General features: G+C 67.6%; 59 protein-coding genes and 2 tRNA genes (1 of these 61 running past the window's edge). 12 read left to right on the top strand and 49 right to left on the bottom strand.

Translation table 11 applies throughout. The features are described 5' to 3' along the window. From rpsE to AC1RSK_RS22265, 27 genes are all read right to left on the bottom strand, one after another. Positions 1-432, bottom strand: the 5' portion of a protein-coding gene (rpsE, locus tag AC1RSK_RS22395) for a 30S ribosomal protein S5 (RefSeq protein ID WP_271068549.1). Its footprint begins 162 nt before the window's first position; 432 of the gene's 594 nt are visible here — the first part of the coding sequence; the start codon lies at positions 430-432; the stop codon falls past the left edge of the window. A 9-nt stretch (positions 433-441) separates the two neighbouring features. Continuing rightward, a complete protein-coding gene (gene rplR, locus AC1RSK_RS22390; protein ID WP_492909903.1) occupies positions 442-798 on the bottom strand; it encodes a 50S ribosomal protein L18 in 357 nt (118 codons plus the stop codon). A 3-nt stretch (positions 799-801) separates the two neighbouring features. Beyond that, complete coding sequence (rplF, locus tag AC1RSK_RS22385; protein WP_492909902.1) at positions 802-1,335, bottom strand: 50S ribosomal protein L6; 534 nt, start codon at positions 1,333-1,335, stop codon at positions 802-804. 1 nt (position 1,336) lies between these two features. After that, positions 1,337-1,735 (bottom strand): 30S ribosomal protein S8, encoded by a 399-nt coding sequence (gene rpsH, locus AC1RSK_RS22380; protein ID WP_492909901.1) that lies wholly within the window; start codon positions 1,733-1,735, stop codon positions 1,337-1,339. A gap of 10 nt (positions 1,736-1,745) precedes the next feature. Further along, the gene (gene rpsN / locus AC1RSK_RS22375; protein ID WP_492909900.1) at positions 1,746-2,051 is read right to left on the bottom strand and encodes a 30S ribosomal protein S14; all 306 of its coding nucleotides are present in this window, start codon (positions 2,049-2,051) and stop codon (positions 1,746-1,748) included. 18 nt (positions 2,052-2,069) lie between these two features. Next, the gene (rplE, locus tag AC1RSK_RS22370; protein ID WP_492909899.1) at positions 2,070-2,627 is read right to left on the bottom strand and encodes a 50S ribosomal protein L5; all 558 of its coding nucleotides are present in this window, start codon (positions 2,625-2,627) and stop codon (positions 2,070-2,072) included. Continuing rightward, positions 2,620-2,934: a 50S ribosomal protein L24 gene (gene rplX, locus AC1RSK_RS22365; RefSeq protein ID WP_492909898.1), complete on the bottom strand. Its 315-nt coding sequence runs from the start codon at positions 2,932-2,934 to the stop codon at positions 2,620-2,622. The genes rplE and rplX overlap by 8 nt, the downstream gene beginning before the upstream one ends. After that, on the bottom strand, positions 2,934-3,302 hold the full coding sequence (gene rplN, locus AC1RSK_RS22360; RefSeq protein WP_166575799.1) for a 50S ribosomal protein L14: 369 nt from the start codon (positions 3,300-3,302) through the stop codon (positions 2,934-2,936). The genes rplX and rplN overlap by 1 nt, the downstream gene beginning before the upstream one ends. Positions 3,303-3,319: 17 nt before the next feature. Then, the gene (gene rpsQ / locus AC1RSK_RS22355) at positions 3,320-3,559 is read right to left on the bottom strand and encodes a 30S ribosomal protein S17 (RefSeq protein ID WP_492909897.1); all 240 of its coding nucleotides are present in this window, start codon (positions 3,557-3,559) and stop codon (positions 3,320-3,322) included. An 11-nt stretch (positions 3,560-3,570) separates the two neighbouring features. Beyond that, positions 3,571-3,762, bottom strand: coding sequence for a 50S ribosomal protein L29 (gene rpmC, locus AC1RSK_RS22350; protein WP_492909896.1), 192 nt, complete (start codon positions 3,760-3,762; stop codon positions 3,571-3,573). A 2-nt stretch (positions 3,763-3,764) separates the two neighbouring features. Then, entirely contained in the window at positions 3,765-4,196 is a 432-nt protein-coding gene (gene rplP / locus AC1RSK_RS22345) for a 50S ribosomal protein L16 (RefSeq protein WP_492909895.1), read from the bottom strand. Positions 4,197-4,201: 5 nt separating this feature from the next. Next, positions 4,202-4,960, bottom strand: coding sequence for a 30S ribosomal protein S3 (rpsC, locus tag AC1RSK_RS22340; RefSeq protein ID WP_492909894.1), 759 nt, complete (start codon positions 4,958-4,960; stop codon positions 4,202-4,204). Next, positions 4,960-5,340, bottom strand: coding sequence for a 50S ribosomal protein L22 (gene rplV, locus AC1RSK_RS22335; RefSeq protein WP_487298386.1), 381 nt, complete (start codon positions 5,338-5,340; stop codon positions 4,960-4,962). The genes rpsC and rplV overlap by 1 nt, the downstream gene beginning before the upstream one ends. A 2-nt stretch (positions 5,341-5,342) precedes the next feature. Continuing rightward, entirely contained in the window at positions 5,343-5,621 is a 279-nt protein-coding gene (rpsS, locus tag AC1RSK_RS22330; protein ID WP_271068537.1) for a 30S ribosomal protein S19, read from the bottom strand. A 2-nt stretch (positions 5,622-5,623) separates the two neighbouring features. Next, on the bottom strand, positions 5,624-6,463 hold the full coding sequence (gene rplB, locus AC1RSK_RS22325; RefSeq protein WP_492909893.1) for a 50S ribosomal protein L2: 840 nt from the start codon (positions 6,461-6,463) through the stop codon (positions 5,624-5,626). Positions 6,464-6,467: 4 nt separating this feature from the next. Next, positions 6,468-6,764, bottom strand: coding sequence for a 50S ribosomal protein L23 (locus AC1RSK_RS22320; RefSeq protein ID WP_271068535.1), 297 nt, complete (start codon positions 6,762-6,764; stop codon positions 6,468-6,470). Continuing rightward, positions 6,764-7,405: a 50S ribosomal protein L4 gene (rplD, locus tag AC1RSK_RS22315; protein WP_492909892.1), complete on the bottom strand. Its 642-nt coding sequence runs from the start codon at positions 7,403-7,405 to the stop codon at positions 6,764-6,766. Before rplD ends, AC1RSK_RS22320 begins: the two co-directional genes overlap by 1 nt. Next, on the bottom strand, positions 7,405-8,178 hold the full coding sequence (rplC, locus tag AC1RSK_RS22310; protein ID WP_492909891.1) for a 50S ribosomal protein L3: 774 nt from the start codon (positions 8,176-8,178) through the stop codon (positions 7,405-7,407). The genes rplD and rplC overlap by 1 nt, the downstream gene beginning before the upstream one ends. Positions 8,179-8,191: 13 nt before the next feature. After that, a complete protein-coding gene (gene rpsJ, locus AC1RSK_RS22305) occupies positions 8,192-8,500 on the bottom strand; it encodes a 30S ribosomal protein S10 (RefSeq protein WP_004616952.1) in 309 nt (102 codons plus the stop codon). 837 nt (positions 8,501-9,337) lie between these two features. After that, the gene (locus AC1RSK_RS22300) at positions 9,338-10,204 is read right to left on the bottom strand and encodes a GIN domain-containing protein (protein WP_492909890.1); all 867 of its coding nucleotides are present in this window, start codon (positions 10,202-10,204) and stop codon (positions 9,338-9,340) included. A 104-nt stretch (positions 10,205-10,308) separates the two neighbouring features. Beyond that, a complete protein-coding gene (locus AC1RSK_RS22295; protein ID WP_492909889.1) occupies positions 10,309-11,175 on the bottom strand; it encodes a cupin-like domain-containing protein in 867 nt (288 codons plus the stop codon). A 12-nt stretch (positions 11,176-11,187) separates the two neighbouring features. Beyond that, the gene (locus AC1RSK_RS22290) at positions 11,188-12,333 is read right to left on the bottom strand and encodes a GNAT family N-acetyltransferase (protein ID WP_492909888.1); all 1,146 of its coding nucleotides are present in this window, start codon (positions 12,331-12,333) and stop codon (positions 11,188-11,190) included. Between the two features lie 84 nt (positions 12,334-12,417). Then, positions 12,418-13,008 carry an inner membrane-spanning protein YciB gene (locus AC1RSK_RS22285; RefSeq protein WP_492909887.1) on the bottom strand — a complete coding sequence of 197 codons (591 nt, stop codon included), beginning with the start codon at positions 13,006-13,008 and terminating at the stop codon, positions 12,418-12,420. A gap of 173 nt (positions 13,009-13,181) precedes the next feature. Further along, positions 13,182-13,868: a right-handed parallel beta-helix repeat-containing protein gene (locus AC1RSK_RS22280; RefSeq protein WP_492909886.1), complete on the bottom strand. Its 687-nt coding sequence runs from the start codon at positions 13,866-13,868 to the stop codon at positions 13,182-13,184. Between the two features lie 168 nt (positions 13,869-14,036). Beyond that, positions 14,037-15,227, bottom strand: coding sequence for an elongation factor Tu (gene tuf, locus AC1RSK_RS22275; protein ID WP_492907231.1), 1,191 nt, complete (start codon positions 15,225-15,227; stop codon positions 14,037-14,039). Between the two features lie 47 nt (positions 15,228-15,274). Beyond that, positions 15,275-15,348, bottom strand: a tRNA-Gly gene (locus tag AC1RSK_RS22270). Positions 15,349-15,426: 78 nt separating this feature from the next. Next, a tRNA-Tyr gene (locus tag AC1RSK_RS22265) sits at positions 15,427-15,510 on the bottom strand. 86 nt (positions 15,511-15,596) lie between these two features. Here AC1RSK_RS22265 and rlmB point away from each other — a divergent pair. The 3 genes from rlmB (at position 15,597) to AC1RSK_RS22250 (ending at position 19,252) form a co-directional block, all read left to right on the top strand. Continuing rightward, the gene (gene rlmB, locus AC1RSK_RS22260) at positions 15,597-16,439 is read left to right on the top strand and encodes a 23S rRNA (guanosine(2251)-2'-O)-methyltransferase RlmB (RefSeq protein ID WP_492909885.1); all 843 of its coding nucleotides are present in this window, start codon (positions 15,597-15,599) and stop codon (positions 16,437-16,439) included. Positions 16,440-16,593: 154 nt separating this feature from the next. Next, entirely contained in the window at positions 16,594-18,426 is a 1,833-nt protein-coding gene (locus AC1RSK_RS22255; protein WP_492909884.1) for a hypothetical protein, read from the top strand. A gap of 76 nt (positions 18,427-18,502) precedes the next feature. Then, on the top strand, positions 18,503-19,252 hold the full coding sequence (locus tag AC1RSK_RS22250) for a TerC family protein (protein ID WP_492909883.1): 750 nt from the start codon (positions 18,503-18,505) through the stop codon (positions 19,250-19,252). Between the two features lie 183 nt (positions 19,253-19,435). On the opposite strand, the gene AC1RSK_RS22245 is transcribed toward AC1RSK_RS22250, so the two are convergent. Next, positions 19,436-19,654 (bottom strand): hypothetical protein, encoded by a 219-nt coding sequence (locus AC1RSK_RS22245; protein ID WP_492909882.1) that lies wholly within the window; start codon positions 19,652-19,654, stop codon positions 19,436-19,438. 78 nt (positions 19,655-19,732) lie between these two features. On the opposite strand from AC1RSK_RS22245, the gene AC1RSK_RS22240 reads away from it, so the two are divergent. From AC1RSK_RS22240 to lexA, 4 genes are all read left to right on the top strand, one after another. After that, positions 19,733-20,323, top strand: a complete 591-nt coding sequence (locus AC1RSK_RS22240; protein ID WP_492909881.1) for an anthranilate synthase component II — start codon at positions 19,733-19,735, stop codon at positions 20,321-20,323. 208 nt (positions 20,324-20,531) lie between these two features. Further along, positions 20,532-21,545, top strand: coding sequence for an anthranilate phosphoribosyltransferase (trpD, locus tag AC1RSK_RS22235; protein WP_492909880.1), 1,014 nt, complete (start codon positions 20,532-20,534; stop codon positions 21,543-21,545). Then, positions 21,545-22,321 carry an indole-3-glycerol phosphate synthase TrpC gene (gene trpC, locus AC1RSK_RS22230; protein WP_492909879.1) on the top strand — a complete coding sequence of 259 codons (777 nt, stop codon included), beginning with the start codon at positions 21,545-21,547 and terminating at the stop codon, positions 22,319-22,321. The genes trpD and trpC overlap by 1 nt, the downstream gene beginning before the upstream one ends. A 398-nt stretch (positions 22,322-22,719) precedes the next feature. Beyond that, complete coding sequence (lexA, locus tag AC1RSK_RS22225; protein WP_492909878.1) at positions 22,720-23,418, top strand: transcriptional repressor LexA; 699 nt, start codon at positions 22,720-22,722, stop codon at positions 23,416-23,418. Here lexA and AC1RSK_RS22220 read toward each other — a convergent pair. Beyond that, a complete protein-coding gene (locus tag AC1RSK_RS22220; RefSeq protein WP_492909877.1) occupies positions 23,399-25,369 on the bottom strand; it encodes a ComEC/Rec2 family competence protein in 1,971 nt (656 codons plus the stop codon). The two genes, lexA and AC1RSK_RS22220, sit on opposite strands and share 20 nt — an antisense overlap. Positions 25,370-25,511: 142 nt before the next feature. Between AC1RSK_RS22220 and gltX the strand changes: the two genes are divergently transcribed. From gltX to AC1RSK_RS22205, 3 genes are read left to right on the top strand one after another with little or no spacing between them, the layout of a single operon-like run. Further along, a complete protein-coding gene (gene gltX / locus AC1RSK_RS22215; protein WP_492909876.1) occupies positions 25,512-26,924 on the top strand; it encodes a glutamate--tRNA ligase in 1,413 nt (470 codons plus the stop codon). A 58-nt stretch (positions 26,925-26,982) separates the two neighbouring features. Next, positions 26,983-28,260, top strand: a complete 1,278-nt coding sequence (gene gltA, locus AC1RSK_RS22210) for a citrate synthase (protein ID WP_492909875.1) — start codon at positions 26,983-26,985, stop codon at positions 28,258-28,260. Then, positions 28,260-28,802 carry a GNAT family N-acetyltransferase gene (locus AC1RSK_RS22205; RefSeq protein ID WP_492909874.1) on the top strand — a complete coding sequence of 181 codons (543 nt, stop codon included), beginning with the start codon at positions 28,260-28,262 and terminating at the stop codon, positions 28,800-28,802. The genes gltA and AC1RSK_RS22205 overlap by 1 nt, the downstream gene beginning before the upstream one ends. Here the strand turns inward: AC1RSK_RS22205 and lpxB are convergent. The 20 genes from lpxB to AC1RSK_RS22105 all read right to left on the bottom strand — a co-directional run bounded on the left by lpxB (position 28,774) and on the right by AC1RSK_RS22105 (position 53,073). Next, the gene (gene lpxB, locus AC1RSK_RS22200; protein WP_492909873.1) at positions 28,774-29,943 is read right to left on the bottom strand and encodes a lipid-A-disaccharide synthase; all 1,170 of its coding nucleotides are present in this window, start codon (positions 29,941-29,943) and stop codon (positions 28,774-28,776) included. The genes AC1RSK_RS22205 and lpxB overlap by 29 nt on opposite strands. After that, positions 29,940-30,779, bottom strand: a complete 840-nt coding sequence (gene lpxI, locus AC1RSK_RS22195) for a UDP-2,3-diacylglucosamine diphosphatase (protein ID WP_492909872.1) — start codon at positions 30,777-30,779, stop codon at positions 29,940-29,942. The genes lpxB and lpxI overlap by 4 nt, the downstream gene beginning before the upstream one ends. Positions 30,780-30,783: 4 nt before the next feature. Then, positions 30,784-31,578 (bottom strand): acyl-ACP--UDP-N-acetylglucosamine O-acyltransferase, encoded by a 795-nt coding sequence (gene lpxA, locus AC1RSK_RS22190; RefSeq protein ID WP_492909871.1) that lies wholly within the window; start codon positions 31,576-31,578, stop codon positions 30,784-30,786. Then, complete coding sequence (gene fabZ / locus AC1RSK_RS22185) at positions 31,578-32,048, bottom strand: 3-hydroxyacyl-ACP dehydratase FabZ (protein WP_492909870.1); 471 nt, start codon at positions 32,046-32,048, stop codon at positions 31,578-31,580. Before fabZ ends, lpxA begins: the two co-directional genes overlap by 1 nt. After that, a complete protein-coding gene (gene lpxD / locus AC1RSK_RS22180; protein WP_492909869.1) occupies positions 32,045-33,064 on the bottom strand; it encodes a UDP-3-O-(3-hydroxymyristoyl)glucosamine N-acyltransferase in 1,020 nt (339 codons plus the stop codon). Before lpxD ends, fabZ begins: the two co-directional genes overlap by 4 nt. A 41-nt stretch (positions 33,065-33,105) precedes the next feature. Then, positions 33,106-33,789, bottom strand: coding sequence for an OmpH family outer membrane protein (locus tag AC1RSK_RS22175; protein ID WP_492909868.1), 684 nt, complete (start codon positions 33,787-33,789; stop codon positions 33,106-33,108). Positions 33,790-33,795: 6 nt separating this feature from the next. After that, complete coding sequence (gene bamA, locus AC1RSK_RS22170) at positions 33,796-36,156, bottom strand: outer membrane protein assembly factor BamA (protein ID WP_492909867.1); 2,361 nt, start codon at positions 36,154-36,156, stop codon at positions 33,796-33,798. A gap of 17 nt (positions 36,157-36,173) precedes the next feature. Then, positions 36,174-37,388, bottom strand: coding sequence for an RIP metalloprotease RseP (gene rseP, locus AC1RSK_RS22165; RefSeq protein WP_492909866.1), 1,215 nt, complete (start codon positions 37,386-37,388; stop codon positions 36,174-36,176). 9 nt (positions 37,389-37,397) lie between these two features. Continuing rightward, positions 37,398-38,600 carry a 1-deoxy-D-xylulose-5-phosphate reductoisomerase gene (gene dxr / locus AC1RSK_RS22160; RefSeq protein ID WP_492909865.1) on the bottom strand — a complete coding sequence of 401 codons (1,203 nt, stop codon included), beginning with the start codon at positions 38,598-38,600 and terminating at the stop codon, positions 37,398-37,400. After that, entirely contained in the window at positions 38,588-39,466 is an 879-nt protein-coding gene (locus tag AC1RSK_RS22155; protein ID WP_492909864.1) for a phosphatidate cytidylyltransferase, read from the bottom strand. Before AC1RSK_RS22155 ends, dxr begins: the two co-directional genes overlap by 13 nt. Beyond that, the gene (gene uppS, locus AC1RSK_RS22150) at positions 39,444-40,220 is read right to left on the bottom strand and encodes a polyprenyl diphosphate synthase (RefSeq protein WP_492909863.1); all 777 of its coding nucleotides are present in this window, start codon (positions 40,218-40,220) and stop codon (positions 39,444-39,446) included. Before uppS ends, AC1RSK_RS22155 begins: the two co-directional genes overlap by 23 nt. 43 nt (positions 40,221-40,263) lie before the next feature. Beyond that, positions 40,264-40,830 carry a ribosome recycling factor gene (frr, locus tag AC1RSK_RS22145; RefSeq protein WP_492909862.1) on the bottom strand — a complete coding sequence of 189 codons (567 nt, stop codon included), beginning with the start codon at positions 40,828-40,830 and terminating at the stop codon, positions 40,264-40,266. A 97-nt stretch (positions 40,831-40,927) separates the two neighbouring features. Then, positions 40,928-41,650, bottom strand: coding sequence for a UMP kinase (gene pyrH, locus AC1RSK_RS22140; protein WP_492909861.1), 723 nt, complete (start codon positions 41,648-41,650; stop codon positions 40,928-40,930). Positions 41,651-41,823: 173 nt separating this feature from the next. Continuing rightward, the gene (gene tsf, locus AC1RSK_RS22135; protein WP_492909860.1) at positions 41,824-42,747 is read right to left on the bottom strand and encodes a translation elongation factor Ts; all 924 of its coding nucleotides are present in this window, start codon (positions 42,745-42,747) and stop codon (positions 41,824-41,826) included. Between the two features lie 111 nt (positions 42,748-42,858). After that, a complete protein-coding gene (gene rpsB / locus AC1RSK_RS22130; protein ID WP_492909859.1) occupies positions 42,859-43,791 on the bottom strand; it encodes a 30S ribosomal protein S2 in 933 nt (310 codons plus the stop codon). Between the two features lie 178 nt (positions 43,792-43,969). Continuing rightward, positions 43,970-44,365, bottom strand: a complete 396-nt coding sequence (locus tag AC1RSK_RS22125; protein WP_492909858.1) for a Rap1a family protein — start codon at positions 44,363-44,365, stop codon at positions 43,970-43,972. Continuing rightward, positions 44,365-47,796 carry a DNA polymerase III subunit alpha gene (gene dnaE / locus AC1RSK_RS22120; RefSeq protein WP_492909857.1) on the bottom strand — a complete coding sequence of 1,144 codons (3,432 nt, stop codon included), beginning with the start codon at positions 47,794-47,796 and terminating at the stop codon, positions 44,365-44,367. The genes AC1RSK_RS22125 and dnaE overlap by 1 nt, the downstream gene beginning before the upstream one ends. Positions 47,797-47,844: 48 nt before the next feature. Further along, positions 47,845-47,934: a cell division inhibitor SidA gene (sidA, locus tag AC1RSK_RS22115; RefSeq protein ID WP_271068493.1), complete on the bottom strand. Its 90-nt coding sequence runs from the start codon at positions 47,932-47,934 to the stop codon at positions 47,845-47,847. A gap of 132 nt (positions 47,935-48,066) precedes the next feature. After that, the gene (locus tag AC1RSK_RS22110; RefSeq protein ID WP_492909856.1) at positions 48,067-52,686 is read right to left on the bottom strand and encodes a M10 family metallopeptidase C-terminal domain-containing protein; all 4,620 of its coding nucleotides are present in this window, start codon (positions 52,684-52,686) and stop codon (positions 48,067-48,069) included. A gap of 69 nt (positions 52,687-52,755) precedes the next feature. Further along, on the bottom strand, positions 52,756-53,073 hold the full coding sequence (locus AC1RSK_RS22105) for a hypothetical protein (RefSeq protein ID WP_492909855.1): 318 nt from the start codon (positions 53,071-53,073) through the stop codon (positions 52,756-52,758). A 167-nt stretch (positions 53,074-53,240) separates the two neighbouring features. On the opposite strand from AC1RSK_RS22105, the gene AC1RSK_RS22100 reads away from it, so the two are divergent. Together AC1RSK_RS22100 and AC1RSK_RS22095 are read left to right on the top strand one after the other, a co-directional pair. Continuing rightward, the gene (locus tag AC1RSK_RS22100) at positions 53,241-53,633 is read left to right on the top strand and encodes a BlaI/MecI/CopY family transcriptional regulator (RefSeq protein WP_492909854.1); all 393 of its coding nucleotides are present in this window, start codon (positions 53,241-53,243) and stop codon (positions 53,631-53,633) included. Further along, on the top strand, positions 53,630-55,094 hold a 1,465-nt coding region (locus AC1RSK_RS22095; RefSeq protein WP_492909853.1), incomplete at its 3' end, for a M56 family metallopeptidase. The genes AC1RSK_RS22100 and AC1RSK_RS22095, both read left to right, overlap by 4 nt.

The raw sequence follows: 55,094 nt of genomic DNA, 5'->3' as shown, positions 1-55,094 counted from the left end.
GGTCGACTTGCCGACCACGTCCTGAACGCCCAGGGTTTCCAGAACCGCGCGCATCGGACCGCCGGCGATGATGCCGGTGCCGGGAGGCGCCGAGCGGACCATCACCTTGCCAGCGCCCCAACGGCCATTGCCGTCGTGGTGCAGGGTGCGGGATTCGCGCAGCGGCACGCGGATCATCGACTTCTTGGCTTCCTCGGTGGCCTTGCGGATGGCTTCCGGCACTTCACGCGCCTTGCCATGACCGAAGCCCACGCGGCCCTTCTGGTCACCGACGACCATCAGAGCGGCGAAGCTGAAGCGACGGCCGCCCTTCACGGTGGCGGCGACGCGGTTGATGTGGACCAGCTTCTCGACGATGTCGCTTTCGGGACCGTCTTCCTGGGGCCGGTCGCGGCGGTCGCGACGATCGCCGCGTTGTTGTTCACGAGCCATGATCGATCCTTAGAAGTTCAGGCCGGCTTCACGCGCGGCGTCAGCCAGCGCCTTGATCCGGCCGTGAAAGATGTGACCGCCGCGATCGAAGACGACGTCCTTGACGCCCTTTTCGATGGCGCGCTCGGCGACCAGCTTGCCCACCTTGGCGGCGGCGTCCTTGTCGCCGCCCTTGGCCTTGTCTTCACCCTCGAGGGTGGAGGCGGCGGCCAGGGTGACGCCACGGGCATCGTCGATGACCTGGGCGTAGATGTTCTTCGAGGAGCGGAACACCGTGAGGCGCGGACGACCGTTGCCGACCTTCTTGAGGCGGCTGCGGATGCGGGTCGCGCGGCGCTTGGTGATTTCAGAGGGAGAGAGCGGCATGGCTTACTTCTTCTTGCCTTCCTTGCGGCGGACCTTTTCGCCGGCATACCGCACGCCCTTGCCCTTGTAGGGCTCCGGCGGACGGAGGCGGCGGATCTTCGAGGCGATTTCTCCAACCGCCTGCTTGTCGATCCCGCTGATCGTGATTTCGGTCTGCTTCGGAACGACGAAGGTGACGCCCGCGGGGGGAGCCACTTCAACGTCGTGGCTGAAGCCGAGCTGCAGCGACAGCGCATCGCCCTTCAGGGCGGCGCGATAGCCGACGCCGACCAGTTCGAGCTTGCGCTCGAACCCTTCGGTGACGCCATGGACCATGTTGCCGACCAGGGTGCGCGACAGGCCCCACATCGACCGGGCGCGTTGACTGTCGTCACGCGGGGCCAGGGTGAGTTCGCCGTTTTCGTGGGTGATCACGACGTCGTCGATCACCGTCCAGGACAGCTGTCCCTTCGGGCCTTTGACCGACACCGTCTGACCGTCCAGCGTGAGGGTCACGCCGGCCGGGATCGCGATGGGCTTCTTACCAATCCGGGACATCTTAGTAGACCCTGCAGAGGACTTCGCCGCCAACGTTGGCGTCGCGCGCCGCGTTGTCGGACATGACGCCCTTGGGAGTGGACAGGATCGAGATACCGAGGCCGTTCTTGATCGGCTTCAGGTCCTTGATCGAGCTGTACACGCGGCGACCGGGCTTGGACACGCGGGAGATTTCCGCGATGACCGGCTGGCCGTCGAAGTACTTCAGCTCGATCTCGAACTCCGGGAAAGCACCGGGTTTCTCGACCAGCGAATAGCCGCGGATGTAGCCTTCATCGGCCAGGACATCCAGGACACGGGCGCGAAGCTTCGACGCGGGGGTCGACACCTTCGAGCGCTTGCGCATGGCGGCGTTCTTGATGCGGGCGATCAGATCGCTCAGGGGATCATTCATCGACATCTGATGGTCCTCACCAGCTCGACTTGACGAGGCCGGGGATCTGGCCAGCGGAGCCAAGCTCCCGCAGCGCGATCCGGCTCATCTTGAGCTTGCGATAGTAGGCGCGCGGGCGCCCGGTGACTTCGCAACGGTTACGAATGCGAGTCGCGGAAGAGCTGCGCGGCAGCTTGGCGAGCTTGAGGCGAGCCTCGAAGCGCTCCTCGAGCGGCAGGCTCTCGTCGTTGGCCTGCTTCTTCAGCTCGGCGCGCTTGGCGGCGAGCTGCTTCACGAGGGCCTTGACGTTCTCGTTGCGGTTTACGGCGCTTTTCTTAGCCATGGGTTCTTTCCTTCCCGCCTACGAGTTGAACGGGAATTTGAACTCTTTCAGGAGAGCCTTGGCTTCCTGATCGGTCCGGGCCGTGGTGCAGACGATGATGTCCATGCCCCACATCTGATCGATTTCGTCGTAGTTGATCTCCGGGAACACGATGTGCTCCTTCAGACCCATGGCGTAGTTGCCGCGACCATCGAAGCTCTTGCCGTTGAGGCCCCGGAAGTCCTTCACCCGCGGCAGAGCGATGGTGATCAGACGGTCGAGAAACTCATACATGCGGTCGGCGCGCAGGGTCACCTTGGCGCCGACGGTCATGCCTTCGCGCACCTTGAACTGGGCGACGGAGAGACGGGCCTTGGTCGGCAGCGGCTTCTGGCCGGCGATCGCCGCCAGGTCCTTCATTGCCGCGGTGGCCTTCTTGGAGTCCGCAACCGCTTCGCCGATCCCCATGTTGATAACGATCTTGTCGAGCTTGGGGATCTGCATTTCGTTGGTGTAGCCGAACTGCTCCTTCATCACGGCGCGGATGCGCTCGCGATATTCGGACTTCAGCCGGGGCATATAAGCTTGATCAGCCATTGATCACCTCACCGGTGCTCTTGGCGACGCGCACCTTCTTGTCGCCGTCGATGCGGAAACCGACGCGGGTCGGCTTGCCGTTGCTATCGACGATGGCGACATTGGAAACGTGCAGCGGCGCTTCCTTGTTCTTGATACCGCCCTGGGGGTCGCCCTGGGTCGGCTTGGTGTGGCGCTGGACCATGTTGATCCCGCCAACGACCAGGCGCTCTTCCTTGGGGAGGACGCGGGTGACGTTGCCCGTCTTGCCCTTGTCCTTGCCCGTCAGGACGATGACGCGGTCGCCCTTCTTGATCTTCGCGGCCATTACAGGACCTCCGGAGCCAGGCTGATGATCTTCATGTGGTTCTTGGCGCGGAGTTCGCGCGGAACCGGTCCGAAGATGCGGGTGCCGATCGGCTCCGCCTGCTTGTTGACGATGACGGCCGCGTTCTTGTCGAAGCGGATCACCGAGCCGTCCTTGCGCTTGATGGCCGAGGACGTGCGAACGACGATGGCTTGCAGCACATCACCCTTCTTCACGCGGCCGCGCGGAATGGCTTCCTTCACGGAGACAACGATCTTGTCACCGACGTGCGCGTAGCGGCGCTTGGCCCCGCCAAGCACCTTGATGCACATGACCCGGCGGGCGCCAGAATTGTCGGCGACGTCCAGGTTAGTTTGCATCTGGATCATGGTTCAAACCTTCCAGATTACGCCGAAGCCTTGGGAAGCACTTCCCAGGTCTTCAGCTTGGACTTCGGCGCGCACTCGACGATGCGGGCGACTTCACCAGCCTTGTAGGCATTGGCTTCGTCGTGCGCGTGGTAGCGCTTCGAGCGGCGGACGATCTTCTTCAGCAGCGGGTGCAGGATGGTCCGTTCGACCTTCACAACCACCGTCTTGTCGCCCTTGTCGGAGACGACGAGGCCTTCGAGAATACGTTTCGGCATCTTGTCTCTCCCTACGCCGCTTGCTTGGTGCGGAGCACGGTCTTGATGCGAGCGATGTCCTTGCGGATCTCGTTCACGCGATGGGTCTTCTCAACCTGGCCGGTCGCCGCCTGGAAGCGCAGGTTGAACTGCTCCTTCTTCAGGTTCAGCAGGCTTTCGGCCAGTTGATCGGGCGTCATGCCCCGGATTTGATCGATCTTCATCTCTAGTGCTCCGCGCCGACGCCAGCGTCGATGCGCGTGACGATGCGGGTCTTGATCGGCAGCTTGGCGGCGCCAAGCTTCAGGGCGTCACGGGCGATATCGTCGGCGACGCCGTCGATTTCGAACATGATCCGGCCGGGGTGAACGCGAGCGGCCCAGTAGTCCACGGCGCCCTTGCCCTTACCCATCCGGACTTCGGCCGGCTTGTCGGTGACCGGCAGGTCCGGGAAGATCCGGATCCAGACGCGGCCCTGGCGCTTCATGTGGCGGGTGATCGCGCGGCGGGCCGCTTCGATCTGACGGGCCGTGATGCGCTCCGGCTCAACGGCTTTCAGGCCGTAGGAGCCGAAGTTCAGCAGGGTGCCGCCCTTCGCCATACCGTGGATGCGGCCCTTGAAGGCCTTCCGGTACTTGGTTTTCTTCGGAGACAGCATGTTCGTTACGCCTCAGATCCACGGCCGCGGTCGCGACGCGGGCCACGGGGGCCACGGTCGTCACGGTCACGTCCGCCGCCTTCGCCGGCGGGGCCCGATTCCGAGGCCAGACGCTTGTCGAGGGCCATCGGGTCGTGATCCAGCACTTCGCCTTTGAAGATCCAGGTCTTCACGCCGATGATGCCGTAGGTGGTCTTGGCTTCAGCGAAGCCGTAGTCGATGTCCGCGCGCAGGGTGTGCAGCGGAACGCGACCTTCGCGGTACCATTCCATCCGGGCGATTTCAGCGCCACCGAGACGGCCGGCCACGTTGATCCGAACGCCCTTGGCGCCCAGACGCATGGTCGACTGCATGGTGCGCTTCATGGCGCGGCGGAAGGCGACCCGGCGCTCGAGCTGCTGGGCGATGTTCTCGGCCACCAGCTGGGCGTCGGTTTCCGGCTTGCGGATCTCGACGATGTTCAGGTGCACCTCGGCGGAGGTCAGGGCCGACAGGTCCTTGCGGAGCTTGTCGATGTCGGCGCCCTTCTTGCCGATGATGACGCCCGGGCGGGCGGCATAGATGGTGACCCGGCACTTCTTGTGCGGACGCTCGATGATGATGCGCGAGATACCGGCTTGGTACAGGCGCTTCTTCAGCTCACGACGGACCTTGATGTCTTCGTGCAGCAAACGGCCGTACTCGGGGCCGTCGGCGAACCAGCGGCTGTCCCAGGTGCGGTTGATGCCGAGGCGGAGCCCGACCGGATTGACTTTCTGACCCATCAGGCGGCCTCACCCAGCTCGCGGACCACGATGGTGATCTCGGAAAACGGTTTCTCGATCCGCGAAGCCCGGCCGCGAGCGCGCGGCGAGAAACGCTTCATGATCAGGTTCTTGCCAACAAACGCTTCGGCGACGACCAGGCTGTCGATGTCGAGGTTGTGGTTGTTCTCGGCGTTGGAGATGGCCGAGTACAGCGCCTTGCGGACGTCCTTGGCGATGCGCTTGTGGCTGAACTCGAGTTCGTTCAGCGCCCGCTGCACCCGGAGGCCGCGGATCGACTGGGCGACCAGGTTCAGCTTGCGGGCCGAGGTGCGCAGGGTGCGCAGCTTGACCATCGCTTCGGTGCCGGGAAGGCGGCGTTGAGTCTTGGGCTTGCTCATCGCTACTTCCTCTTGGCCTTCTTGTCGGCCGCGTGGCCCGGGAAGTTGCGCGTGGGCGCGAACTCGCCGAACTTCATGCCGACCATGTCTTCCGACACGATGACGGGCACATGCTTCTGGCCGTTGTGCACGCCGAACGTCAGACCGACGAACTGCGGCATGATGGTCGAGCGACGCGACCAGATCTTGATCACGTCCTTGCGGCCGCTGGCTTGGGCCGTATCGGCCTTTTTCAGCAGGTAGCCGTCGACGAACGGACCTTTCCAAACGGAACGGGTCATCTCTAGCGGGCCTTCTTGGCTTTGTGACGACTACGGATGATGAACTTGTCCGTGGTCTTGTTCACGCGGGTCTTGGCGCCCTTGGTCGGCTTACCAGCCGGGGTCACCGGGTGGCGACCGCCGCTGGTGCGGCCTTCGCCGCCGCCGTGGGGGTGGTCGACCGGGTTCATGGCGACGCCGCGAACGTGCGGGCGGAAGCCCATGTGACGAACGCGGCCAGCCTTGCCGAGGTTCTGGTTCATGTGGTCGGGGTTCGAAACCGCGCCCACCGTGGCCATGCAGCTGTCCTGGACCATGCGCAGCTCGCCCGAGTTCAGGCGGATCTGGGCATAGCCGGCGTCACGACCGACCAGCTGGGCGTAGGACCCGGCCGACCGAGCGATCTGACCGCCCTTTTCAGGCTTCAGCTCGACGTTGTGGATGATCGTGCCGATCGGCAGACCGCTCAGCGGAGCGGCGTTGCCAGGCTTCACGTCGACCTTGGCCGAGGCGATGATCTCGTCACCGACCTTGAGGCGCTGCGGAGCCAGGATGTAGCTCAGCTCGCCATCGGCGTACTTGATCAGGGCGATGAAGGCCGACCGGTTGGGGTCGTATTCCATGCGCTCGACGGTCGCGGCGATGTCCCACTTGCGGCGCTTGAAGTCCACGATGCGGTAGAGGCGCTTGGCGCCGCCGCCGCGGAAGCGGACGGCGATACGGCCACCGCCGCCACGACCGCCCTTTTTGGTCAGACCCTCGACGAGGCTCTTTTCCGGGCGACCCTTGTGGAGTTCCGAGCGGTCGACCAGCACCAGCTGGCGACGCGACGGGGAAGTCGGTTTGAAATGCTTCAGAGCCATTTCTCTAGAGCCCCGTGGTGATGTCGATCGACTGGCCTTCGGCCAGGGTCACGATGGCTTTTTTGACGTCGTTGCGACGGCCGATCCGACCACGGAAACGCTTGGTCTTGCCCTTGACGTTCAGGGTGTTGACCTTGGTGACCGTGACCTTGAACAGGGCCTCGACGGCGGCGGCGATTTCGTCCTTCGTCGCGGTGTCGGCGACGCGGAAGACCACCTTGTTCTGTTCCGACAGGATCGTGGCCTTCTCGGTGATCACCGGAGCCAGGATGGTGTCGTAGTGACGAGCGGTAGCGGCCATTACGCGGCTTCCTTCTGATCGGAGAAGCGAGCCGAGATCGCCTCGATCGCCGCCTTGGTCAGAACCAGCTTCTGGCGGCGCAGGACGTCATAGACGTTCAGGCCGGCGTTCGGCAGCACGTCGATGTTCGGAATGTTGCGGGCCGCCAGCTTGAAGTTGGCGTCCACTTCCGGACCGGCGATGACCAGCGCGTTGGTCAGACCCAGCGAACCCAGGCTGGTCCGCAGGGCGGCCGTCTTGGCTTCGGTCAGGGTGACGTTGTCGAGGATGACCAGCGACCCGTCTTTGGCTTTCGACGAAAGCGCGTGACGGAGAGCGAGGGCGCGGACCTTCTTGTTCATGTCGAACGCATGGCTGCGAACGACAGGACCGTGGGCCTTGGCGCCACCGACGAACTGAGCCGCACGGCGCGAACCGTGACGAGCGCCGCCGGTGCCCTTTTGCTTGTACATCTTCTTGGAGGTCCGGGAGACTTCGTTCCGGACCTGGATCTTGTGGGTCCCGGCGCGGCGCTTGGCCAGCTGCCAGGTCACGACGCGCTGCAGGAGGTCGCCGCGGATCTCGCCGATGCCGAAGATGGCGTCGTCGAGGTCAACAGTGCCGGCCTTGCCGCCGTCCAGTTTGATGACGTCGATTTTCATTATTCAGCACCCTCGGCCGACGCTTCGACGGCCACGGTCTCTTCGACCTGGGCCTCTTCAGCGGGGGTTTCAGCGGGAGCGGCGGCGGTTTCCTGACCGGCCTTGCGGAAGGCGCCGGGGACCGGGGCTTCTTCAGGGCGGGCGGACTTCACCGCGTCGCGGATTTTAACAAAGGAGCCTTCCGAACCGGGGACGGCGCCCTTCACCAGGATCAGGCCGCGCTCGGCGTCCACTTTCCAGACGGTGATGTTGAGGGTGGTGACGGTTTCCTGACCGAGGTGGCCAGCCATCTTCTTGCCCGCGAAGGTCTTGCCCGGGTCCTGCCGTTGACCGGTCGAACCGTGGGCCCGGTGCGAGACCGAGACACCGTGGGTGGCGCGCATGCCGCCGAAGTTCCAGCGCTTCATGGCGCCGGCGAAACCCTTACCGACGGTGATGCCCTGGATGTCGACCTTCTGGCCGGCGACGAAGTGGTCGGCGGTGAATTCCGCGCCCACATCGATCAGAGCGTCTTGGTCGACGCGGAATTCAGCGATCACCCGCTTGGGCTCAACCTGAGCCTTGGCGAAGTGGCCACGCATGGCGTTGGAGGTGTTCTTGGGCTTCTTCGCGCCAGCGCCGAGCTGGAGGGCGACGTAGCCGTCACGTTCCTGGGTCCGTTGGCCGGTGACCGTGCAGCCCTCGAGGGACAGGACGGTGACGGGGACATGCTGACCGGCTTCATCGAAGAAGCGGGTCATACCCATTTTTTTGGCGATCAATCCGGTACGCATCGGTTCGATCCCCTTACAGCTTGATCTCGACGTCCACGCCGGCGGACAGGTCGAGCTTCATGAGCGCGTCCACGGTCTGCGGGGTGGGGTCGACGATGTCGAGCACGCGCTTGTGCGTGCGGATTTCAAACTGCTCGCGCGACTTCTTGTCGACGTGGGGCGAGCGGTTGACGGTGAATTTTTCGATCAACGTCGGCAGGGGGATAGGCCCCCGGACGGTCGCGCCGGTCCTCTTGGCCGTGTTGACGATCTCGCGCGTTGAATGGTCCAACACGCGATGGTCAAAGGCCTTGAGCCGGATGCGGATGTTCTGACGATCCATATCGCTCTTCTATTCCCCAACAGACGGCGGCCCGTCCGCGTGATCTCGAACCATTTCAAAGACCAACCCCGAATGCCCTTACGAGCGCTCGGATACGCACAAGTCCGCAAAAAACGACAGGCTCACACAGGTCGCCCCGCGAGAGCCTTTCAAGCCAGAAACACCGAATGTGTCCCTGGTCGTTCCGCGCACCGCGTCTGCCCTAAGGCACAGCCGGTCCAACAGGAGGCGCGCTATTACCCCTCGATTCCGCTTACGTCAAGGCTTGTGGGCCTCTTCGTTGAACGGGATCGACGGGCGGAACGCGCCGGAGCGCGGTGTATAGAGAGATTCCACGGCGACGCCAGTCGAAACGGCCGAAACCTCGGGAAATGCCGGGCGCGCACGGGCCAGTCGCGCCGGAAGGCCAACCCGGCCACTCAATTTGGGTTGCAATATAGAATTGTTGTGGGAACCTCCTCTCGCACAACGGGAGGATCGTCATGTTGATGAAGAAGCTGGCCGTCGGGGCCATGGGGTTGAGTATGTTCCTGCTAGGGCCGGCCGCCGCCTTGGTCACGCCTGAGCCGGCGCGCGCGGATCCACCCAGCACCTGCGCTACCACATGCGTGAACCGCTGGGCAGGCGCTCAGGACCAGTGCCGCCGCGCCATGCCTAACCTGCCAACGAACGATCAGCTGATCGACTACGGCAACTGCATGTGGGAGGCCGATTATGTTTTGGGCTCCTGCTTGCTCAGCTGCCCCTAGGGGCAGGCCCAGCAGCGGCTCATAAGCAAAGAAGGGCGCTCCGACAACGGAGCGCCCTTCCTTTTATAGGCTCAGATTTGAAGGACGATCAGTCCCGCTTCATCTCGAAGGCGCCGACATGCACCGCGCCCGAGCCCATGACGGTCTTGTCGACCGACCCGGCCTTGGTCACCCACAGGTCGCCCGAGCCCATGAAGCTGGCGTCGACCTTGGTGGCCTCGCCGGCGAAGCGGATGTCGCCCGAACCGGCCACGGAGACGTCGACGCTGGAGGCGCGGCCGCCGAAGATGCGGATGTCGCCCGACCCGGCGATGGCAACGTCCAGGTCGCCATTCAGGTTGGCCATGATGACGTTGCCCGAGCCGGCGATGGAGATGTCGGCCTTGCCGCTGACGGCCTTCAGCTTGGTGTCGCCCGAGCCGGCGACGCTGAGGTCCAGCCCGCCGGCGTCACCGGCCAGCACGTCGCCGGAGCCCGCCTGGCTGATGTCCAGCTTGCCGTTGACGTTGGCGATGGTCCAGTCGCCGCAGCCGGCGTTGGAGAAGTTCACCGAGCTGGCCCGGCCGATGTAGCCCCAGACGGCGCCCGAGGAGCCGACCTCGACGTCGCGCGGGGTGTAGATGACCACCTCGGGCATGTCCTTCCACTGGACCGTGCCGATGTCGCGCACATCGGCCGAGCCGGTCTCGAACGAGCCGCGGCAGTTGCGGATTTTGTTCCACTTCAGGTCGCCGTCGATGATGGTCCGAACGCCCTTCTTCTCGACGGTCAGGGTCAGCCGCGGATCGTGGGTCTTGATGACCACCTGCACATCGGCGCGGTCCTGCGGGATGATGGTGACGCGGGCGACGGCGTTCTTGATGACGACGCGAGGCTCGCGGTCCTTGGCGGCGGCGGTCCCGGCAGTCGCGGCGATGGCGGCGGCGGCGAGGCCGGCGATGGCGATGAGGCGCATGTCTGTGTCCCTTCAGAATGGTGAAGGGACGCTAGGACCGCGGGCGCGGCAAGGCAGCTTAATTCGAGGTCATGACCAATGTTTCATGTCAGACCAGAAACAAATCAGGCCGCCTTCTTCGCCTGCGCCGCCAGTTCGAAGCTGCGCTCGTAGTCCTTGATCAGGTTCGGCGCCAGGTTGGCCTGCTTCATGGCCAGCGAGGCCGCCCACAGGGCCGCCCGGGCCGCCGTGGGGGTCTTGTCCATCGCCGCCGGGGTCAGGCCATAGCGGCGCAGCACGCCGTTGGCGTAGTGGGCGCCGCGCATCAGCCGGGTGCCCCAGGTCTGGAAGTCCAGCGACAGGGAGACGTTGAACACCCCCTGGTTCTCCACCCGGTGCGGCGCGTACAGCGGCCAGGTCAGCGCCTGCCCCGGCTGCAGCTCGACCACCCGCGCGTCCTCGTCAAAGGCCATCCGGTAGGGCAGCTCCTCGGCCTGCACCCGCATGATCACCTTTTCGACCGAGGTCTGCGGCTGGTGCGCCTCGTCGGTGGGATAGACCCACAGCTTCTTGACGCCCCGCAGGTGGAACAGCACCACCCCGGCGGCGTCGAAGTGATACGGCACCTTGGTCTGCGGCGAGGACATGATCATCTGGCCGGTGACCTTGATCGGCTTGACGCCCAGGTCGGCGGCGATCTCGTCGAACTTCGGCTGGATGTGGGCCCACAGTTCCGGATAGGCCTCATGCGCGTCGCGCAGGTTGACCCACACCCGGCCGCCCTTGATGGCCTCCAGCAGGGTCGCGCCGTCCGCCCTGCCCCGCTCGCCGGTTGCCAGGCTGACCTGGCCCTCGGAGTCATAGGAGTAGGCGTTGATGTCCAGCAGCTCGGCCGGATAGCGGTCGAGGATCATCGCCAGCTTTTCGTCCGAGGCGATATCGGTCTCATGGACCTTGTGGTCGTAGATCTTCGGTTGCGACAGCCAGCTCATGGTCTCAATCCGTCAGAGGCAAAGGGTGGAGGCGGCCAGCAGCAGGCTGGCGGCCGGTTGGCCGCGGCCACGGCCGGCCATGGCCGAGGCGGCGGCGCTGAGCGCCCGCACCCGGCCAAGCGTCGTGGTCTCGCAGGCGTCGATGATCGCCCAACGGCGGCGCACGCTCTGCGCCAGACCGCCGGGGGCGAGGCCGGTGAGGGCGTCCAGCGCGGTGGGGCCGGCGGCCTGACCGACGCCTTCCCAGACCTCGCGGCTCAGGTCGCAGAAGTACTTCTTGTAGGCCTCGCCCTCGAACCCGAAGTCGTAGAGCCCCGCCCCTTCCGCCTTCATGGTCTCCATGCTCAGCAGCATGCCCGGCGAGTAGCGGGCCGCGGCGGCCTCATAGGCCGGCAGCCAGAAGTGATAATGACCGCCGCCTCGCAGGCCCAATTCGTAGGCCATCGGCCGGTCGCCGGCATACATGACCGCCAGCTTCGCGCCGAAGTCCGGGCCCTCGTGGGTCAAGAGGCCCCGCAGCATGTCGACCGTCCAGCGGCAGGCGAAGATGTCGTGCCGGCGGGTGCGCTGGTACTGCGCCTGCTTCAGGGCGATCAGCCGGTCGAAATGGGACAGGTCGCCCGTCGCCGTCTCGACCCGGATGGGCCCCAGGTCGCGCTCGAACGAGCGGCGGGCCCGCTCCTTGTCCTTGAAGAACTTGCCGAAGCTGGTCTTGCGGCCGGCGTAGTAGGCGTCCCAGCCTTGCGACACGTCGGCCAGCAGGGTGCGCGCTTGCGTCCGACCCTCGCCCTCACGGGCCGGACCGACCCAGCCGGTGGCCGTGAACGAGCGGGCCCCGATCAGCTCGGCGGCCTCGTCGATCGAGAAGGTCAGGTCCGGGGCGGTGATCGCCGCATGATAGTCGTTGAGCGGCGCCCCCAGCGGCTGGGCCGCCCCGCCGCGCCGCTGATGGGGCAGGAAGCCGACGACGACGCCGGCCCGGTGCAGCACCGCCAGCCGCGCCTCGGGCGCCGCCCGGCCGGCCACGGCCGTGAAGTCGGGATGAAAGAAGGGCGATTCATAGGCGCGATTGGCGGCGATCCAGTCGAGCCACAGGGCGCGCTCGGCCGGCGTCAGCGCCTCCGTCCCAATGATCTCGACGCTCAGCGGCCGACCCAAAACGAAACCCCTTCAGTCTTTCTGACCGGCGCCCCGCAAGGGGCGTACCAGTCGGTCTGTACCGAAGGGGTGACGAAGAGGCCGTTAAGCCGGCGCCGATTCCAGGGCTCCATCCCGCATTTTGGCGGCGCGGACCCGGCGTCCGACCACCACCCGCAAGGTCGCGAACTGGATCAGGAACAGGGCGATCTTGCTGACCAGCGGCAGGATGCTCATCACCAGGGCCCAGGTGCGGGCGTCGGTCGTCAGGGCCAGGGCCAGGTTGAGCCCGGCGGTGGCGAACATCATCGCCGCCCAGGCATAGCCGAAGATGACCCCCAGCTCCGGGGCGTTGTCGCGCACGATCGGCGGCAGGTAGCGGTTCATCCAGCCCCGCCTCAGCATCACCACCCCGACGGCCGACATGATCAGGGTCGGCTTGAGCATGACGAAGCGCGCATCGTGGGTCAGGAGGGTCGCCCCGCCCATGACCACCACCAGCCCCAGGCTGAGCCACTGCATGGCGTCGATCGGCTTGCGGCGGACCAGGCTCAGGGCCACCTGGCCCAAGCCGACGGCGATGGCCCCGCCGGTGGCCAGGATCACATCATGGGTGGTGCTGATCAGCACCATGAAGACGACGGTCGACAGCAGGTCTTCCAGCAGGAAGAGGCCGGCGGTTAGGAAGTGGCGCATGGGGAACTCCATTGGGGATCAAGTCTCCCCATGGCTCCCCGGCGCCTCACCCGCCACCGGTCCTGCGCCAATGGCGGCTTCGCGTTCGCCAGGGGCGTCGGCCGTCCGTTCACGAAGCGCCAAACGACGCCATGACCCGGAGCGATGAGCGCCGAACGCCCTGCCTGTACCGCCTACTTGAAGGGGACCTTCGGCAGCACCGTGCCGTCGGCGACGTTGTGATTGATCACGTTGTCGCCGTAGGACCGCACGAAGGCCGTGCTCTCGATCACCACGTCGTTGCCGGTCACCGTCGAGTTGCGGAGATACGCCTCGGTTCCGAACACGTCCGCCTTGATGGCCACGCGGTTGTCCGACAACGTCGAGGTGATGATCGTGACCTTGGCCGTCCCGGCTATCTTCACCGCGGCGCCGTTGGTCGGCCCCGCCGCGCGGAAGTTGCGGATGGAGGTGTTCTCGATGACCACGGCCTTGGCGGTGACGATGTTGATGCCATTCAGGCCGGTGCCGGCGCCCTCGATGATCAGGCCGCGGATATAGACGACGGCGGTAGCGGAATTGATGGTGATGCCGTTGGTCCCGGCGGCCAGGATGCCGCCCTCGTTGCCCTCGGCGACGATGCTGATCGACTTGGTGATGTTCACCGCGCCGAAGCCGCCCGGATCCAGCACGCTGATCTCGCCGCCGGCGGCGGTTTTGGAGATGGCGCCGGCGAAGGTCTTGCAGGGCGCCGTGCGGCTGCATGGATTGACGTCGTCCCCGACCCCGGACACCCAGGTCCGGGTGGCCTGAGCAGCGGCCGGCGAGGCGATAAGGCAGACGCCGATCAGGGCGGCGGCGACGGTTAACAGACGCTTCATCATGAGAAGTCCCTCCAGCTGTACCGCCATGAGCGCACAGCTTGCGGATGACGGCAACACGAACCTTGTTATCCGATTCTTTAGGGGCTCACGCTCTGCCCGGCAATGCAAAAGGCCCCGGCGTTTCCACCGGGGCCTTCGCTTTGTCTCAGCGATGAAGCGAGACGCTTACTCGACGATCTTCGACACGACACCGGCGCCGACGGTGCGGCCGCCTTCGCGGATGGCGAAGCGCAGGCCCTGGTCCATGGCGATCGGGGTGATCAGCTCGACGTCCAGCTCGGCGTTGTCGCCCGGCATGATCATTTCCACGCCTTCGCGCAGCTTGATGATCCCGGTCACGTCCGTGGTCCGGAAGTAGAACTGCGGACGGTAGTTGGTGAAGAACGGGGTGTGACGGCCGCCCTCTTCCTTGGTCAGGATGTAGGCTTCAGCCACGAACTTGGTGTGCGGGGTGATCGAGCCGGGCTTGCAGAGAACCTGGCCGCGCTCGACGTCTTCACGCTTGGTGCCGCGCAGCAGCACGCCGACGTTGTCGCCCGCTTGACCTTGGTCCAGCAACTTGCGGAACATTTCGACGCCGGTGCAGGTCGTCTTCTGGACGGCGCGGATGCCGACGATCTCGACTTCCTCGCCAACCTTGACGATGCCCTTTTCGATCCGGCCGGTGACCACGGTGCCGCGGCCCGAGATCGAGAACACGTCTTCCACCGGCATCAGGAACGGCAGGTCCAGCGGACGGGCCGGCTGCGGGATGTAGGCGTCGACCGAGGCCATCAGGGCCAGGATGGCGTCTTCGCCGATCGCCGGGGTCTTGCCCTCGACGGCGGCCAGGGCCGAACCCTTGGTGATCGGGATGTCGTCGCCCGGGAACTGGTAGGACGACAGAAGCTCACGCACTTCCATCTCGACCAGCTCGAGCAGCTCTTCGTCGTCGACCATGTCGACCTTGTTCATGAACACGACGAGCGCCGGCACGCCGACCTGACGGGCCAGCAGGATGTGCTCGCGGGTCTGGGGCATCGGGCCGTCGGCGGCCGACACGACCAGGATCGCGCCGTCCATCTGGGCGGCGCCCGTGATCATGTTCTTCACGTAGTCGGCGTGGCCGGGGCAGTCGACGTGGGCGTAGTGACGGTTGGCCGTCTCGTATTCCACGTGCGCGGTGTTGATGGTGATGCCGCGGGCCTTCTCTTCCGGCGCCGCGTCGATGTCGGCGTAGGACTTGGCGACGCCGCCGCTGGTCTTGGCCAGCACCATGGTGATCGCGGCCGTCAGCGTCGTCTTGCCATGGTCAACGTGACCGATGGTGCCGATGTTGCAATGCGGCTTGTTGCGTTCGAACTTTTCCTTGGCCATCGTCTCTATACCTTCGCGCCGGCGGGCGGGTTTCTGTGATTGGGAACTGGAGCGGGTAGCCGGGATCGAACCGGCATCCTCAGCTTGGAAGGCTGCTGCACTACCATTGTGCTATACCCGCGCCTCCGGCAGGACGCCGAAAATCTCCCATTAGTTCAGCTTTGAAACCGCTTCGTCGCAAAGGAATGCCTGCAGCGCGTGGTGGGGGAAGAAGGACTCGAACCTTCGAAGCTTTCGCAGCGGATTTACAGTCCGCCCCCTTTGCCGCTCGGGACATTCCCCCAGCGCGCATGCAGGCATTTCCTTGGCGGCGCGGCCCCTTCCGTCGTAACGGGAAGAACCAGGGCCCCAAAAGGAGCGCGTCTTATAGTGTCCTCATCCCGGGAACGCAACGACCGGAAACAACCCTTTCGCGGAGACGCGAAAAAGGGCGAAAAGCCAAGCCCTGTAAGGGGTTCTCATCGCCCGTCCGGTCCGGACGGCAAGGATTGGCTGTGGGGCGTCCACGCCGTCGAGGCCGCTTTGGCGAATCCCGCCCGGGGGAAACCGCGCCGGATCATCGCCACGCCTGACCGCGCCAAACAGCTGAACGCCCGCTTCGGCAAGCTGGAGGTCGAGATCGTCGAGGGCCGCGACATCGACCGCGCCCTGCCGCCCGGCGCCGTGCACAACGGCATGGCCATGAAGCCCGATCCGCTCATCCCCCTCTCTATAGAGGAGATCGGCGATCCGGCCCGCGGCGTGCTGGTCATGCTCGACCAGGTCACCGACCCGCAGAACGTCGGGGCCATCTTCCGCAGCGCCGCCGCCTTCGGGGCGCGCGGCGTCATCCTGCAGGACCGCAATGCCCCGGCCCTGGCCGGCGCCCTGGCCAAGGCGGCGGTCGGGGCGGTCGACAAGATCCCCCACGCCTCCGTCACCAACCTGTCCCGCGCCCTGGAGACCCTGACCGAGATGGGCTGGCGCGCCGTCGGCCTGGCCGGCGAGGCCACCGCATCCCTCGAATCCGTCCTCGACGGCTCGCCCACCGTCATCGTCATGGGCTCGGAGGGCGAGGGCCTGAGGCGCCTCGTCGCCGAACATTGTGACGTGCTGGCGAAAATCCCCATGCCCGGGGGGTTCGAGAGCATAAATGTGTCAAACGCGGCGGCTATCGCCCTCTACGAGTGCAGTCGCGCTCGCCCTCAGGGGGAAGAGGTTACCCAAAAGTGAATTTTCCCTTTTGACTTCGCCTCAAGGCGTGATTTCCTCCCGGCTTCCGTGCCGACGAGGATGTAATCGTCGGAGAATTATCGCGATGGGTTCGGGGGTTCCGGTGGCGAAAAAGTGGTTGATTTCTGCGGCTTATGCCGTGTCTGGCGTAGCGTTGCTTGGCCTCACCGGCTGCGGCGGCAGCGCCCCCGACGACGGCTACGGCGGTCCTGGCCCGTCGGCCTATGAAGAAAGTCGCGCGCCAGGCGAATTGATGGGCGGCAAGGCCCCGCCGCCGCCTCCCGCCGACGGCCTGGCCGGCGGTCCCGCCCCGCACGGCATGGCCGCCATCCCCAACCCCGAGAACCTGCCGCTGGAAGAGCGCCGCCGGATCTACGGCAACAAGTACGACCACCTGAAGTACAAGCCCCTGCCCGGCTCGGGCGACTACGCCAAGGCTGGTGGCAAGGCCCATAAGGCGCCCGGCGCGCCGCTGCGCTCCTACCGCAACGCCCAGGGCATCCTGGTCGTCCACAACGCCCCGATCGCCAATCCCGAAGACATGAGCCCGGCCGAGCGCCGCCGCGTCTACGGCAAGCGCTACGCCCCGCGTCCGCAGTCGGGCCCCAGCCGCGGCTGGACCGTCTGGAAACCCAAGCCCAAGGCCAAGAAGCCCTACGTGGCCGCCGCCCCGGCCTACAAGCCCGCGCCGGCCCCGAAGGTCGTCGTGGCGCCGAAGCCGGCCCCCAAGGTCGCCGCCGCTCCGGCCCCCAAGCCGGTCGTCAAGCCCGCGCCGCCTCCGGTGAAGGTCGCTCCGCCGCCGGCTCCGATCGCCAAGGCCAAGCCCGCGCCGGCCCCGGTGATCAAGCCGACCGCCATCCCGCCGGTCGCCAAGGCCCCGGCCGCGCCCGCCGTCGATCCGAAGATGGCCGCCCTGTCCGCCGCCGTCAGCGCCGAAGCCATCAAGGGCGCGACCCTGACGGTTCCCGACACCCTGGCCAAGGGCGAGGAAGCCAAGGTCACCCTGTCGCTGCCCGTCACCCTGCTGGACGTCATCCAGTCGGAAGCCGGCAAGCTGGGCCTGACCAAGGCCGCCAGGAAGTCGGAAGTCTCCGCCACCCTGACCGGCGAGGGCTATACGATCACCCCCAACGCCGCCCAGACCCAGGCCCTGAAGAAGGGCGAGGCCGCCACCTTCAATTGGCAGGTCAAACCGGGCGACGGTGAGAAGACCCCGCTGAAGGCCAAGGTCGACGGGGCCCTCAAGGGTCAGAAGGGCGCGCCGAAGACCTTCTCCATCGCCACCCTCGAGCAGGTCGTGGCGGGCGTCGTCGAGTCGGGCGAGTCCACGGCCAAGAAGATGGGCTTCAACCTCGACAAGCTGGCCATCCCGGGCCTGAAGCCGATCAAGGTCGGCGACACGGTGATCCCGCCGGGCGCCACCACGGCCGCCATCATCGCCTTCATCATCGGCCTGATCCTGCTGGCCATGGCCCGCGCCGGGGCAGGCCGCCGGGCCCGCGACGAGCGCCGCCGCAAGTTCCGCACCATGACCGACTATGACCGCGTCGAGCCGGAAACCACCGCCGCCCCCGCCCACCAGCCGGTCAACCCGATGCTGGCGGCCGCTGGCGGAGCCGCCGCCGGAGCCGGGGCGGCGATGACCTTCGGCCATCATGACGACGACAAGCCGGCCGACGCCGAGGCGGCTCACGATGCGCATGGCCATGGCGACCACCACAGCGACACCGCGCCGATGACCTTCCACAGCGAAGACTCGCACGCCGCCGCCGCCCACGACGACCACGGCCATGACGCCCATGCGGCGCCGGCCGCCGAGGCGCACGGGGAGGCTCATGGGCACGACGATCATGGCCATGACGCGCACCCGGCGCCCGCCGCCGAAGCTCATGGGGAGGCCCACGGCCACGACGATCACGCCCATGCCGCCCCCGAGGCCGCGCATGCGCATGACGACCATCACCACCGCGAACCCGAACACGCCTGAGGCGTTCGCCCCTTGAGCTGAAAAACGACAGCCGTCGGTCCTTGCAAGGGGCCGGCGGCTGACGCATTGAGGGCCCATGTTAGAGAGCATTCTTGGGGCCGACCCGGCCGCGGCCGGCGCCGCCCTTCTTCAAGTCCTGATGATCGACCTGGTCCTGGCCGGCGACAACGCCGTCGCCGTCGGCCTGGCCGCCGGGGGTCTGCCCCAGGAACAGCGCCGCAAGGCCATCCTCTACGGCCTGATCGCCGCCGTGGCCCTGCGCATCGGTTTTGCCCTGATCACTGTGCAGCTCCTGGCCATCATCGGCCTGCTGCTGGCCGGCGGCGTGCTGCTGCTCTGGGTCTGCTGGAAGATGTGGCGCGAGATGCGCGACACCGCCGCCCACGACGAGGCCCAGGCCGAGGCCGCCCTCGACAACGATCCGAACACCGTGCCGCACGTCAAACCGGCCAAGTCCTTCAAGGCCGCCTTCCTGCAGATCCTCATCGCCGACGTCTCGATGAGCCTGGACAACGTCCTGGCCGTCGCCGGCGCCGCCCGCGAACACCCGGCCATCATGGTCTTCGGCCTGCTGCTCAGCATCGCCTTGATGGGCGTCGCCGCCACCTGGATCGCCAGGCTGCTGCACAAATACCGCTGGATCGGCTACGTCGGCCTGGCCATCGTCCTCTACGTCGCCCTGCACATGATCTGGGAAGGCCACCGCGAAGTCGTCGCCCGCACCCACAACGAAGCGGCCTACAACGAGGTCGCGCCGGCCTTCCTGGACATCACCCCGCAAGAGGCGGCCGAGTACCGGCGGGAAACGCCGGCCAAGGGGCACTGAGCCCTTCTCCCGCTCGTCGGGAGAAGGTGGCCCCCGAAGGGGGTCGGATGAGGGCAGCACCGGCTTTTCAATTTCGAGCGTGTTCTGGCGCGGATCGGCGCCGTCGCCAACCTTCCGGAGCCGGCGCCGCCCTCACCCGGCCGCTGCGCGGCCACCCTCTCCCGACAAGCGGGAGAGGGATCGCTACTGCGAAATCTCCACTCGCGCCTTGGGCTCAAAACTTCCCGGCGCCGGCGCGGTTAGCATCGCAAAGGCCAACGCCAGGGCCGCCACGGCCCACAGTCCCGCCGCCCCGATCGCCGCCCAGGTCGAATCCCGCGGCAGCGGCGCTTTCAGCAGCCCGCGCGCATAGGCGATCGCCTCAGGTTCGATGGTGGTGGGGGCGGAATCGGAGGCGGCCATGCCTGGATCATCGCCAGACCCCGACAAACCGCAAGGCGCCCCGTTCCCCTGCCGGATCATCCCCGCTAGAAGCACCCCATGATCCTGGTGATCGATAACTACGACAGCTTCACCTACAACCTCGTCCATTACCTGAACGAGCTTGGGGCCCAGACGCTTGTCCGGCGCAACGATGCGCTGACCGTGCAGGAGGCGCTGGGTCTCCGGCCGGCCGCCATCCTGCTGTCGCCCGGTCCCAAGGCCCCGGCCCAGGCCGGCATCTGCCTGCCCCTGCTGCGCGGCGCCCCCGACGACCTGCCGATCTTCGGGGTCTGTCTCGGCCACCAGGCCATGGGCGAGGCCTATGGCGGCGACGTCATCCGCGCCAAGGCCATCATGCACGGCAAGACCAGCCCGATCCTCCATGAGGGGGCCAGCGTCTTCAAAGGCCTGCCCAGCCCCTTCACCGCCACCCGCTACCACAGCCTGGCCGTCGATCGCGCCACCCTGCCGGACGACCTGGTGGTCACCGCCTGGACCGAGGACGGCGAGATCATGGGCCTGGCCCACAGGACGCGGCCCGTGCACGGGGTGCAGTTCCACCCCGAGTCCATCGCCACAAATTGCGGCCACCAGCTGCTGGGCAACTTCCTCGACCTGGCTGGCGTGCCGCGCACGGCCATGGTGTGAGCGTGCCCGCCATCCGCACCCCACACACCGATCATGCTCGCGCAGGCGAGCATCCACGCATAGCCAGCCCTGGGCTGTCGGCCGCGAGGTTGGGGCGCCAGGCCCGCCTTCCGGGCGACCTCAACCCGCGCATGGATGCTCGCCTTCGCGAGCATAATCGGAGGTTGGCGGTAAAGGCCCACACCTCCCCGACCAGCAAAGCCCCATAATGTCCGACGCCTTCAAGCCCCTCCTCGCCCGCCTGGCGGACGGACAGACCCTGTCGGAGGATGACGCCGAGGCCTTCTTCGCCGCCTGCCTGCGCGGCGAGCCGACCGCGGCCCAGATCGCCGCCGCCGTCACCGCCATCCGCCTGCGCGGCGAGACGGTGGGCGAGCTGACCGCCTGCGCCCGCGCCATGCGCCGGGCCGCCGTCACCCTCGACCACCCCTATGACGTGGTCGACACCTGCGGCACCGGCGGCGACGGCCTGCACACCTTCAACATCTCCACCGCCAGCGCCCTGGTGGCGGCCGGCGGCGGCCTGAAGATCGCCAAGCACGGCACCCGCGCCCTCTCCTCAAAGTCCGGCTCGTCGGACGTTCTGGCCGCGCTCGGCGTCAAGATCGACGCGGGCCTGGAGCAACAGCGCAAGGCGCTGGACGACGCCAACATCTGCTTCCTGTTCGCCCCGGCCCACCACGGCGCCATGCGCCACGTGCTGCCGATCCGGGCCGAGCTCGGCTTCCGCACCATCTTCAACCTGCTGGGCCCGTTGTCGAACCCGGCCGGGGCCAAACGCCAGGTGCTGGGCGTCTACGACCCCCGTCTCCTCGAACCGCTGGCCCGTGTGCTGGGCGCGCTCGGGGCCGAACGGGCCTGGACCGTCCATGGCTCGGGCATGGACGAAATGACCGTCACCGGTCCGACCATGGTCTGCGAATGGCGCGACGGCGGGGTGCGCAACTTCAACATCACGCCGGACGCCGTCGGCCTGCAGAAGCACAGCCTCGACGAACTGACCGGCGGATCGCCGGAAGTGAACGCCGCCGCCCTGACCCGCATGATCGACGGTGAAAAGGGCGCCTACCGCGACGTGGTCCTGCTCAACGCCGCCGCCGCCTTCCTGATCGGCGACAAGGTCGAGACCCTGCGCGAGGGCGTCGAGCTGGCCGCCGCCGTCATCGACGACGGCCGCGCCAAGGCGGCCCTGGCCGGCCTCATCGCCGCCACCCACAGCTGATGGCCGACATTCTCGCCAGGATCGCCGCCTACAAGCGCGAAGACGTCGCCGCCCGCAAACGCGCCCGCCCGACGGTCGACGCCAGCGGCGCCTCGGCCCCGCGCGGCTTCCGCAAGGCGCTGGAAGCCAGATCCGCCGACCGCCTCGCCCTGATCGCCGAGATCAAGAAGGCCTCCCCGTCCAAGGGCCTGATCCGCGCCGACTTCGACCCGCCGGCCCTGGCCAAGGCTTACGAAGCCGGCGGCGCCGCCTGCCTGTCGGTGCTCACCGACGGCCCCAGCTTCCAGGGCGATGACGCCTACCTCGTCGCCGCCCGGGCCCAGGTCGCCCTGCCCTGCATCCGCAAGGACTTCCTGGTCGATCCCTGGCAGGTGGCCGAGAGCCGGGCGCTGGGCGCCGACGCCATCCTGGTCATCATGGCCATGATCGACGACGCCGTTGCCGCCGACCTGATGGCCGAGGCCGCCCGCCTGGGCATCGACGCCCTGGTCGAGGTCCACGACGAGGCCGAACGCGATCGGGCCTTAGGGCTCGGCGCCACCCTGCTCGGCGTCAACAACCGCGACCTGCGCAGCTTCGTCGTCGACCTGGCCGTCACCGAACGCCTGGCGGTCGATCTTCCCGCCGACATCCTCCTGGTCACCGAAAGCGGCGTCTTCACCCCCGCCGACGCCGCCCGCATGGCCAAGGCCGGGGCCCGGGCCATGCTGGTCGGCGAAAGCCTGATGCGCCAGGCGGACGTGACGGCGGCGACGCGGGCGCTGTTGGCCGCCTGAATAAGTCTAGACATATTCATTTTAGGGGTCCGGCAAGCGGCCTCGCGACCCCCCTGAAACCCACACCGATTATGCCGCGCCCCAAACGCCGAATGTAGGTCGGCCAACGACAAGCCGGCCAACCTCCGGCGACAGCCGACCAACAACCCGACCAACGCTCCGGCCTACATTCGCGCAGCCTCGGCCAACCGCCGGGTCACCCTTTTTCCAACGATTTCAATCCTCAATCAGCGCTCCAGCCCCCTGGCCGGCCAATCGCGCGGTATAATGGTTGGCCGCTTCGATAACAGCCGCGCCGCCGCCATCGCGGTTAACTTGACAGAAAGAAAGAACACCTAGAGAACATTGCCATCGTTTGCGATTTGTTCCCACTGAATCGCGCCTGGAGAGCCTTCGCCATGCTGACCCGCAAGCAGCACGAACTTCTGATGTTCATCCATGAACGCATCAAGGAATCCGGCGTCTCGCCCTCCTTCGACGAGATGAAGGATGCGCTGGACTTGGCCTCCAAGTCCGGCATCCACCGGCTGATCACGGCGCTGGAAGAGCGCGGTTTCCTGCGCCGCCTGGCCCACCGGGCCCGGGCGCTGGAGGTGGTCAAGCTGCCGCAGCAGGCGACGACCTCGGCTCCGGCCGGCGGCCGCCAGACCTTCAAGCCGCAGGTGGTCGAAGGCTCCCGCGCCGCGATGAGCACGCCCGAGCCGGCCAACGATGTGCGCGAGCTCTCCATCCTTGGCCGCATCGCCGCCGGGGTGCCGATCGAGGCCATCCAGCATGAGCGCGACAAGCTGCAGGTGCCGGAAAGCATGCTGGGCGCCGGCGAACACTACGTTCTCGAGGTCGAGGGTGATTCGATGATCGAGGCCGGCATCCTCAACGGCGACTACGTCGTCATCCGCCGCACCGACCAGGCCACCAGCGGCGAGATCGTCGTCGCCCTGGTCGAGGGCGAGACCGCCACCTTGAAGCGCCTGCGCCGCAAGGGGGCCTCCATCGCCCTGGAAGCGGCCAACCCCAAGTACCAGACCCAGATCTACGGCCCCGACCAGGTGGCCGTGCAGGGCAAGCTGGTCGGCCTCATCCGCCGCTATCACTGATGGTCCAGGGCCTGACCCCTCTCAGGGGTTGGGCCCAGACGATCCGCCAGCCATCGCCCCGGCGATAGAGCTCGGCGGAGCCGCCTTCCCTGAAGTCGGCGGCGCTCAGGATCAGGTCGGATCGGCAGTCTTGCGGAGCCTCCGACCGGAACACGACAACCCTGGCCCGGCATAGCTCGGCCAGGGTTTTCTCATCGGGGACACGGCGCTGGTTCCACTGCGCCACCTCACCCAGACACCGGCGGCGATTGCAGTCGAAAAGGTCGGGCGAGTCCGCATCATCCAGGGTCAGCCCCCGCCGGCGCGACCAGACCTCCAGGGCGAAGCGCCGGCTGTCCGGCCGGGCGGCAATCGCCGTCTCCCCCTGTCGCACGGCCAGAGCCGATCCGTCGGAGGCAATCCAAAGGTCAGGCGGCGCCGGGCGGGGCCAGAGGGCGACGGTCAAGGCCAGGGGAATACCCAGCCAGCGCAGTCTGCCCTGCCAAAGGCAGAGGATCAGGATGCCCAGGAAGGCGACAGGCAGGGTCCAGGCTGGTCCGCTGGCCACGGTGACCTGGGCGCCCGGTGTCTGCGCCGTCTGGCCGGCGATGGACAGCATCAGGTCGATGGACCAGCCGGCGACGCCGAGGAAGGGCCCGCCGAGGCCCAGCGGCTCCAACGCCGCGCCGACGGCCAGGAAGGGCATCATCACGAAGCTGGAGATCGGCGCGACCAGCAGATTGGCGACCAGGCCGTAGGAGGCGACCCGGTTGAAGTGGTGCATGGCGAAGGGCCCGGTGGCGAGCCCGGCCACCAGGCTCATGGCGATGCTGGCGACGATCCAGACCCCGACCGCCTGTGGCCAGCGGATCCACCAGGGCGTCGAGATCTCCTTCACCGGCCGGGGCAGCAGTTCGACCAGCGCCACCAGGGCGGCGGTGGCGGCGAAGCTCATCTGGAAACCGGGCTCCGTGGCGGCCTCGGGATACAGGATCAGGATGACCATGGCCGCCACGGCCAGGGCGTCGAGGCTGATGGCCCGGCGGTCGAACAGGATGGCCAGGAAGGCGACGCCGGCGGTGATCGCCGCCCGCACGGCCGGCGATGGCGCGCCGGAGACGATCAGGTAGGTCCCGACGGCGGCCATGCCCAGCAGGGCGGCGGCCCTCTTGCCGTCGATCCGCAGCGCCAGCCAGGGCCATGCGGCGATCAGCAGCCGCGCCATGGCGAAGGCGAAGCCGCCGACGATGGCCATGTGCAGGCCGGAGATGGAGATGATGTGCGCCAATCCCGAAGCCCGCATGGCGTCGGTCTGTTCCCGGGTGATCCAGGCCTCGTGCCCGGTGACCATGGCGGCGGCCAGTCCGCCGGAGTGTTCGCCCATTCGATCGACGATGCGGCGCGCCAGGCTCCAGCGCATGGCGTTGACGCCCATGGCCCAGCGCAGGGCCAATGGCGGCTCCGCCAGGGCGATGACCTGCGGCGCCGACACCGAGAAGCCGACGCCGCCGACCCGATCGAACCAGGCGTCGCGGGCGAAGTCATACGATCCGGGACTGGACGGCGGCGGCGGCGGTCCAAGGCCGGCGCGAAGCCGCACGGCCTGCCCAGGCCCCACCACCGCGCCCTGGTCGACGGTGAGCCGCACGCGGTACGGCAGCTGGTCCTGCTCCACCCCCTCAATCCGCGTCGGTGCAATCAGCAGCCGGCCGCCGCTGGAGCCCGGGCTGGCCACGTCCAGCACCCAGCCCTCGACGATGGTCGGCTTGTCGAAGTTGGGCGCGACCGGGGCCCGCACCAGTTCGGTCCTGACCTTCCCCGCCACCCCGCCGAGTACGATCAGCGCGGCGAGCCCGGCGACCAGGAACCACCCGCCGCCGCGCGTCAGCCGATGGGTAAGCCAGGCCGCCGCCACCGCCAGGGCGCCCAGCAGCAGCGCCAGCCACAACGCCGGCTCCTGCTTCAGCGCCATGTATCCCGCCGCCCCGAACCCGAAAGCGACCGGGGCCCAGAGGCGCCATCTCATCCGCTGAGCGATGACCTCGTCGAGCAGGGTGGGACCGCCCCGAATCCATGTGCTAAGACGCCCGCCCAATCGAGCGGTCCGAGATCCGATGTCCTCCACTACCCCCGTCGTCACACGGTTCGCCCCCTCGCCTACCGGCTCGCTCCACATTGGAGGGGCAAGGACGGCGTTGTTCAACTCCCTGTATGCGCGCCACACCGGCGGCAAGTTCCTGCTGCGCATCGAGGACACCGACCGCGAACGCTCGACCGAGGCCAATGTGCAGGTCATCCTCGACGGCCTGCGCTGGCTGGGCCTGGAATGGGACGGCGAGCCGACCTTCCAGTTCGCCCGCGCCGACCGCCACCGCGAGGCCGTGCAGCAGCTGCTCGACAGCGGCGCCGCCTACCGCTGCTGGCTGTCCGGCGACGAGCTGACCGCCGCCAAGGAAGCCGCCCGCGCCGCCGGCCATGCCCTGCGCTCGCCCTGGCGCGACAAGACCCCCACCGCCGCCGACCTGGCCACGCCGCACGTCGTCCGCTTCAAGGGCCCCAAGAACGGCGACGTCATCGTCCGCGACCTGGTCCAGGGCGACGTCACTTTCCGCAACCGCGATCTCGACGACCTGATCGTGCTGCGCTCGGACGGCGGGCCGACCTACAACCTGGCGGTCATCGTCGACGACCACGACATGGGCGTCACCCATGTCATCCGCGGCGACGACCACCTGAACAACGCCGCCCGCCAGACCCTGATGTACCAGGCCCTTGGCTGGGACGTCCCGGCCTTCGCCCATGTGCCGATGATCAACGGCGAGGACGGCGCCAAGCTGTCCAAACGCCATGGAGCCCAGGCGGTCGGTGAGTTCGCCGACATGGGCTATCTGCCCGAAGCCCTGCGCAACTACCTGGTCCGGCTGGGCTGGAGCCACGGCGACGACGAGCTGTTCAGCGACGAGCAGGCCGCCGAGTGGTTCGATGTCGCGGATGTGAACAAGGCCGCCGCCCGCCTCGACTGGGCCAAGCTCAACCATGTCAACGCCCACTACATCAAGCTGGCCGACGACAGCCGCCTCGCGGGCCTGGTCGCCGAGGTCTTCGCCCGACGGGGGACGCCCCTCGGCGAGCCGCAGATCGCCCGTCTGGCCGAGGCCATGCCGGGCCTCAAGGACCGCGGCAAGACGCTGCTGGAGCTGGCCGATCAGGCCCTCTTCCTGTTCGCCCAACGCCCTGTTTCCATTGACGAAAAGACCCGTGGCCTGCTGACCGACGAGACCGCCGCGCGCCTGCGCCGCCTTGCCGACGCCCTCGCCAGACAGAACGACTGGTCGGCCGAGGCGCTCGCCGCCTGGCTCAAGGCGTTTGCCGAATCCGAGGGCGTGGGCTTTGGCAAGATCGGCCCGCCGCTGCGCGGAATCGTCAGTGGCGGCCACCCCTCTCCCGATATGGGCATTACCCTGAGCGTGCTCGGAAAGGTCGAGACTCTCGGCCGTATTGAGGATGCGCTTTCGCCCGCCAAATGAGGCGCTATAAGGCGTCCCGAACAGACGTTTACCTATCGACTTGAAAGGACCTCGCCGCATGGCTGACAAGGCGACGCTGACCATCGGCGACCAGACCTATGACCTGCCGATCCTCAAGGGGACGACGGGTCCCGACGTAATGGACGTGCGCAAGTTCTACGCGGACTCCGACCTCTTCACCTTCGACCCCGGCTTCACCTCGACGGCCAGCTGCGAGAGCAAGATCACCTATATCGACGGTGACGCCGGCATCCTGCTGCACCGCGGCTACCCGATCGACCAGCTGGCCGAGAAGTCGAGCTTCCTGGAAGTCTGCTACCTGCTCCTGCACGGCGAGCTGCCCAGCGCCGCCGAGTTCGAGAAGTTCGACCACAACATCACCTACCACACGATGTTGCACGCCCAGTTCGACCGCTTCTTCGAGGGCTTCCGCCGCGACGCCCATCCGATGGCGATCATGACCGGCGCGGTCGGCGCCCTGTCGGCCTTCTACGCCGACAGCATCAACGTCGATGACGCCCGCGAGCGCGAGATCAGCGCCCACCGCCTGATCGCCAAGATGCCGACCATCGCCGCCCGCGCCTTCAAGTACCACATGGGCCAGCCCTTCGTGTCGCCGCGCAACAACCTCTCCTACTCGGAGAACTTCCTGCGCATGTGCTTCGCGGTGCCGGCCGAGGACTGGAAGCCCAACCCGATCCTGACCCGGGCCATGGACCGGATCTTCATCCTGCACGCCGACCACGAGCAGAACGCCTCGACCTCGACCGTCCGCCTGGCCGGTTCGTCGGGCGCCCATCCGTTCGCCTGTATCGCCGCCGGCATCGCCTGCCTCTGGGGGCCCAGCCACGGCGGCGCCAACCAGGAAGCCCTGGAGATGCTCGAAGAGATCGGGACGGTCGACAAGATCCCCGAGTTCATCGAGGGGGTAAAGGCCCGCAAGTACAAGCTGATGGGCTTCGGCCACCGGGTGTACAAGAACTTCGACCCGCGGGCGACCGTGATGCAGAAGACCTGCCACGAGGTGCTCGGCGAGCTGGGCATCAACGACCCGCTGCTGGAAGTGGCCATGGAGCTGGAGAAGATCGCCCTCAGCGATCCCTACTTCATCGAGCGCAAGCTGTACCCGAACATCGACTTCTATTCGGGCATCACCCTGCGGGCCATGGGCTTCCCCTCGACCATGTTCACCGTGCTGTTCGCCCTGGCCCGCACGGTCGGCTGGATCAGCCAGTGGAAGGAAATGTTCGAGGATCCGGGCCGCAAGATCGGCCGCCCGCGCCAGCTCTACACCGGCGCCACCAAGCGCGACTACGTCGCCATCGACAAGCGCTGATGACGGCCGGCGTGGTGCGGATCGCTCCCATCGCGCCAGACCAGCTGCCGGCCCTCATGCCGGCGCTGAGCGAGATTCTGATCGAAACAGTGGGGCTGGGGGCCAGTGTCGGGTTCCTGGCCCCTCTGTCTTTGGACGAGGCCGCAGCCTTCTGGACCAAGATCGGCGAGGCGCTGGAGAGCGGCGAGCGGCTGATGTGGGGCGCCTGGGCCGGCAAGCGGCTGGTCGGGACGGTGCAGATCGTCGTCGGCATGCCCGGCAACCAGCAGCACCGCGTGGATCTCGTGAAACTGATGACCCACCCGGCCCACCGCGGCGGCGGCATCGGCGCGGCCCTGACGAAGGCGGCGGAGGCCGAGGCGGCGCGGCTGGGCAAGAGCCTGATCGTGCTCGATACGGTGGCTGACAATCCCGCCCAGCGCCTCTACGAGCGGCTGGGCTACACGGCGGCTGGGGTGATCCCCGACTACGCCCGTTCCAGCGCCGGCCCGCTGGAGCCGACCTGCATCATGTTCAAGCGGATCGTTCCGCCAGGAGCTTGAGCACCGCCTCGGCGGCCTTGTCGGCCGGGTCGCCGTCGGGGCGGCCCATCTTGGCCACCGCCTGGAACTGGGCCTCGATCTGGATGCGGCGCAGTTCCTCGGAGTCGAGTCGGTCGCCGATGGCCGAGGCCAGCATCGGGCCGTTGCAGTCGGTCTGCAGGAGTTCGGGCGCCACGGTGTCCTGGGCGGCGATGTTGAACATCGTCACCCAGGGCGACTTGAAGACCAGCATGACCAGCCGATAGCTGACTGGTCCCAGCCGGTAGCCGACGACCATGGGACAGCCCGCCAAGGCCAGTTCGGTGGTCACCGTGCCGCTGCAGGCCAGGGCCACCGTGCCGGCGGCGAAGGCGTCGTCCTTCAGCGTGGCGTCCTCAAGGACATGCACCGGGAACGGCCAGGCGGCGATCCTGTCCTTGACCATGCCCGCCACCGTCGCCGCCAGCGGCATGACCACCTGCAGGTTCGGCCGGTCGGCCTTGAGCCGCAGGATGGCGTCCTCGAAGGGCGGGAAGACGTGTTTGATCTCGGCCGGCCGGCTGCCGGGCAGGACCAGCAGGATGGGGTCCTCGGGACCGGCCTTGATGTGGGCGCGCAGGCGGCCGGGGTCAGCGCCGGAGAAGTCGCGGATCAGGGTGGGATTGCCGACCGTGGTCACGGGCAGGCCCTCGCGCTCGAACCAGGGGGCGTCGAAGCCGTGGATGGAGAGCAGGTGGTCGACGGACCTGGCCAGGGTCCTGGCCCGCCCCGGCCGGCTGGCCCAGACCTGCGGGCCGACATACTTCACCAGCGGCAGCCTGGGGTCGAGTTTGCGCAGGGCGTGGGCGACGCGCAGCGTGAAGCCCCAGCTGTCGATCAGGACGGCGATGTCAGGCTTCTCGTGGGCCGCCAGGGCGGCGGTCTCGACGACCCGGCGGCGGACCATCGGCAGGGCGCGGACGCCCTCGATGATGCCGAGGATGGAGAGCTGGGCGATGTCGAACGGGCTCTCGACCCCCTGCTCGGCCATCTTCTCCCCGCCGACCCCGACGAAGCGGACGCCGTCGCCGAGGCGGGCCTTCAGCGCCCGGGCCAGACCGGCCCCGAGCGAATCGCCGGACGCCTCGGCGGCGACCAGCATCACTGTGAGAGGTCTGGTCACTGGACCTTGTGCTCGACGCCGAGCACGAAGAGGCCGAACTCGTCGGCGGTGGCGATGACCGCCTCGCGGTCGACGATCAGCAGCCGGCCCGCCTCGCCGACCACGCCCGCCAGGCCGGCCTTGGCGGCGCCGCGGATGGTGGCGACGCCGATGGTCGGCAGGTCGATGCGCAGTTCCTGGATCGGCTTGGGAGCCTTGGCGATGACGCCCTTGAAAGCCCCCGGCACGCCCCGCAGGGCGACCGGCAGCTCGGCGACACGGCGCAGCATGGCGTCGGTGCCTTCCTGCGCCTCAACGGCCAGAACCAGGCCGTTGCAGACCACAGCGCCCTGGCCGACGTCGAGTTGGCCGATCGCCTTGGCCACCTCCAGCGCCCGTTCAATATCCGCCTTATGCTCTGCGGCGGGACTGTGTTTGCCCAGCAGGCCGAGCGGCAGGGTCATGGCCCCGACCGCCTCATGCACCCCTTCGATGGCGAAGCCCTCCTTGGCGAACTCCTCCAGCACCCGGCGCAGCAGGGCGTCGTCGCCGTGGCGGGCGGCGGCGATGATCCCCGGCAGGGCGGCCATGCCCCGCATGTCGGGCTTGAGGGCCGAGAAATCCGGGCGGGCGACGAGGCCGGCGAAGCAGACGGCCTCGCACGTCTCGCGCTTGAGCACCTTGAAGCACTTTCCGAGCTCGGCCAGCCCGACCTCTTCCGACGGATGGCCGATGGTGGCGTCGTCGGCGATGCCCTTGAGACGGATGACGAAATAGGGCCGTCCGGCCTTGCGGCAGTGGTCGGCGATCTCGGCCGGCAGGCCGCCGGCCCCGGCGATCAATCCCAGCTTCTTCAAGGTCTCACGTCTCGCGGCGGGGCAGGCAGAGGGCGCGGTTGGCGTCGACCCGGATGAAATCGAGGATCTCGACCACCTCGGGAATGTCGGAATAGGTCTCGGCCACGTCCTCGAGCCGCTCCTGGAAGGTGCCCTCGTCGGCGAACAGGAGGCGGTAGGCGGCGCGCATGGCGTTGATCCGCTCCCGGTCGAAGCCTCGCCGCTTCAGACCGATCAGGTTCAGCCCTTCGAGGTGGGCGTGGTTGCCCCACACCGAGCCGTAGGGGATGACATCCTTGGTGACGATGCCGCCGCCGCCGATGAAGGCCGAACGGCCGATGCGGCTGAACTGGTGCACCGCCGCCAGCCCGCCGAGGAAGACGAAATCGGCCACCTCCGCATGGCCGCCGATGGCGACGCTGGGGGCCAGGGTGACCCGGTTGCCGATCACCGCGTCATGGCCGACGTGGACGCTGACCATGAACAGGCAGTCGTCGCCGACCTTGGTGACGCCGTGGCCCATCACCGTGCCGGTGTGGATCGAGACGTTCTCGCGGAAGATGTTGCGGGCCCCGACGTCGAGCCGCGTCGGCTCGCCCTTGTGGCCCAGGTGCTGCGGCGGTCCGCCGAGGTTGACGAAGGGATGCAGCACGCAATCCTCGCCCAGGGTGGTGACGCCCTCCAGCACCACATGGCTGCGCAGCTTGCAGCCGCGCCCCAGGGTGACGTCCGGCCCGACCATGCAGAAGGGCCCGATCTCGACCGCCTCGCCCAGCTGGGCAGCCGGATCGACGATCGCCGTGGGGTGGATGGTGGTCATCAGCCCACCATGGCCTTCATGGCGGCGAACTCGGCCTCGGCGCAGACCTTGCCGTTCACCAGCGCCTTGCCCTTGAACTTGAAGATGTCGCCCCGCACGCGGGTGACCTCGACATGCATGCGCAGCACGTCGCCCGGCTTCACCGGGCTGCGGAACCGCACCCCGTCGATCGACATGAAGTAGATGACCATGTTGGAGATATCGATATCCATCGACTTGGACATCATGATCGCGCCGGTCTGGGCCAGGGCCTCGACGATCAGCACGCCCGGCATCACCGGATGGCCGGGGAAGTGGCCCTGGAAGAAGGGCTCGTTGAAGGTCACGCACTTGATGCCGACGATCGAGGTGTTGGCCACGAACTCTTCGCAGCGATCGACCAGCAGGAAGGGATAGCGGTGCGGGATCCGCTTGAGGATCTCGGTGATGTCGATGTCGCCGCCGGCTGCTGGCTGGTCTGCCGTGGTCATGGCTTGGTCGTCCCCTTCCGGCGGGCCGCGTTGGCGACCCAGACCGTCTCCCTCAAGAATTCCCGGAGCGGGCGCCCCGGATATCCGCTCCATACCTCGCCGGCCGGAACATCGCGAATGACGCTCGAGCCGCCGCCGATGCTGGCGCCGTCGCCGACCACCACATGGTCGGCGACGCCGCCCCGGCCGCCGAACGCCACTCCGTCGCCGATCACCGCACTACCGGAGATGCCGACGTAGGCGGCCATCACGCAGTTGCGTCCGACGCGGGCGTTGTGGGCGATGTGGACCAGGTTGTCGACTTTGGTGTTCTCGCCGACGACCGTGTCGTCATAGGCGCCGCGATCGACGCATGAATGGGCCCCGATCGTCACATGGTCCTGCAGGATCACCCGGCCCATCTGCGGCACGTCGACGACGCCGGCCGGTCCGCCCGCGGCGCCAAATCCCGCCTCTCCGATGACGCCGCCCGCGTGGATGGAGACATGGTCGCCGACCAGGGCGAAGCCGACCACGGCTCTCGCCCCGATCCGGCAATGACGGCCGATGGAGACGCCCGGACCGATGACGGCGCCGGGTCCCAGGTGAGTACCCTGGCCGATTCGCGCACCGGGGCCGACAACGACGCCCGGCCCGATGATCACATCGGCCTCGACAACGGCCGTGGCGTCGATCCAGTCGCTTGCGGCAGGCTGCAGGATGGGCTGGCAGAGGGCTTCGGCGGCCTGGGCCCAGGCCGCCTGCGGAAAGCGGGTTTCCAGGGCGACGCAGCCCTCGGGCACGGCGTCGGCCAACGCCGCGGGCACGAAACAGGCGCCGGCTGCGCTGGCCTGCAGCTCGGCCACCCGTTTGCGATCGGTTGCGAAAGCGATGGCGGTTGGGCCGGCGCGGTTGAGCGGCGCGGCCTCGGTAATCAGCAGGTCTCCGGGCCCGGAAACGATCCGGGCGCCGGTCACTTCGGAAAGTTGCCTGAGGGAAAACGGCCCCAGGGCCTCAAAGAAACGGGGATCGGGCATCAATTCCTCGAATCCGACCCCTGAATCTCAGGTCAGCCGGATCAGTTGGTCTTCGGCTTCGGCGCGGCCGGGACGGCCGGCTGAGCAGGCGCGGTGGCGGGAGCCGGAAGCTTGCCCAACACCTTGTAGGTCACCGGGACATTCTGGCCCTTGGCGTTGGCGGCCGCAACCACGGCCGGGGTGATGTCCATGGCCGGGTTGTAGAGCACGGCCGAGCTGTCGGGCAGCAGAATGCTGCACTGCTTGGCCTGGTAGGCCTGGATGACCAGCGGGTCCATCAGCCGCGAGAAGGCGCCCAGCGCCTCGTTGCGCGTGCGCTCCAGCTCGGCCTGACGCAGGTTCAGGCGGCCTTCCAGGTTGGCGCCCTCGGAATCGAGGTCCAGCTTGGTCTTGTTGAGGGCCAGCGCGTCGGCGTCGGGCTTACGGGCGTCCTCGGCGAACTTCTTCTGCTTGGCCTGCAGCGCGTTGTTGGCGTTCGTCAGCTCGTAGTTGACGTTGTTTTTCATCGTGTTGAGGCTGTTCAGCAGCCCCTTGCCGGCGTTCGAATTCTCGAGCGCGGTGCCGATGTTCCAGACGCAGATGCCGGCGACGGGGGCGCCGTGGGTGATCGGCAGCGGGGCCGGACCCGCCGGCTTCGGCGGAGCTGTCTGGGCGGCGGCGGCGCTGGCGAAGGCCAGAACGGCGACCGCGCCGAGAGCGCGGGCCGCGAGGGACTTGATGTGCATGAGAGGTCAGAACCTTGTGGAGGTGGAGAACCGGAACGTTTCGGTCTTGTCGTAGTCTTCTTTGGCCAAAACTTGGCTGAAGTCGAAGCGGATCGGCCCCATGGGCGAGCGCCAGTGGATCGACAGGCCGGCCGAGGCGCGCAGGCCGAGGTCGTCCTTGATGGCCGGATCGAACACGCCCGGCGAGGTCTGGCGATCGACGTCGTCCAGCAGGCCGACCGTGCCGATGTCAGTGAACAGCGAAGCCTTGATGCCGTACTGCTCTGGCAGGAAGGTCGGCACCGTCAGTTCGGCCGTGCCGATGGCGTACATCTTGCCGCCCAAGGCGTCGCCGCGATCCTTGGCCGTGTCACGCGGGCCGATACCGGCCGTCTCGAAGCCGCGGAAGGTGTTGCCGCCCTTGTAGAAGCGGTCGTTGATCCGCACCGTGTCGCCACGCCAGCCGGCGGTGTAGCCGGCCGATCCGGTGGCGCTGAAAATGAAGTCCTTGTTGAAGCCGTAGTACCAGCCAGCGCTGGTTTCAGTGCGCAGGTAGTTCACGTCGCCGCCGATACCGGCCAGGTCCTGCGACAATTCGACATAGAAGCCGCGGGTCGGCCGTTGCGGGTCGTTCCGGCGGTCGAGGCGCACGGTGTAGCCGAGCGAGGAGGTGATGTTCGAGCCGCGCTGGTCACAGAGCGTGGCCGAGACGGAACCACCGGTGCAAAGCGTGTCGGCCACCTGCACGTCGTCACTGCGCAGGACGTAGCGCAGGCCCATCGAGGCGTTGGACGTCAGCGGGAAGCCGACGCGCAGGTTCATACCGGTGGAGGAGGTGTCGAACGCGGTCTGCTGGCTGAAATCGTAGCGGTAGGTGTAGAGATCGATCCCGGCCAGCAGGTCGCGGCCCAGGAAGCGTGGCTCGGTGAACGAGAAGTCCACCTGCTGGCGCAGCGAGCCGACCGAGATGCGGGCGCGCAGGTTCTGGCCCCGGCCGCGGAAGTTCCGCTCCGAGATGCCCAGGTCGATGATCAGTTGGTCAACCGAGCTGTAGCCGGCGCTGAACGACAGTTCGCCGGTCGGCTGTTCTTCGACCTTGACCCGCAGGCCGGTGCGGTCGGGCGCCGTGCCCGGCACTTCCTCGATGTCGACTTCCTTGAAGTAGCCAAGCCCACGGATCTGGCTCTTGGAGCGGTCGACGTAGACGCGGTTGTAGGCGTCGCCCTCGGACACCAGCATCTCGCGGCGAATGACCGAGTCGAGGGTGCGGTTGTTGCCGACGATGTCGATGCGGTCGATGTAGACGCGCGGGCCTTCACGCACCGAGAACACCACGTCGACCGTGCGGGTCTCGCGGTTGGGCACGTAGCGCGGGCGGACGTCGACGAAGGCGAAGCCGGCGGCGCCGGCCGCGAAGGTCAGGGCGTCGGTTGCCTGCTCGATCTTCTCGTCCTGATAGATCTCGCCAGCCCGGATCGGCAGCAGCTGCTCCAGCACGGTGCCGTCGAGCTTCTTCAGCTCGGTCTCGACGCTGATCTTGCCGAACTTGTACTTCACGCCCTCTTCGAGCGTGTAGGTGACCACAAAGCCGTTGCGGTTGGGGGCCAGCTCGGCGACGGCCGAGACGACGCGGAAGTCGTAGTAGCCGCGGTTGCGGTAGTGCTTGCGCAGCTGCTCCTTGTCGTACTCGAGGCGGTCGGGGTCGTAGTTGTCGTTGGTCGACAGGAATTTGTACCAGGCGCTCTCCTTGGTCACGACCACATCCGCCAGGTCGCCGTCGGAGAACTGCTCGTTGCCCAGGAAGTTGACGTCGAGGACGCCGCTCTTGGGGCCTTCGTTGATTTCGAAGATCAGGTCGACGCGCTTCTGCGGCAGCTCGACCACCTTGGGCGTCACGGTCGCCGAGATGCGGCCCGAGCGGCGGTAGAGTTCGATGATGCGCTGGACGTCGGACTGAACCTTGGCGCGGGTGAAGATGCCCCGCGGCCGGATGCTCAGCTCTTCCTTGATCTTGTCGTCCTTGACCGAGGAATTGCCCTCGAAGACCACCTTGTTGATGATCGGGTTTTCGACCACCCGGACGTTCAGGTCGCCGCCCTGCAGGTCAATCTTCACGTCGGCGAACAGTTCGGTGCGGAACAGGGTCTTCAGCGCCAGGTCGATTCGCGCCGAATCGACCTGCTCACCCGGTTGGATCGGGATGTAGGAGGCGATGGTCGAGGCTTCGATCCGCTCATTGCCGATGACGACGATGCGCTGCACCACGCCCGTCTGGGTCTGGGCGAAAGCGACCGCCGGCGTCATCAGGGCCGTCGATCCCATCAGCAGGGCCAGGCCCGTGAGGACGGCGGCGCCGTGGCGTCGAGAATGCATCATGAGGTCTGCCATCAAGGATACGAACGAGCTCACGAGAAGAGGTCGCCCAGGAAAGTGAACACACGCAGCCGCTGGAGGTCGTTCCAGGTGGCGAACAACATGAAACCGACGAGCAAGGCAAGACCAAGGCGGTACGAAACGGCCTGGATACGCACCGGAAGTGGCCGCCGGGCCACGGCCTCGTAGGCATAGAAAACCAGGTGGCCGCCGTCGAGAACCGGCAACGGCAACAGGTTCATGAAGCCGACGCTGATCGACAGGTAGGCCGCCAGGCTGAGCAGGGCGACGAGCGCGCCGAGCAGGCCCCAGGCGGCGTTGGGCGCGCCCTCGGCGCCGGCCTGGGCCATCTTTCCGGCAGTGTTGCCGATGCCGAGCAGGCTGCCGATCTGGTCGGCCGGAATCTTGCCAGTGACCACCTTGCTCAGATAGCTGACCGTCATGCTGAGGGTGTTCCAGGTCTGGCTGGCGCCATACCCGACGGCCTCAACCGGATTCAGGTGGCGGCGCTCGACCTTCATGTCGGGGTGGGCGCCCAGACCCAACATGCCGACCTTGATGTGGCCGTTGATGCGGTCGTTGATCTCGCTGAGCACCGGCGTCGCGGTGACGGTCAGCGGCGCGCCGTCGCGGGTCAGCTCGATGGTGACCGGCGCGCCGGCGTGGCTGCGGGTAAACACCACAAGGTCGACGAAGCTGCGAATCGGCGTGCCGTTCATGCGCTGGATGACGTCGCCGTCGCGGATGCCGGCCACGGCGGCCGGGCCGGCCGGCTCGCTGATGCGGACCTTGGGCTCGTAGGTGGTCTCGCCGACGGCCATGGCCAGGCCGGCGAACAGCACGATGGCCAGGAGGAAGTTGGCGATTGGCCCGGCGGCGGTGATGATCGCCCGCTGCCACAGGGGCTTGAACTGGAAGTAGCGTCCCAGCGCCGCCTCGCCCCGGGTCTCGATGACCGCCTGACGAAGGGCCTGCAGATCGTCCTGATCGGGCACGCTGGCGGCGTTCTCGTCGCCGGCGAAGCGGACATAGCCGCCCAGCGGCAGCCAGCCGACCTGCCACTGGACACCCTGTTTGTCGCGCCAGAAGAACAGCGGCTTGCCGAAGCCGATCGAGAAGCGATCGATCTCGGTGTCGAAAACCCGCCCCGCCCAGTAGTGGCCAAGCTCGTGCACGACCACGACGATGCCGAGCACGAAGACGAAGGCCAGCAGGGCCACGGGAATGAAGGAGACGACGCCCGACATAGTCTGCCCCTACGCCGCGTGCGCGGCGGCGAGGCGACTGACGACCTCGGTGGCCACGCGCCGGGCGCTGGCGTCGATGATCATGGCAGCCTCCAGTTCGTCGCCCCCCAACTGGTCGCTCAGCTCCCAGCCGCCATTGAGGCGATCCAGGGTGTCCTGGACGGACCCGGCAATATCAAGAAACCCGATACGGCGGTCAAGGAAGGCCCCGACCGCCACCTCATTAGCGGCGTTCATTGCGGCGGGGGCGTGACCGCCCATGCGCAAGGCCTCGCGGGCGATGGCGATGGCGGGGAACCGCTTGAGGTCCGGCGCCTCGAAGGTCAGCTGGCCGATGGCGGCCAGATCGAGCGGCGCGGCCGGCCAGGACAGCCGGTCCGGCCAGGCATAGGCGCAGGCGATCGGACTGCGCATGTCCGGCGGTCCCAGCTGGGCCAATGTCGATCCGTCCGTGTATTCGACCATGGAATGGATGATGGACTGCGGATGGACGACGATGTCGATCTGGTTCTCCGGGGTGGCGAACAGGTAGCTGGCCTCCACCATCTCCAGGCCCTTGTTCATCATGGTCGCCGAATCGACGCTGATCTTGGCGCCCATGCTCCAGTTGGGGTGGGCGACGGCCTGTTCGGGCGTCACCGCGCGCATGGCCTCGTAGGTCCAGGTCCGGAACGGCCCGCCCGAGGCGGTGAGGATCAGGCGGCGAACCTTGTCCCGGCAGGGGTCCTGCAGCACCTGAAAGATGGCCGAATGCTCGGAATCGACGGGGATAATTACCCCGCCGGCCCGGCGCGCCGCCTCCAGCACGCCCGGACCGCCACAGACCAGGCTTTCCTTGTTGGCCAGCGCCACGATGGCGCCGCGGCGGGCGGCGGCCAGGGTCGGGGCCAGACCTGCGGAGCCGACGATGGCCGACATCACCCACTCGGCGTCCAGCTCGGCGGCGGCCTTGACGGCGGCCGTGCCCGCGGCGGTCTCGATGCCCGAGCCGGCCAGCCGCTCGCGCAGCACCGGCAGCAGGCTCTCGTCCTCGATCACCGCCAGTCGGGGCCGCCATTTCCGCGCCTGCTCGGCCAGCTTTTCGACATTGCGGCCGGCGGTCAGGGCGATGATCTCGACCTGCGCGCCCGAGCCCTCGAACAGGCTCAGCGTCGAGACGCCGATCGAGCCCGTGGAGCCCAGGATGGTGACGGTACGGGTCAAATCCCCCAACCCCAATGCTGTACGAGACGCGCGGCGGCCACCACCATGACGGCGAACATCAGCCCGTCGACCCGGTCCAGCATGCCGCCGTGGCCGGGGATGATGCCGCCGGTGTCCTTCACTCCGAAGCGGCGCTTGAGCATCGATTCCCACAGGTCGCCGGCCATGGTCGCCAGGCCGGTCAGCAGGCCGACGAAGACCGCGCCCGGGAAGCCGATGAAGCGGTGGCCGAAGGCGATGGAGATGGCCAGCACGATGGCCCCGGTCAGCATGGCGCCGCCCAGGCCGCCCCAGAAGCCGCTCCAGGTCTTGTTGGGCGAGAAGCGCGGCCACAGCTTTGGGCCCTTCAGCGTGCTGCCGACGGCGAAGGCCATGATGTCGGTCCACCAGGTGACGGCGAACAGATAGACCGTCCAGGGCGCGCCCTCGGGCATGTCGCGCAGCCAGACCATCGCGATGCCGGCCGGAGCGATGTAGATGACGCCGTAGGCGGCGTCGGGGACGTGGGCGGTCAGGCGGAAGGCCACCAGGGTGGTCAGGCCGCAGCCGACCAGGATGGCGCCCCAGGCGGCCACCCAATACCGCTCGGCGTGCGGCCAGTCGCCGTGGCTGGCCAGGCCGGCGACATGGGCCAGGACGATGGCGGTGATGACGCTGGCGCCGATGATGAAGCCGACGCGGATCGGGGCCGAGGGGGCCACCAGCCGCCCCCACTCGCGGGCCAGCAGGGCGCCGACGATGCAGATCAGCACGGTGTAGGTCCAGCCGCCCAGCCAGACGGCGAGCGCCACCGCCGGAATGATGGCGAAGGCGGAGATCAATCGAACCCGCAGGTTCTTCCAGTCGAAACGCTTAGCCTGTGGCGAGGACGTCATTGGTCGTCACTCCGCCGTAGCGTCGCTCGCGTGAGCGGAATTCCCCGACCGCGGCGGCAAGGTGATCGGGGCCATAGTCGGGCCAGTAGACGTCCTGGAAGACGAGTTCGGCGTAGGCGCATTCCCATAGAAGGAAGTTGGAGATGCGCCGTTCCCCGCTGGTCCGGACAATGACGTCCGGGGCCGGAACGCCGGAGGTCGAGAGATGGCTCTCGAACAGCTGCTCGTCGAGGTCTTCCGGGCGCGCCTCGCCCCGGGCGACGGCCTCGGCGAACTTGCGGGCGGCATCGACCAGGTCGGCCTGGCCGCCATAGTTGAAAGCCACCTGCAGGCGGAAACGGGTGTTGTTCTCGGTGCGCCGCTCGGCCCGTTCGATGATCTCGAGGATGTCGGGGCGCAGGCCGGTGCGGCGGCCCAGGATGGTGACCTTGACCCCCTCGCGGGCCAGCCGGTCGAGATCGCTCTCAACATAGGCCTTGAGCAGGTTCATCAGCTCGCTGACCTCGGCCATCGGCCGGCGCCAGTTCTCGGTCGAGAAGCCGAACACGGTCAGGGTGGTGACGCCGATGTCCGGCGCCCCCTCGACGGTGCGTTTCAACGCCTTGACGCCCTCGCGGTGGCCCAGCGTGCGCGGCAGCCCGCGTCGCTTCGCCCAGCGGCCGTTGCCGTCCATGATGATGGCGACGTGCAGGCCCTCGACCGGGTCCCCGGCCGGGACTTGTCCCCGCTGCGTTGCACCATCCTTTGGGGGCATCACTTTCCCTGTCTCATCCGGAGTCCCGCGCGCGTCCGGACAATCAGACCTGCATGATCTCTTGTTCCTTGATTTTCAAGGCTTCGTCGATCTTGTGGACGTGGTCGTCGGTGGTCTTCTGGACCTCGGTTTCGAGCTTCTTCTGCTCGTCCTCGGTGATCACCGTGTCCTTCTGGGCCTTCTTGATGTCGTCCATGGCGTCGCGGCGGACGTTGCGGACGGCGATCTTCTGCTGCTCGGCGTATTTGCCAGCGATCTTGACCAGGTCCTTGCGGCGATCCTCGGTCAGCGGCGGGATCGGGATGCGCAGGTTGGTGCCCTCGACGACGGGGTTCAGGCCCAGGCCGGCCGAGCGGATGGCCTTCTCGACTGAAACCACGACGCCCTTGTCCCAGACGCTGACGCTGATCGAGCGCGGCTCGGGCACGCTGACCGAACCGACCTGGTTCAGAGGCACCGTCGAGCCATAGGCGTCGACCATGACCTGGTCGAGCAGGCTGGCCGAGGCGCGGCCGGTGCGCAGGCTGCTGAATTCTTCCTTCAGGGCGGCGACCGCCTTGGTCATCCGGCTGGAGTAGGTCGCGACGACCGGTTTTTCGCCATTGGCCATGGTCTTCAAATCCTCTTCTCGCCGCCGACGATAGCGGACGGGGTTTTCAGATCCCGTCAAGCCGCCGCGCGGTTCCCGTTCTTGAGCGTGTTGTATATCAGGAGTCTTCGGTGATCACGGTGTGCACGCCCTGGCCGTGCAGCACCTTGAGCAGGTTGCCCCGCTCGCGGATCGAGAACACCACGATCGGGATCTTGTTCTCGCGCATCAGGCTGATGGCGGAGGCGTCCATGACCTTCAGGTCCTGGGCCAGCACCTCGTGATAGGTCAGACGGTCGTAGCGGGTGGCCGTCTTGTCCTTCTTCGGGTCGGCCGTGTAGACGCCGTCGACGCTGGTGCCCTTGAACAGGGCGTCGCTCTGCATCTCGGCGGCGCGCAAGGCGGCGCCGGAATCGGTGGTGAAGAAGGGGTTGCCGGTGCCGGCGGCGAAGATCACCACCCTGCCCTTTTCCAGATGCCGCTGGGCCCGACGACGGATCAGCGGCTCACAGACGGTCGGCATGGGGATGGCCGACTGCACCCGGGTCTGCACCCCGATGCGCTCCAGGGCGTCCTGCATGGCCAGGGCGTTCATGACGGTGGCCAGCATGCCCATGTAGTCGGCGCTGGCCCGCTCCATGCCCTTGGCGGCCCCGGCCATGCCACGGAAGATGTTGCCGCCGCCGATCACCAGGCTGAGCTCGACGCCCGCCTCGACCACCTGCTTGATGTCCTGGGCCACGGCCTCGACCGTGGGCATGTCGATGCCGAAGGCGGTCTCGCCCATCAGCACCTCGCCCGACACCTTCAGCAGGACCTTCTTGTAACGCAGCTTGGACATGCCGGAGGGCCCTTCAGAGTGCGTTCCGATAAGTGGGAACCGGTTATCGGAACAAACGCGCGACAACAAAGAAGCTGGAGCAGACCTGCTCCAGCGAGTCGGGAAATCTACATAAACCAAGGGCGCCCCCAGCGTCAGCCGGGAGCGCCCTCTTTAGTTCGGTAACAGACGGATCAGTTCCCGCCGGTCATCGAGGCCACTTCAGCGGCGAAATCAGGCGCATCGGCCTTTTCGACGCCTTCACCCAGGCCCAGGCGGACGAAACCCTTGATGGTCGCGCCGGCTTCGGCGACCAGCGCCTTGATGGTCTGGTCGGGGTTCATGACGAAGGGCTGCTCGAGCAGCACGACTTCACGCTGGAACTTGGAGATCTGGCCGTCGACGATCTTGGCGATCATGTTTTCCGGACGGCCTTCTTCCTTGGCCTTCTCGGTCAGGACGGCGCGCTCGCGCTCCACCGCCGCCGGGTCGAGGTCTTCCGACGACAGCGACAGCGGGTTGGTGGCGGCCACATGCATGGCGATCTTGCGGCCGAGTTCCTGCAGCGTGGCCTGGTCGCCATCGCCTTCCAGGGCGACCAGCACGCCGATCTTGCCCAGTTCCGGGGCGACGGCGTTGTGGACGTAGGCCGAGACCGAGCCCTTGGCGACGCTGAACTTGGCCGAGCGACGCACGGCCATGTTCTCGCCGATGGTGGCGATCAGGTTGGTGACCATGTCGGCGACGACTTCGCCGTCGGCGGTCTTGGCGGCGCGCACGGACTCGACGTCGCCGTCGGTCCCGAGGGCGACGGCCGCGACCTTGCGGGCGGCGGCCTGGAACAGGTCGTTGCGGGCCACGAAGTCGGTTTCGGCGTTCAGCTCGATGACCGCGCCCGACATGCCGGCGCCGTCCTTCTGCAGGGCGACGGCGACCAGGCCTTCAGCGGCGGCGCGGTCGGCCTTCTTGGCGGCCTTGGAGAGGCCCTTGGAGCGCAGCCAGTCGGTGGCCGATTCCATGTCGCCGTTGTTTTCGACGAGCGCCTTCTTGCAGTCCATCATGCCGGCGCCGGACTTTTCGCGCAGTTCCTTGACGAGGGCAGCGGTGACTTCCGCCATGTTCAGTCCTCCAGTTCGAGTTCTTAAATAGGGATGCAGCCGGGCCTTTGCGGGCCCGGCTGCGGAAGGGAAAGTTCAGGTCCCCCCCGGAGCACCGGGAGGGCTCCGAAATCAGTTGGCGGCCGGCTCGTCGCTGGCCGGGGCTTCTTCGGCAGCGGCTTCGGCGGCGGGAGCCTCTTCAGCGACGGCTTCGGCGGCGGGGGCTTCTTCGGCCGCGGCTTCAACGGCCGGAGCTTCTTCAGCGACCGGGGCTTCCGGAGCGGCGGCTTCAACCACCGGTTCCGGGGTCAGCTCGCGGGCCAGGGTCGGCTCCATCGGCGCGATCTGGGCGCCGAGGTCGACGCCCGAGGCGGCTTGACCGGCGGCCATGCCGTCGAGGACGGCGTCGGCGATCAGGTCGACGTACAGCTGGATGGCGCGGGCGGCGTCATCGTTGCCCGGGATCGGGTAGGTGATGCCGTCCGGGTCGCAGTTGGTGTCGAGGATGGCGATGACCGGGATGTTCAGCTTGCGGGCTTCCTGGATCGCGATCGCTTCCTTGTTGGTGTCGATCACGAACATGATGTCGGGGATGCCGCCCATGGCCTTGATGCCGCCAAGCGACAGTTCAAGCTTGTCCATTTCGCGCTGCAGGCTGAGGCGTTCCTTCTTGCCGCGGCCGCCGCCTTCGCCTTCCAGCAGGCCTTCCAGCTCGCGCAGGCGGGCGATCGAACCCGAGATGGTGCGCCAGTTGGTCAGGGTGCCGCCGAGCCAGCGGTGGTTGACGTAGTATTGGGCGCAGCGCTTGGCGGCTTCAGCCACCGGGTCGGACGCCTGGCGCTTGGTGCCGACGAACAGCACGCGACCGCCGGCGGCGGCGACTTCACGCACCTTCACCAGGGCCTGGTGCAGCAGCGGAATCGACTGCGACAGGTCGATGATGTGGATGTTCGAGCGCGAGCCGAAGATGAAGCGGTCCATCTTCGGGTTCCAGCGGTGGGTCTGGTGGCCGAAGTGGGCGCCGGCTTCGAGCAGCTGGCGCATGGAGAATTCAGGCAGAGCCATGGTCTGTATCGGATCCTTTTTCCGGTTATCGCCTCCGCGGGCAATTCCAGGCCGATCGGCCCAGACCGGAACGGATCGGTCGGGATGTCTCCCCGGCCGGCCCGAACGCCCGCGTGCGTGATGGGCGGGGGACATAGGCGGAATGAGCGGCAAATGCAAGCCGCCGGCCGCGAGAAGCCTATTGGGTCGCCGATTCCTTATAGGGCTTGGAACAGTCGCCGAACTTTTCCTGACCGATCTTGAGAATGGCGTCGCTGCTGGAATGCTCCCGCGTATGCCACTCGGCGTGATCCCTCAGACCGTTGGTGAACACCAGAATGGTTCCCCCGAAAGAGATGTTCTCCGGAATGCAGAACTCCGGCGGCTTCTGGTCCGCCCTGAGGGCTTCGGCCTGCATGCTGATCAGACCTTCCACCACGCCGAGAATGAAGTAGGTGCAGACCTCGCGATTCTCGTCGCAGGTCTTGTTCAGCCCCTGCACGTTCCAGACATCGTAAATTTGCGCCTGGGCCGCGTTCGCCGACACCGTCATGGCGCCCGCCAACACAGCGCCCACCCATCGCTTCATCATCATCAGACATCCTCCAGGTAGGCCACGCCCGGCGCGGTTTTCAGCGCCCCGCGCAGCGAGGCGTCCAGCGAATAGAAACCCGGCAGCTTCATCTCGATCTCGCGACCGCCGCCGATGCCGGCGACCAGGATCACTTCGCCGCCGCGTTGGGAGGCGGCGCGGGTCAACCGTTGCCGCAGGCTGTCGATCTCTGTCGAGCCGGCCGAGACATGGACCCGCAGGCCGGCCGCCACGGCTTCGAGGGACTTGTCGACCGGCTCGGCGTCGTCGCCGAAGAAGCGGACCTCGCCGTCCTTGGACTTGGCGCGAACACGGATGACCACCGCCTTGCCGGGCTCCAGCACCTCACGGCACTTGCGCAGGGCCTCAGGCGGAAACAGCACTTCATACTCGCCGGTCGGGTCGGACATCGAGACGAAGGCGAACTTGTCGCCGCTCTGGCTGGCCCGTTCCTGGCGGCGGCGCACGATGCCGGCCATCTTGAAGGCGTCGCGGCCGGCCTCGGCCTCAGGCAGGGCGTCCTGCAGCAGGGTCACCCGCCGGCGGCGCAGCACCTCGACCATGTCCTCCAGCGGGTGGCCGGTCAGGTAGAAGCCGACGGCGGCCAGTTCCTCGTCGAGGCGGCGGATCTGGTCCCAGGGCTCGACCTTGGGCAGGCGCGGCCGCGAGGCCTCGGTCTGTTCTCCGCCGAACAGGCTCTCCTGCGACGACGCCCGGTCGGCGGCCAGGGCCTGGCCGTGGGCGATCAGCACATCGGCGCCGGCGACGATCTGGCCTCGGCTGGGATGGATGCTGTCGAAGGCCCCGGCCCGCGCCAGACCCTCCAGCGCCCGCTTGTTGACCTGCCGGGGATCGACCCGCTCGACGACGTCGAAGATGTCCTTGAACGGCCCGCCTTCGTTGCGAACCTCGACCAGATGCTCCATGGCCGACAGACCGACGTTGCGCACCGCGCCAAGGGCATAGAGCACCTCGCCGTCCTCGACCTCGAAGTCGGCGCCCGAGCGGTTCACGTCCGGGGCCCGCACCGGCACGTTCGAGCGGCGGGCGTCCTGGTAGAAGACCGCCAGCTTGTCGGTGTTGGAGATGTCGAGGCTCATCGACGCGGCCATGAACTCGACAGGCGCGTTGGCCTTGAGCCAGGCGGTCTGGTAGCTGATCAGGGCGTAGGCGGCGGCGTGGGACTTGTTGAAGCCGTAGCCGGCGAATTTCTCGACCAGGTCGAAGATCGACTTGGCCTGGTTCGGATCGACGCCCTTGCCTTCCGCCCCGGCCACGAAGCGGACCTTCTGGGCGACCATCTCCTCGGGCTTCTTCTTGCCCATGGCCCGGCGCAGGAGGTCGGCTTCGCCCAGACTGTAGCCGGCCAGGATCTGGGCGATCTGCATCACCTGTTCCTGGTAGACGACGATGCCGTAGGTCTCCTTCAGCACCGGCTCCAGGGTCGGATGCAGGGTGTCGATGGGTTTGCGGCCGAACTTGCAGTCGACGAAGCTGTCGATGTTGTCCATCGGCCCCGGCCGATAGAGGGAGATGATGGCGGTGACCTCTTCCAGGCTGCCCGGCCGCAGCTTGCGCAGGGTGTCGCGCATGCCCTGGCTTTCCAGCTGGAACACCCCGACCGTCTGGCCCGAGCTCATCAGGTCGTAGGAGGCGGCGTCGTCGAGCGGCAGGGTCTCGATGTCGATGGCCGCGCCGCGCTTGGCCATGTGCTTCAGCGCGCGGTCGATGACCGTCAGGGTCTTGAGGCCCAGGAAGTCGAACTTCACCAGCCCGGCGCTCTCGACCCACTTCATGTTGAACTGGGTGGCCGGCAGGTCCGAGCGCGGGTCCTTGTACAGCGGCGTCAGCTCGACCAGCGGCCGGTCGCCGATGACCACCCCGGCGGCGTGGGTGGAGGCATTGCGGTAGAGGCCTTCCAGCCGCAGGGCGACACCCAGGCACAGCCCGACCTGCTCGTCCTCGTCCCGGGCCTGTTTCAGGCGCGGCTCGATCTCGATGGCCTGGGCCAGGGTCGTGGGGTTGGCCGGGTTGTTGGGGATCATCTTGGCCAGGCGATCGACCAGCCCCAGCGACAGCTGCATCACCCGGCCGACGTCGCGGACCACGGCCCGGGCCTGAAGGGTGCCGAAGGTGATGATCTGGGCGACCTTGTCGTCGCCGTACTTCTGCTGGACGTAGGTGATCACCTCGCCCCGCCGCTCCTGGCAGAAGTCGATATCGAAGTCGGGCATCGACACCCGCTCCGGATTGAGAAAGCGCTCGAACAGCAGGCCGAACCGCAGCGGGTCCAACCCCGTGATAGTCAGCGACCAGGCGACCAGCGAGCCGGCCCCCGAACCCCGTCCGGGCCCCACGGGAATGCCGTGCGCCTTGGCCCATTTGATGAAGTCCGACACGATCAGGAAGTAGCCGGAGAAGCCCATCTGCTGGATGACGCCGACCTCGAACTCCAGCCGGGCCCAGTATTCTTCCTCCGGGGCCGCCAGTTCGACGGCGGCCAGCCGGGCCTTGAGCCCCTCGCGCGCCTGGTGGGCCAGTTCGTCCGGCTCGCTGCGGCCGGCCCCGGTGTCGAAGCGCGGCAGGATCGGGTCGCGCTTATTGACCATGAAGGCGCAGCGGCGGGCGATCTCCAGGGTCTGGTCGCAGGCCTCCGGCAGGTCGGAGAACAGGGCCCGCATCTCGGCGGCGGTCTTGAAGTAGTGTTCAGCCGTCACCCGCCGCCGCTCATCCTGGCCGACGAAGGCGCCGTCGGAGATGCACAGCAGGGCGTCGTGCGCCTCATACATCGACCGGTCGGGGTAGTAGACGTCGTTGGTGGCGACCAGCGGCACGTCATGGGCGTAGGCGAAGGCCACCAGCCCCGGTTCCGCCGCCGCCTGCTGCGGCAGGCCGTGCCGCTGCAGTTCGATGTAGAAGCGGTCGCCGAACACCGCGCTCATGGCGCTCAGGACTGCCTCGCCCTCGGCCGTCTTGCCGGCCGCGAACAGCGGATCGACCGGCCCGTCCGTGCCGCCCGACAGCAGGATCAGCCCCTCGCTGTGGGCAACGAGCTTGCTCCAGGCCACCGACGGCTCGGAGACTGCGTCGATCTCCAGATAGGCGGCCGAGGAGAGGATCGAGAGGTTGAGGTAGCCCTGCTCGTTCTGGGCGATCAGGGTCAGGGTCGGGGTCCGGGCCCATCGTTCGGGCGGCCCCTCGCCGATGCCGGTGACCGGCAGGGCGCAGGCAATCAGCGGCTGCACCCCGGCGTCCTTGGCGGCGACGGAAAATTCGAGGGCGCCGAACAGGTTGGCCCGGTCGGCGATGCCCAGGGCCGGCATGCCCTCGGCGGCGGCCAGCTTGGGCGTCTTGTCGGCCTTGATGGCCCCTTCCAGCAGGCTGTAGGCCGAGCGCACCCGCAAATGGACAAAGCCGTTCGCCAGATCCGCCATGTTCCTACGTCAACCTCCGCCTACTGCGGGTTCATCCTTAAGACCGACTCAGGCCGCCACATAGGCCAGCGAGCACATCATCCACACAAAGCTGACAACCGACGCCAGAGCCAGCGTTTCACGAGCAATCTTGGCCATCCGAGCCTCCCCGTTCCAAGTTCCGGCTTTGTTCCTATTCCCGTTTTGTTCCACAGGCAAGCACAAAGTCGAACACCGTGTGAGCAAGCTGTGAGGGAGACGTGGGGAAGGCTGGCGCCCTCCCCTTCCGCCTTAGAACAGCCAGTCGTCCTTCGGGGCTTCGGCCGGCATCGGGCTGGCGCCGGTGATGAAGTCGGCCGCCGAGAGCGATGAGGCCAGCACGCCGGTCAGGGTGACGTAGCCGCCGTCGGCGAAGACGATCTTCGCCCCGCCGGCCATCTGCACGATGGAGCTGTAGACCCCGCCGTAGCCGCTGATGTCGATCAGGTCGGTTCCGTCCTGGAAGTCGGCGATGGTGTTGGCCCCATCGCCCGTGGCCAGCACGAAGATGTCCGCGCCGGCGCCGCCCGTCAGGGTGTCCTGACCCGCGCCGCCGATGAGAACGTCGTCCCCGTCGCCGCCGAACAGCTTGTCGGCGCCGAGGCCGCCCTCCAGGCGATCGGAACCGCCCAGGCCATTGAGCGTGTCGTTGCCGTCGAGACCCTGCAGGGTGTCCCAGCGATCATCGCCATTCAGCGTGTTGGCGCTGACATTGCCAGTCAGCGTCCGCTCCGAACCGGGCGCTGTTGGCGGCGGAGGCGGCGGAGGTGGTGGAGGCGGTGGCGGTGGTGGCGGTGGTGGCGGTGGCGGTGGTGGCGGTGGTGGCGGTGGCGGCGGTGGCGGGCTCGCGCCGGTGATGAAGTCGGCCGCGCTCAGGCTGGAGGTCTGCACGCCGGTCAGGGTGACGTAGCCGCCGTCGGCGAAGACGATCTTCGCCCCGCCCGCCATCTGCACGATGGAGCTGTAGACCCCGCCGTAGCCGCTGATGTCGATCAGGTCGGTTCCGTCCTGGAAGTCGGCGATGGTGTTGGCCCCGTCGCCGGTGGCCAGCACGAAGATGTCGGCGCCGGCCCCGCCGGTCAGGGTGTCCTGACCCGCGCCGCCGATGAGAACGTCGTCCCCGTCGCCGCCGAACAGCTTGTCAGCCCCGAGACCGCCTTCCAGGCGATCGGAACCACCCAGGCCATTGAGCGTGTCGTTGCCGTCGAGACCCTGCAGGGTGTCCCAGCGATCATCGCCGTTCAGCGTGTTGGCCGAAGCGTTGCCAACCAGCGTCCGCTCCGAGCCGGGGCCAGCCGGAGGCGGCGGCGGCGGTGGTGGCGGCGGCGGCGGCGGCGGAGGGGGTGGCGGAGGCGGAGGGGGTGGCGGAGGCGGAGGCGGAGGCGGAGGGGGTGGCGGCGGCGGCGGCGGAGCGCTCAGGCCGATGAAGTCCGCGTCCGTCAGGCTGGAGGCCTGCACCCCGGTCAGGGTCACGTAGGAGCCGTCGGAGAAGAGCAGCTTGGCCCCGCCCGCCATCTGGGTCTTGCTCGTGTAGCCGCCGAAGGCAGAGACATCGAGCTTGTCCACGCCAGCCGCGAAGTCCGCGACGGTGTTGGCCCCATCGCCCAGGCCGATGACGAAGAGGTCCGCACCGGCCCCGCCCGTCAGAGTGTCCTGGCCGGCAGCCCCGACCAGCACATCGTCACCATCGCCGCCATACAGCTTGTCGGCGCCAGCGCCACCTTCCAGGCGGTCCGACCCGCCCAGGCCGTTCAAGCTGTCGTTGCCATCCAGGCCCTGCAGGGTCTCCCACAGCTCGGTTCCGGTCAGGGTGTTGGCCGCGGCCGTGCCGGTGATGGTCCCTTGCGATCCCGGCTGGATGGGCCCGGGCGGCGGCGGCGGAACCGGCGGCGGCAGGGGCGGCGGCGGGCTGGTCAGGCCCCGGAAGTTATTGGCCGTCAGCGTATGGGCCTGGACGTTCAACAGCCGAACGACGACGCCGGCGGCGATGGTCAGGTCCGCATGGGCCCCGACCTGGACGACCGACTGGTAGTTGCCGAAAGCGGTGAGGTCGATCTGGTCCACCCCGACCTCAAAGTCGGTGACCGTGTCGTTGCCGGAGAAGGTATCGAAGACGAAACGGTCGGCCCCGGCCCCGCCGGTCAGGTTGTCGGCCGCCGCGCCGCCGCTGAGGATATCGTCGCCCTGATCGCCCCACAGGCTGTCGGCGTCGTCGCCGCCGTTCAGGCTGTCCTTGCCGATGCCGCCATGCAGCTGGTCGAGGCCGCCGTCGCCGTTGACCTGGTCGTCCCCGTCGCCGCCCCACAGCTGGTCGCCGCCGCCATGGCCCGACATGCCGTCATCGCCGGCCTCGCCGAAGAGCTGGTCGTCGCCGAGGTTGCCAGTCAGGCCGTCGTTGGCGTCGCCGCCGTGCATTTCATCAGCGCCGTCACCGCCGAACAGGCTGTCGGCGCCGCCATAGCCGAAGATGACGTCGTCGCCGCCCTCGCCCCGCAGCAGCTGGGCGTTGTTGTTGCCCGACATGGTGTTGTTCAGGCCGTTGCCGTTCAGGGTCTGCTGGTCACCCAGCGCGACCATGATCTCGATGTTGTCGGACAGCACATAGTAGTTGGCCGCCGTGCGCAGGGTGTCGGTTCCCTGGCCGGCCAGCTCGACCACCACATCGCCCTGGCCCACGGTGTAGGTGTCGTTGCCGACACCCCCGGCCAGGTCGTCGGTGTCGCTGTCGACGCCGGCGTCCAGCTCGTCGTCGCCGGCCCCGCCGACCAGGTCGTCCAGCCCGGCCCCGCCAAAGATGTGGTCGCCGCCCTCGCCGCCTTCCAGCAGATCGTCGCCTTCCAGGCCCAGCAGGGTGTCGTCGCCGCCAAGGCCGCGCAGGGTGTCGGCCCAGGCATCTCCCGTCAGGGTGTCGCCAGCCACCGTGCCGTCCAGCACCACGGCCGGCGGCGCGACCCGGCCGATGAAGTTGTTGTCGTTGAAGCCGCCGGTCCAGGCGAGGCGCATGACCACGCCGCCGTTGAAGGTGAAGATGGTCTCCGTCGCCGTCTTGGTCATCGTCCGCCAGTAGCCGAAGGCGGTGATGTCCAGCTTGTCCTGGGACCACTCCCAGCTGGTGACCAGGTCGGTTCCGCCGGCCAGTTCAACGACGTAGATATCGGCCCCGTCGCCACCATTCAGGGTGTCGTCGCCAGCCCCGCCGCGCAGGGTGTCCGCGCCTTGAAGGCCGATCAGGGTATCAACGCCTTCGCCGCCCTCGAGGACGTCATCGCCGGCGTTGCCGTCCAGCCTGTCATCGCCGCCCAGGCCGCGGAGGGTGTCGGCGCCGCTGTCGCCGATCAGCGTGTCGTTGCCGGCCGTGCCGATGATAGGCTCGGAATAGCCCTTGACGTCGTTCAGGGTCAGGGCCGCCGCCAGAACGTTGAGCAACAGCACCGTGACCCCGCCGGTGAAGGTCAGCAGGGTATCGGCCGCGACCTGGGCCTTGCTGATCCACAGGCCTGTCCCGGTGACCTCGAGCTCGTCGATGCCAACGGTGAAGTCGGTGATGACGTCCGCGCCCCCTCCGGCGGTGACCCAGAAGACGTCCGTGGCGTCGCCGCCGGTCAGGGTGTCATTGCCCGCCTGGCCGATCAGGGTGTCGGCGCTGTCGCCGCCGCTCAGGATGTTGGCAACCTCGTTGCCGACGATGAGGTCGGAGCCAGAGCCGCCGATGGCGTTCTCGATGACGGCGCCCATGGCGACGGCGACGTTGCCCTTCAGGCCGCCGACGTTGGAGAAGGCGCCTTGCTGCAGGTCTATGACCTGCATCTGGCTATAGCCCGAGAAGTCGAAGGTATCGATGCCGCCGGCGTCCCAGACCGCGAAGATCAGCGGGCCGTTGGCGGCGCTGAACCAGCTGCGGCCGGCGGTCGCGTTGAAGCCGTAGACGGTATCGCCGACCCGGGTGGTCATGTTGGCGCCGTACAGGCGCTGGGCCGCCGCGATGTCGTGCAGCATGGTGGTCGCCGGGTACAGCGGGCCAAAGTCGGCGCCCGTCTCGTACTCGTAGAAGTAGCTCATCACCGTGTACTGGTTGCTGTCCTGCAGGTACTCGGCATCGGAGGCGTAGGTCGGCGCGCCGCCGTTGTAGTCGCCCGGATGATCCAGGCCGATGGCGTGACCGATTTCGTGGATCAGGGTCAGGAAGCCATAGCCGCCCAGCGCCGGGCTGCTGTTCTCAGTGTCCGCCAGATTGACCCAGATGTCGCCGGAGGTCTCGTCGTCGAACGGCGACACAGACGGACTGCCGGAATCGGGCATGTAGGCGAACGCCGCCGTGTTGTCGCTGCCGTCGAGGTAGTTGGCGAAGCGGATGTCGCCAGCGTTCGAGTAGCCGGAGACAAAGTTGAAGGCGATGCCGGCGACGTCGGACCAGGCGCTCAGCGCCGTGGTCGCCGCCGTGATCTGGCTGGCGCTGAACCGGCTGAAGCCGGTGATGCCTTCCCCGTTGGCGTATCCGGGGCGCGTGCTGGTGAAGCTGACCGATACCGTCACAGGCTGGCCGAGGACGCCCTGGCCGTTCCAAGAGAGATTGTCGCGCGTCAGCTGCTGGGCCGCCTGGGCGACGCTGAATGACGGCTTGGCCAGGAACTGCGCGTCGCCCGCCGCGCCGGCGAGAAAGCGCGCGCCGAACAGGGCCGAACCCGCGAGGGGCGGCGGATCGAACTCCAGCTCCGGACGGCTGACGGTGACCGCGGGGCCGTCATCGGCGTGCACCCGGGAGGCCGGCTCCTCGAGACCACCGCCAAAGGCCGCCTGGGTCGCGGACGGCGCCGCGCCGTCGTCATGGTCGACAAGAATCCAATCGAACGACAGCTGTTCTTCGAAAGCCACGGAATCCCCCCGACGCAACTAAGGGAGGACCTTAGGGAGGGGGTATCGTCAAGGCAACCAGAACCGGTGTTACTCTTCCTCACCGTTCATCGGCGGATTGTGCAGGGCGACGATGTCTTCCAGCTCGGCCTTGCGGATGGCGCGGGTGACGTTGAGGCGCACCAGGATGGTGTTGGCGCCGTAGGTCTTCTTGGCCCGGTCCCAACCCGAATGGATGCCCTTGTGCAGGCATTCGGTCTCGCCGGCGTAGACCACCGTGCGATCGCCGCCCTTCATCTTGACGAACAGGTAGTTGGCCCCGGTCGGCGACATCGGGCCGGCCCCTTCGAGCGGCAGGTAGCGATAGCCATGGCCCGATTGGCCGTCGAACTCGTACTGATGGGCCACACGCGCCTCCCTCACTCGGTCACAGAAACGACTCTATGGCCTTGTTTGCATGGCGAAATCGGGGCGAGCGGGCGCCACTCAAGAGGCGCCGGGAACCCGTGTTCGTGACGGTTGACAGCGAGACGCGACATTTGTAGCGTACCCGTGACGCACAATGAGGTCGCCCGATGGGTCAGCCGCCTTCCGACACCGAACTGGAAATCCTCAAGGTCTTCTGGCGCGACGGCGCGGCCAGCGCCCGCGAGATCCAGGCCGCCCTGCCCCAGGCGCTGGACTGGACCGGCTCGACCACCCGCACGGTGCTGGAGCGGATGCGGGCCAAGGGCCTGCTGGTGCGGCGATCGGTCCACGGTCTGGCGGTCTATGAGGCAGCCCAGGGCAAGGCCGACATCCTCGGCGGCGTGCTGCGCCGGGTGATGCGGCAACTCCTGGAGGTCGAAGGCCCCCTGCCCGCCTCGGCCTTCGCCGGCAGCGCCATCCTGTCGGCGGAAGAGCTGAGTGAACTCGAGGTCCTGCTCAACGCCGAGGAACCCGCCGGCGCCAAGGGGGAGAAGTCATGAACGGCGTCACCCTCGCCCTGCTGATCCTGGGCTCCACCTTGCCGATGGCGGCGCTCGGCCTCCTCGCCGGCCTGCTGACCGAGCGGATCACCGGCGCGCCGGGCCTGCGCGAGCGGGTCTGGGGCCTGGCCCTGCTGGCCCCGGTGCTGGCCGTCGTCGCCGTGGTGCTGGTCTCGCCGCACCTCTCCCGCCCGGCCCCGCCGGAGCAGCCGGTCACCGCCGCCATCGACGCCTTGAACACCGGCGACGTCGCCGTGCTGAAGCCCGAGGCGGCCGATCCCCTCCGTTCGATCGGCGACCTCGCCGTCCTGCTCGGCCCGGTGCTGCTGCTCAGCGTCATCCTGCTCGGCGTCCTGGTCGCCGTCGGTCTGCTGGTCCGCCGCCATGTCCTGCTCGGCCAGATCGTCCGCGCCGCCAAGCCGCTCGACGACGCGGCCCTGTCGGCCGAACTGGCGCGCCAGGCCATCGCCCTGAAGGTGCGCGCGCCCGGCCTGAAGGCCTCCGATCGCGCCGGCAGCCCGCTGCTGGCCGGCCTCATCCGGCCCGCAATCGTCATCCCCCGCGCCCTCACCCGCCTGCCGACCCAGCGCCTGGCGCTGATCTGCGGCCATGAGCTGGCCCACCTCAAGCGCGGCGACAACCCGCGTGCCTGGGCCGAGGGCCTGCTGCTGGCGGCGATGTGGTTCAACCCCTTCATGGCCATGATCCACGCGCGGCTGAACGCCGCCCGCGAGGAGCGCTGCGACGCCATCGCCCTCAGCCAGGCCGACACGGCGTCCCGTCGCGCCTACGCCGAAACCCTCATCGAAACGCTCCGTCTCAGCGCCGGTCCGGAGCCGCAGTCCGCGTTCATCGGCGCCGGAAGGAAGACCGCCATGCGCCTGAAAGCCATCCTCAAGCCCCACGGCCCAGCCGGAACCGGCGCCAAGGCCGGCGTCGTCGCCATCGCCGCCGTGCTGGTCGCCGCGCTAGGCGCCGGCTCCATCGCCCTGGCCGTCCAGGCTGCTCCGGCCAAGGAACGCGCCTCGAGCTGGCGCCAATCCATCCAGGAGAACGCCCTGAGCCCGAAGGGGGTGATCGACATCGCCGCCGACACCATCGACAAGCGTCCCGGCAACGTCACCATCTTCCGAGGCCGCCCGATCGTGAAGCTGGCCCCCGCGACCGGCAATCCGAAGAAGGACGCCGAACTGGCCGGGGTCGTGTTCCTGATCAACGGCCACCCGGTCGCCGACGACTTCACGCCCAGGGCCCTCGACATGGACCGCGTCGCCCTGATCAAGGTCACCGGACCGGAGATGCCCGCCGGCGGCCTCTCGACCGTCAACTTCGTGATGCTGGCGCCCGAGGCGCCGCCCCCGCCGCCGGCCCCGCCGGTTCGCGCGCCGAAGCCACCGCCGCCTCCGCCGCCCGCCCCCGAGGACGCGCCGAGCCCGCCGACGCCGCCGGCGCCGCCTGCAC

Source organism: Caulobacter sp. GW821-FHT11A05 (assembly GCF_058809015.1).
The sequence above is the reverse complement of the archived record's forward strand: the minus strand, read 5'-3'. Positions and strand labels throughout refer to the sequence as shown.

Coding starts and splice junctions, on each gene's coding strand:
- rpsS (WP_271068537.1), bottom strand. CDS start 5,621: ATGACCCGTTCCGTTTGGAAAGGTCCGTTCGTCGACGGCTACCTGCTG.
- rplP (WP_492909895.1), bottom strand. CDS start 4,196: ATGCTGTCTCCGAAGAAAACCAAGTACCGGAAGGCCTTCAAGGGCCGC.
- rplR (WP_492909903.1), bottom strand. CDS start 798: ATGCCGCTCTCTCCCTCTGAAATCACCAAGCGCCGCGCGACCCGCATC.
- rpsC (WP_492909894.1), bottom strand. CDS start 4,960: ATGGGTCAGAAAGTCAATCCGGTCGGGCTCCGCCTCGGCATCAACCGC.
- AC1RSK_RS22280 (WP_492909886.1), bottom strand. CDS start 13,868: ATGAAGCGTCTGTTAACCGTCGCCGCCGCCCTGATCGGCGTCTGCCTT.
- tuf (WP_492907231.1), bottom strand. CDS start 15,227: ATGGCCAAGGAAAAGTTCGAACGCAACAAGCCGCATTGCAACATCGGC.
- rpmC (WP_492909896.1), bottom strand. CDS start 3,762: ATGAAGATCGATCAAATCCGGGGCATGACGCCCGATCAACTGGCCGAA.
- rplE (WP_492909899.1), bottom strand. CDS start 2,627: ATGGCTGATCAAGCTTATATGCCCCGGCTGAAGTCCGAATATCGCGAG.
- bamA (WP_492909867.1), bottom strand. CDS start 36,156: ATGGCAGACCTCATGATGCATTCTCGACGCCACGGCGCCGCCGTCCTC.
- fabZ (WP_492909870.1), bottom strand. CDS start 32,048: ATGACCACGGCAGACCAGCCAGCAGCCGGCGGCGACATCGACATCACC.
- rpsB (WP_492909859.1), bottom strand. CDS start 43,791: ATGGCTCTGCCTGAATTCTCCATGCGCCAGCTGCTCGAAGCCGGCGCC.
- tsf (WP_492909860.1), bottom strand. CDS start 42,747: ATGGCGGAAGTCACCGCTGCCCTCGTCAAGGAACTGCGCGAAAAGTCC.
- rplX (WP_492909898.1), bottom strand. CDS start 2,934: ATGGCCGCGAAGATCAAGAAGGGCGACCGCGTCATCGTCCTGACGGGC.
- rplN (WP_166575799.1), bottom strand. CDS start 3,302: ATGATCCAGATGCAAACTAACCTGGACGTCGCCGACAATTCTGGCGCC.
- AC1RSK_RS22220 (WP_492909877.1), bottom strand. CDS start 25,369: ATGGCGCTGAAGCAGGAGCCGGCGTTGTGGCTGGCGCTGCTGCTGGGC.
- rpsN (WP_492909900.1), bottom strand. CDS start 2,051: ATGGCTAAGAAAAGCGCCGTAAACCGCAACGAGAACGTCAAGGCCCTC.
- AC1RSK_RS22100 (WP_492909854.1), top strand. CDS start 53,241: ATGGGTCAGCCGCCTTCCGACACCGAACTGGAAATCCTCAAGGTCTTC.
- dnaE (WP_492909857.1), bottom strand. CDS start 47,796: ATGGCGGATCTGGCGAACGGCTTTGTCCATTTGCGGGTGCGCTCGGCC.
- AC1RSK_RS22240 (WP_492909881.1), top strand. CDS start 19,733: ATGATCCTGGTGATCGATAACTACGACAGCTTCACCTACAACCTCGTC.
- AC1RSK_RS22285 (WP_492909887.1), bottom strand. CDS start 13,008: ATGCGCCACTTCCTAACCGCCGGCCTCTTCCTGCTGGAAGACCTGCTG.
- frr (WP_492909862.1), bottom strand. CDS start 40,830: ATGGCCAATGGCGAAAAACCGGTCGTCGCGACCTACTCCAGCCGGATG.
- uppS (WP_492909863.1), bottom strand. CDS start 40,220: ATGCCCCCAAAGGATGGTGCAACGCAGCGGGGACAAGTCCCGGCCGGG.
- gltA (WP_492909875.1), top strand. CDS start 26,983: ATGGCTGACAAGGCGACGCTGACCATCGGCGACCAGACCTATGACCTG.
- AC1RSK_RS22155 (WP_492909864.1), bottom strand. CDS start 39,466: ATGACGTCCTCGCCACAGGCTAAGCGTTTCGACTGGAAGAACCTGCGG.
- rseP (WP_492909866.1), bottom strand. CDS start 37,388: ATGTCGGGCGTCGTCTCCTTCATTCCCGTGGCCCTGCTGGCCTTCGTC.
- lpxA (WP_492909871.1), bottom strand. CDS start 31,578: ATGACCACCATCCACCCCACGGCGATCGTCGATCCGGCTGCCCAGCTG.
- AC1RSK_RS22295 (WP_492909889.1), bottom strand. CDS start 11,175: ATGAGCTGGCTGTCGCAACCGAAGATCTACGACCACAAGGTCCATGAG.
- AC1RSK_RS22320 (WP_271068535.1), bottom strand. CDS start 6,764: ATGGCCGCTACCGCTCGTCACTACGACACCATCCTGGCTCCGGTGATC.
- rplV (WP_487298386.1), bottom strand. CDS start 5,340: ATGAGCAAGCCCAAGACTCAACGCCGCCTTCCCGGCACCGAAGCGATG.
- pyrH (WP_492909861.1), bottom strand. CDS start 41,650: ATGTCCAAGCTGCGTTACAAGAAGGTCCTGCTGAAGGTGTCGGGCGAG.
- lexA (WP_492909878.1), top strand. CDS start 22,720: ATGCTGACCCGCAAGCAGCACGAACTTCTGATGTTCATCCATGAACGC.
- AC1RSK_RS22245 (WP_492909882.1), bottom strand. CDS start 19,654: ATGGCCGCCTCCGATTCCGCCCCCACCACCATCGAACCTGAGGCGATC.
- AC1RSK_RS22300 (WP_492909890.1), bottom strand. CDS start 10,204: ATGCGCCTCATCGCCATCGCCGGCCTCGCCGCCGCCGCCATCGCCGCG.
- AC1RSK_RS22125 (WP_492909858.1), bottom strand. CDS start 44,365: ATGATGATGAAGCGATGGGTGGGCGCTGTGTTGGCGGGCGCCATGACG.
- trpD (WP_492909880.1), top strand. CDS start 20,532: ATGTCCGACGCCTTCAAGCCCCTCCTCGCCCGCCTGGCGGACGGACAG.
- gltX (WP_492909876.1), top strand. CDS start 25,512: ATGTCCTCCACTACCCCCGTCGTCACACGGTTCGCCCCCTCGCCTACC.
- rpsH (WP_492909901.1), bottom strand. CDS start 1,735: ATGTCGATGAATGATCCCCTGAGCGATCTGATCGCCCGCATCAAGAAC.
- rplF (WP_492909902.1), bottom strand. CDS start 1,335: ATGTCCCGGATTGGTAAGAAGCCCATCGCGATCCCGGCCGGCGTGACC.
- rpsJ (WP_004616952.1), bottom strand. CDS start 8,500: ATGGATCGTCAGAACATCCGCATCCGGCTCAAGGCCTTTGACCATCGC.
- rplD (WP_492909892.1), bottom strand. CDS start 7,405: ATGAAAATCGACGTCATCAAACTGGACGGCGGCAAGGCCGGCACTGTT.
- trpC (WP_492909879.1), top strand. CDS start 21,545: ATGGCCGACATTCTCGCCAGGATCGCCGCCTACAAGCGCGAAGACGTC.
- rpsQ (WP_492909897.1), bottom strand. CDS start 3,559: ATGCCGAAACGTATTCTCGAAGGCCTCGTCGTCTCCGACAAGGGCGAC.
- rplB (WP_492909893.1), bottom strand. CDS start 6,463: ATGGCTCTGAAGCATTTCAAACCGACTTCCCCGTCGCGTCGCCAGCTG.
- AC1RSK_RS22205 (WP_492909874.1), top strand. CDS start 28,260: ATGACGGCCGGCGTGGTGCGGATCGCTCCCATCGCGCCAGACCAGCTG.
- lpxD (WP_492909869.1), bottom strand. CDS start 33,064: ATGCCCGATCCCCGTTTCTTTGAGGCCCTGGGGCCGTTTTCCCTCAGG.
- AC1RSK_RS22175 (WP_492909868.1), bottom strand. CDS start 33,789: ATGCACATCAAGTCCCTCGCGGCCCGCGCTCTCGGCGCGGTCGCCGTT.
- AC1RSK_RS22250 (WP_492909883.1), top strand. CDS start 18,503: ATGTTAGAGAGCATTCTTGGGGCCGACCCGGCCGCGGCCGGCGCCGCC.
- sidA (WP_271068493.1), bottom strand. CDS start 47,934: ATGGCCAAGATTGCTCGTGAAACGCTGGCTCTGGCGTCGGTTGTCAGC.
- rplC (WP_492909891.1), bottom strand. CDS start 8,178: ATGCGTACCGGATTGATCGCCAAAAAAATGGGTATGACCCGCTTCTTC.